The sequence below is a fragment of the Azospirillum sp. P4_B5 genome (assembly GCF_056402275.1).
In genome coordinates this window covers 1-53927 of record NZ_JBFUHT010000028.1, presented here as the reverse complement: position 1 = coordinate 53927, position 53927 = coordinate 1, and the positions used below count along the sequence as shown (strand labels likewise).

At 69.6% G+C, this 53927-nt stretch carries 57 protein-coding genes; 36 read left to right on the top strand and 21 right to left on the bottom strand.

The window, feature by feature from the left end; translation table 11 throughout:
• The first annotated feature begins 6 nt into the window (after nt 1-6).
• Together AC1DVI_RS20840 and AC1DVI_RS20835 are read left to right on the top strand one after the other, a co-directional pair.
• The gene (locus AC1DVI_RS20840) at nt 7-762 is read left to right on the top strand and encodes an SDR family oxidoreductase (protein ID WP_476959597.1); all 756 of its coding nucleotides are present in this window, start codon (nt 7-9) and stop codon (nt 760-762) included.
• A 3-nt stretch (nt 763-765) separates the two neighbouring features.
• On the top strand, nt 766-1758 hold the full coding sequence (locus AC1DVI_RS20835) for a threonine/serine dehydratase (RefSeq protein ID WP_476959596.1): 993 nt from the start codon (nt 766-768) through the stop codon (nt 1756-1758).
• Here AC1DVI_RS20835 and AC1DVI_RS20830 read toward each other — a convergent pair.
• The gene (locus AC1DVI_RS20830) at nt 1733-2590 is read right to left on the bottom strand and encodes a class I SAM-dependent methyltransferase (protein ID WP_476959595.1); all 858 of its coding nucleotides are present in this window, start codon (nt 2588-2590) and stop codon (nt 1733-1735) included. The genes AC1DVI_RS20835 and AC1DVI_RS20830 overlap by 26 nt on opposite strands.
• A 166-nt stretch (nt 2591-2756) precedes the next feature.
• A complete protein-coding gene (locus AC1DVI_RS20825) occupies nt 2757-2897 on the bottom strand; it encodes a hypothetical protein (RefSeq protein WP_476959594.1) in 141 nt (46 codons plus the stop codon).
• Nucleotides 2898-3064: 167 nt separating this feature from the next.
• On the opposite strand from AC1DVI_RS20825, the gene AC1DVI_RS20820 reads away from it, so the two are divergent.
• On the top strand, nt 3065-3823 hold the full coding sequence (locus AC1DVI_RS20820; RefSeq protein ID WP_476959593.1) for an HAD family hydrolase: 759 nt from the start codon (nt 3065-3067) through the stop codon (nt 3821-3823).
• On the opposite strand, the gene AC1DVI_RS20815 is transcribed toward AC1DVI_RS20820, so the two are convergent.
• The 6 genes from AC1DVI_RS20815 to AC1DVI_RS20790 all read right to left on the bottom strand — a co-directional run bounded on the left by AC1DVI_RS20815 (nt 3775) and on the right by AC1DVI_RS20790 (nt 8970).
• Nucleotides 3775-4983 carry an NnrS family protein gene (locus AC1DVI_RS20815; RefSeq protein ID WP_476959592.1) on the bottom strand — a complete coding sequence of 403 codons (1209 nt, stop codon included), beginning with the start codon at nt 4981-4983 and terminating at the stop codon, nt 3775-3777. The two genes, AC1DVI_RS20820 and AC1DVI_RS20815, sit on opposite strands and share 49 nt — an antisense overlap.
• Nucleotides 4984-5110: 127 nt before the next feature.
• On the bottom strand, nt 5111-5677 hold the full coding sequence (locus AC1DVI_RS20810) for a hypothetical protein (protein WP_476959591.1): 567 nt from the start codon (nt 5675-5677) through the stop codon (nt 5111-5113).
• Nucleotides 5678-5806: 129 nt separating this feature from the next.
• Nucleotides 5807-6346, bottom strand: a complete 540-nt coding sequence (gene mog, locus AC1DVI_RS20805) for a molybdopterin adenylyltransferase (protein ID WP_476959590.1) — start codon at nt 6344-6346, stop codon at nt 5807-5809.
• Between the two features lie 32 nt (nt 6347-6378).
• Nucleotides 6379-7842 carry a cytochrome c oxidase accessory protein CcoG gene (gene ccoG, locus AC1DVI_RS20800; protein WP_476959589.1) on the bottom strand — a complete coding sequence of 488 codons (1464 nt, stop codon included), beginning with the start codon at nt 7840-7842 and terminating at the stop codon, nt 6379-6381.
• A gap of 183 nt (nt 7843-8025) precedes the next feature.
• Nucleotides 8026-8526, bottom strand: coding sequence for a YbaN family protein (locus tag AC1DVI_RS20795; RefSeq protein ID WP_476959588.1), 501 nt, complete (start codon nt 8524-8526; stop codon nt 8026-8028).
• Nucleotides 8527-8544: 18 nt separating this feature from the next.
• Nucleotides 8545-8970 carry a YqaA family protein gene (locus AC1DVI_RS20790; protein WP_476959587.1) on the bottom strand — a complete coding sequence of 142 codons (426 nt, stop codon included), beginning with the start codon at nt 8968-8970 and terminating at the stop codon, nt 8545-8547.
• Nucleotides 8971-9137: 167 nt separating this feature from the next.
• On the opposite strand from AC1DVI_RS20790, the gene AC1DVI_RS20785 reads away from it, so the two are divergent.
• Nucleotides 9138-11480 carry a PAS domain S-box protein gene (locus AC1DVI_RS20785; RefSeq protein WP_476959586.1) on the top strand — a complete coding sequence of 781 codons (2343 nt, stop codon included), beginning with the start codon at nt 9138-9140 and terminating at the stop codon, nt 11478-11480.
• A 15-nt stretch (nt 11481-11495) separates the two neighbouring features.
• Here the strand turns inward: AC1DVI_RS20785 and pyk are convergent, their stop codons facing one another.
• Nucleotides 11496-12938 carry a pyruvate kinase gene (gene pyk / locus AC1DVI_RS20780; protein WP_476959585.1) on the bottom strand — a complete coding sequence of 481 codons (1443 nt, stop codon included), beginning with the start codon at nt 12936-12938 and terminating at the stop codon, nt 11496-11498.
• 334 nt (nt 12939-13272) lie between these two features.
• On the opposite strand from pyk, the gene rpsM reads away from it, so the two are divergent.
• The 5 genes from rpsM (at nt 13273) to AC1DVI_RS20755 (ending at nt 16542) form a co-directional block, all read left to right on the top strand.
• Nucleotides 13273-13641, top strand: a complete 369-nt coding sequence (rpsM, locus tag AC1DVI_RS20775; RefSeq protein WP_014240054.1) for a 30S ribosomal protein S13 — start codon at nt 13273-13275, stop codon at nt 13639-13641.
• Between the two features lie 15 nt (nt 13642-13656).
• Entirely contained in the window at nt 13657-14055 is a 399-nt protein-coding gene (gene rpsK / locus AC1DVI_RS20770) for a 30S ribosomal protein S11 (RefSeq protein WP_012974490.1), read from the top strand.
• Nucleotides 14056-14186: 131 nt separating this feature from the next.
• Nucleotides 14187-15206, top strand: a complete 1020-nt coding sequence (locus AC1DVI_RS20765; RefSeq protein WP_094304322.1) for a DNA-directed RNA polymerase subunit alpha — start codon at nt 14187-14189, stop codon at nt 15204-15206.
• A 173-nt stretch (nt 15207-15379) separates the two neighbouring features.
• Nucleotides 15380-15802, top strand: a complete 423-nt coding sequence (gene rplQ / locus AC1DVI_RS20760) for a 50S ribosomal protein L17 (protein WP_094304321.1) — start codon at nt 15380-15382, stop codon at nt 15800-15802.
• Nucleotides 15803-15963: 161 nt separating this feature from the next.
• The gene (locus tag AC1DVI_RS20755; protein WP_476959584.1) at nt 15964-16542 is read left to right on the top strand and encodes a YqaA family protein; all 579 of its coding nucleotides are present in this window, start codon (nt 15964-15966) and stop codon (nt 16540-16542) included.
• A 57-nt stretch (nt 16543-16599) separates the two neighbouring features.
• Here the strand turns inward: AC1DVI_RS20755 and AC1DVI_RS20750 are convergent, their stop codons facing one another.
• Nucleotides 16600-16863 carry a hypothetical protein gene (locus AC1DVI_RS20750; protein WP_476959583.1) on the bottom strand — a complete coding sequence of 88 codons (264 nt, stop codon included), beginning with the start codon at nt 16861-16863 and terminating at the stop codon, nt 16600-16602.
• Between the two features lie 124 nt (nt 16864-16987).
• Here AC1DVI_RS20750 and AC1DVI_RS20745 point away from each other — a divergent pair, with 124 nt between their 5' ends.
• Both AC1DVI_RS20745 and AC1DVI_RS20740 read left to right on the top strand, forming a co-directional pair.
• Complete coding sequence (locus tag AC1DVI_RS20745; protein WP_137114301.1) at nt 16988-17392, top strand: hypothetical protein; 405 nt, start codon at nt 16988-16990, stop codon at nt 17390-17392.
• A gap of 28 nt (nt 17393-17420) precedes the next feature.
• Complete coding sequence (locus AC1DVI_RS20740) at nt 17421-18758, top strand: replication-associated recombination protein A (RefSeq protein WP_476959582.1); 1338 nt, start codon at nt 17421-17423, stop codon at nt 18756-18758.
• 7 nt (nt 18759-18765) lie between these two features.
• Here AC1DVI_RS20740 and AC1DVI_RS20735 read toward each other — a convergent pair whose 3' ends face one another.
• Nucleotides 18766-19242 (bottom strand): hypothetical protein, encoded by a 477-nt coding sequence (locus AC1DVI_RS20735; protein ID WP_476959581.1) that lies wholly within the window; start codon nt 19240-19242, stop codon nt 18766-18768.
• Nucleotides 19243-19327: 85 nt separating this feature from the next.
• Between AC1DVI_RS20735 and AC1DVI_RS20730 the strand changes: the two genes are divergently transcribed.
• From AC1DVI_RS20730 to AC1DVI_RS20720, 3 genes are all read left to right on the top strand, one after another.
• Nucleotides 19328-20239: a hypothetical protein gene (locus tag AC1DVI_RS20730; RefSeq protein ID WP_476959580.1), complete on the top strand. Its 912-nt coding sequence runs from the start codon at nt 19328-19330 to the stop codon at nt 20237-20239.
• Nucleotides 20240-20306: 67 nt separating this feature from the next.
• Nucleotides 20307-20708, top strand: a complete 402-nt coding sequence (gene crcB, locus AC1DVI_RS20725) for a fluoride efflux transporter CrcB (RefSeq protein ID WP_476959579.1) — start codon at nt 20307-20309, stop codon at nt 20706-20708.
• Complete coding sequence (locus AC1DVI_RS20720) at nt 20708-21727, top strand: RluA family pseudouridine synthase (protein WP_035672869.1); 1020 nt, start codon at nt 20708-20710, stop codon at nt 21725-21727. The genes crcB and AC1DVI_RS20720 overlap by 1 nt, the downstream gene beginning before the upstream one ends.
• A gap of 144 nt (nt 21728-21871) precedes the next feature.
• Here the strand turns inward: AC1DVI_RS20720 and AC1DVI_RS20715 are convergent, their stop codons facing one another.
• Nucleotides 21872-22561 carry a GntR family transcriptional regulator gene (locus AC1DVI_RS20715; RefSeq protein WP_476959578.1) on the bottom strand — a complete coding sequence of 230 codons (690 nt, stop codon included), beginning with the start codon at nt 22559-22561 and terminating at the stop codon, nt 21872-21874.
• Nucleotides 22562-22644: 83 nt separating this feature from the next.
• Here AC1DVI_RS20715 and AC1DVI_RS20710 point away from each other — a divergent pair, with 83 nt between their 5' ends.
• The 4 genes from AC1DVI_RS20710 (at nt 22645) to AC1DVI_RS20695 (ending at nt 25868) form a co-directional block, all read left to right on the top strand.
• Entirely contained in the window at nt 22645-23880 is a 1236-nt protein-coding gene (locus AC1DVI_RS20710) for a benzoate/H(+) symporter BenE family transporter (protein WP_476959577.1), read from the top strand.
• 63 nt (nt 23881-23943) lie between these two features.
• The gene (locus AC1DVI_RS20705; protein WP_476959576.1) at nt 23944-24633 is read left to right on the top strand and encodes an HAD-IA family hydrolase; all 690 of its coding nucleotides are present in this window, start codon (nt 23944-23946) and stop codon (nt 24631-24633) included.
• Nucleotides 24634-24654: 21 nt separating this feature from the next.
• Nucleotides 24655-25353: an ATP12 family chaperone protein gene (locus AC1DVI_RS20700; RefSeq protein WP_014240068.1), complete on the top strand. Its 699-nt coding sequence runs from the start codon at nt 24655-24657 to the stop codon at nt 25351-25353.
• Nucleotides 25354-25454: 101 nt separating this feature from the next.
• Nucleotides 25455-25868 (top strand): COG4315 family predicted lipoprotein, encoded by a 414-nt coding sequence (locus tag AC1DVI_RS20695; RefSeq protein WP_476959575.1) that lies wholly within the window; start codon nt 25455-25457, stop codon nt 25866-25868.
• 84 nt (nt 25869-25952) lie between these two features.
• On the opposite strand, the gene AC1DVI_RS20690 is transcribed toward AC1DVI_RS20695, so the two are convergent.
• The 3 genes from AC1DVI_RS20690 to AC1DVI_RS20680 all read right to left on the bottom strand — a co-directional run bounded on the left by AC1DVI_RS20690 (nt 25953) and on the right by AC1DVI_RS20680 (nt 28210).
• Complete coding sequence (locus AC1DVI_RS20690) at nt 25953-26573, bottom strand: PRC-barrel domain-containing protein (RefSeq protein WP_476959574.1); 621 nt, start codon at nt 26571-26573, stop codon at nt 25953-25955.
• 160 nt (nt 26574-26733) lie between these two features.
• On the bottom strand, nt 26734-27639 hold the full coding sequence (gene ygfZ / locus AC1DVI_RS20685) for a CAF17-like 4Fe-4S cluster assembly/insertion protein YgfZ (RefSeq protein WP_476959573.1): 906 nt from the start codon (nt 27637-27639) through the stop codon (nt 26734-26736).
• A gap of 157 nt (nt 27640-27796) precedes the next feature.
• Nucleotides 27797-28210 carry a GreA/GreB family elongation factor gene (locus AC1DVI_RS20680; RefSeq protein ID WP_476959572.1) on the bottom strand — a complete coding sequence of 138 codons (414 nt, stop codon included), beginning with the start codon at nt 28208-28210 and terminating at the stop codon, nt 27797-27799.
• Between the two features lie 331 nt (nt 28211-28541).
• Here AC1DVI_RS20680 and AC1DVI_RS20675 point away from each other — a divergent pair, with 331 nt between their 5' ends.
• From AC1DVI_RS20675 to AC1DVI_RS20660, 4 genes are all read left to right on the top strand, one after another.
• Nucleotides 28542-30077: an ABC transporter ATP-binding protein gene (locus AC1DVI_RS20675; RefSeq protein WP_476959571.1), complete on the top strand. Its 1536-nt coding sequence runs from the start codon at nt 28542-28544 to the stop codon at nt 30075-30077.
• 148 nt (nt 30078-30225) lie between these two features.
• On the top strand, nt 30226-31317 hold the full coding sequence (locus tag AC1DVI_RS20670) for an ABC transporter permease (RefSeq protein WP_476959570.1): 1092 nt from the start codon (nt 30226-30228) through the stop codon (nt 31315-31317).
• Complete coding sequence (locus AC1DVI_RS20665) at nt 31314-32246, top strand: ABC transporter permease (RefSeq protein WP_476959569.1); 933 nt, start codon at nt 31314-31316, stop codon at nt 32244-32246. Before AC1DVI_RS20670 ends, AC1DVI_RS20665 begins: the two co-directional genes overlap by 4 nt.
• Before the next feature lie 79 nt (nt 32247-32325).
• Nucleotides 32326-33402, top strand: coding sequence for a BMP family ABC transporter substrate-binding protein (locus AC1DVI_RS20660; protein ID WP_014240078.1), 1077 nt, complete (start codon nt 32326-32328; stop codon nt 33400-33402).
• An 82-nt stretch (nt 33403-33484) separates the two neighbouring features.
• On the opposite strand, the gene AC1DVI_RS20655 is transcribed toward AC1DVI_RS20660, so the two are convergent.
• The gene (locus AC1DVI_RS20655; RefSeq protein WP_476959568.1) at nt 33485-33895 is read right to left on the bottom strand and encodes a hypothetical protein; all 411 of its coding nucleotides are present in this window, start codon (nt 33893-33895) and stop codon (nt 33485-33487) included.
• A 262-nt stretch (nt 33896-34157) separates the two neighbouring features.
• Between AC1DVI_RS20655 and AC1DVI_RS20650 the strand changes: the two genes are divergently transcribed.
• A complete protein-coding gene (locus tag AC1DVI_RS20650; RefSeq protein ID WP_476959567.1) occupies nt 34158-34637 on the top strand; it encodes a hypothetical protein in 480 nt (159 codons plus the stop codon).
• Between the two features lie 68 nt (nt 34638-34705).
• Nucleotides 34706-35302 (top strand): hypothetical protein, encoded by a 597-nt coding sequence (locus AC1DVI_RS20645; RefSeq protein WP_149166447.1) that lies wholly within the window; start codon nt 34706-34708, stop codon nt 35300-35302.
• A gap of 16 nt (nt 35303-35318) precedes the next feature.
• Here AC1DVI_RS20645 and AC1DVI_RS20640 read toward each other — a convergent pair whose 3' ends face one another.
• Nucleotides 35319-35870 (bottom strand): NUDIX hydrolase, encoded by a 552-nt coding sequence (locus AC1DVI_RS20640; RefSeq protein ID WP_476959566.1) that lies wholly within the window; start codon nt 35868-35870, stop codon nt 35319-35321.
• A 67-nt stretch (nt 35871-35937) separates the two neighbouring features.
• Nucleotides 35938-36822: a GGDEF domain-containing response regulator gene (locus AC1DVI_RS20635; RefSeq protein WP_476959565.1), complete on the bottom strand. Its 885-nt coding sequence runs from the start codon at nt 36820-36822 to the stop codon at nt 35938-35940.
• Nucleotides 36823-37026: 204 nt separating this feature from the next.
• On the opposite strand from AC1DVI_RS20635, the gene prs reads away from it, so the two are divergent.
• From prs to AC1DVI_RS20615, 4 genes are all read left to right on the top strand, one after another.
• A complete protein-coding gene (prs, locus tag AC1DVI_RS20630) occupies nt 37027-37920 on the top strand; it encodes a ribose-phosphate diphosphokinase (protein ID WP_476959564.1) in 894 nt (297 codons plus the stop codon).
• Between the two features lie 91 nt (nt 37921-38011).
• Nucleotides 38012-39619, top strand: coding sequence for an MBL fold metallo-hydrolase (locus tag AC1DVI_RS20625; RefSeq protein ID WP_476959563.1), 1608 nt, complete (start codon nt 38012-38014; stop codon nt 39617-39619).
• 100 nt (nt 39620-39719) lie between these two features.
• Nucleotides 39720-40226 (top strand): hypothetical protein, encoded by a 507-nt coding sequence (locus AC1DVI_RS20620; RefSeq protein ID WP_145625715.1) that lies wholly within the window; start codon nt 39720-39722, stop codon nt 40224-40226.
• 177 nt (nt 40227-40403) lie between these two features.
• Entirely contained in the window at nt 40404-43190 is a 2787-nt protein-coding gene (locus tag AC1DVI_RS20615) for a bifunctional diguanylate cyclase/phosphodiesterase (RefSeq protein ID WP_476959562.1), read from the top strand.
• A gap of 6 nt (nt 43191-43196) precedes the next feature.
• Here AC1DVI_RS20615 and AC1DVI_RS20610 read toward each other — a convergent pair whose 3' ends face one another.
• On the bottom strand, nt 43197-44366 hold the full coding sequence (locus tag AC1DVI_RS20610; RefSeq protein ID WP_476959561.1) for an SDR family oxidoreductase: 1170 nt from the start codon (nt 44364-44366) through the stop codon (nt 43197-43199).
• 180 nt (nt 44367-44546) lie between these two features.
• On the opposite strand from AC1DVI_RS20610, the gene egtB reads away from it, so the two are divergent.
• From egtB to thiD, 6 genes are all read left to right on the top strand, one after another.
• Entirely contained in the window at nt 44547-45818 is a 1272-nt protein-coding gene (gene egtB / locus AC1DVI_RS20605) for an ergothioneine biosynthesis protein EgtB (RefSeq protein WP_476959560.1), read from the top strand.
• A complete protein-coding gene (gene egtD, locus AC1DVI_RS20600) occupies nt 45818-46792 on the top strand; it encodes an L-histidine N(alpha)-methyltransferase (RefSeq protein WP_476959559.1) in 975 nt (324 codons plus the stop codon). The genes egtB and egtD overlap by 1 nt, the downstream gene beginning before the upstream one ends.
• A gap of 79 nt (nt 46793-46871) precedes the next feature.
• Complete coding sequence (locus AC1DVI_RS20595; protein ID WP_014240091.1) at nt 46872-47330, top strand: hemerythrin domain-containing protein; 459 nt, start codon at nt 46872-46874, stop codon at nt 47328-47330.
• 119 nt (nt 47331-47449) lie between these two features.
• Nucleotides 47450-48610 (top strand): dihydropteroate synthase, encoded by a 1161-nt coding sequence (gene folP, locus AC1DVI_RS20590; protein ID WP_476959558.1) that lies wholly within the window; start codon nt 47450-47452, stop codon nt 48608-48610.
• 129 nt (nt 48611-48739) lie between these two features.
• A complete protein-coding gene (gene glmM / locus AC1DVI_RS20585; RefSeq protein WP_476959557.1) occupies nt 48740-50107 on the top strand; it encodes a phosphoglucosamine mutase in 1368 nt (455 codons plus the stop codon).
• A 40-nt stretch (nt 50108-50147) separates the two neighbouring features.
• The gene (gene thiD, locus AC1DVI_RS20580) at nt 50148-50963 is read left to right on the top strand and encodes a bifunctional hydroxymethylpyrimidine kinase/phosphomethylpyrimidine kinase (protein WP_211102356.1); all 816 of its coding nucleotides are present in this window, start codon (nt 50148-50150) and stop codon (nt 50961-50963) included.
• A gap of 21 nt (nt 50964-50984) precedes the next feature.
• Here thiD and AC1DVI_RS20575 read toward each other — a convergent pair whose 3' ends face one another.
• A complete protein-coding gene (locus AC1DVI_RS20575) occupies nt 50985-52379 on the bottom strand; it encodes an aminotransferase-like domain-containing protein (protein WP_476959556.1) in 1395 nt (464 codons plus the stop codon).
• Nucleotides 52380-52559: 180 nt separating this feature from the next.
• On the opposite strand from AC1DVI_RS20575, the gene AC1DVI_RS20570 reads away from it, so the two are divergent.
• On the top strand, nt 52560-52886 hold the full coding sequence (locus AC1DVI_RS20570) for a YgaP family membrane protein (RefSeq protein ID WP_149166435.1): 327 nt from the start codon (nt 52560-52562) through the stop codon (nt 52884-52886).
• A 13-nt stretch (nt 52887-52899) separates the two neighbouring features.
• Here AC1DVI_RS20570 and AC1DVI_RS20565 read toward each other — a convergent pair whose 3' ends face one another.
• Entirely contained in the window at nt 52900-53223 is a 324-nt protein-coding gene (locus AC1DVI_RS20565; protein ID WP_476959555.1) for a hypothetical protein, read from the bottom strand.
• Between the two features lie 426 nt (nt 53224-53649).
• Between AC1DVI_RS20565 and AC1DVI_RS20560 the strand changes: the two genes are divergently transcribed.
• A partial coding sequence (locus AC1DVI_RS20560; RefSeq protein ID WP_476959554.1) for a Bax inhibitor-1 family protein occupies nt 53650-53927 on the top strand: 278 nt, incomplete at its 3' end.

Below are 53927 nucleotides of genomic sequence, written 5' to 3'. Positions count from 1 at the left end.
AGCATCATGTCGATCACGCTCAAATCGCTGGTGATCACTGGGGGCGGCCGAGGCATCGGGGCGGCGGTCGCCCGGATGGCGACGCAGCGCGGCTACGCCGTGACCTTCTCCTACATCGGCAACGCCGCTGCGGCGGAAGCCACCGTGGCGGCGATCCGCGAGGCCGGCGGGCAGGCCCAGGCGGTGCAGGGCGACGTGGTGCATGAGGAGGACATCCGTGCCCTGTTCGACGCGGCGGAGGACCGCTTCGGCCCCACCACCGGGCTGGTCAACAACGCCGGCATCATCGGCCCCTACGGACGGCTCGACGAGGCCGCGCCGGATGACCTGCGCCGCATGCTGGACATCAACGTGACCGGCGCCGTGCTCTGCGCGCGGGAGGCGGTGCGCCGCATGTCCACCCGCCATGGCGGACAGGGTGGCGGCATCGTCAACGTCGGTTCCATCGCCGCCGTTCTGGGCTCGCCCAACGAGTATGTGGGCTACGCGGCCAGCAAGGGCGCGGTGGACAGCCTGACCGTCGGCCTCGCCCGCGAGGTGGCGAAGGAGGGCATCCGCGTGAACTGCGTGCGGCCCGGCCTGATCGACACCGACATCCAGATCATTCCCGGCATCGGCAACCGGCTCGACAACCCCGCCTTGATCCCGCCTGCCGGGCGCGCCGGGACGGCGGACGAGGTGGCCGAGACGGTGCTGTGGCTGCTGTCCGACGCCGCGTCCTACGTGACCGGCGCCCTTCTCAACGTCTCCGGAGGCCGCTGAGCCATGCCCGCGTCAAATTCCTTCGCCATCGGCCACCAGGACATCGTGGAGGCCGCGGCGCGGCTGGACGGCTTCGCCGTGCGCACGCCGCTGCTGGAGAACGCCCTGCTGAACGAGCGGGTTGGCGGGCGCGTGCTGCTGAAGCCGGAGGTTCTTCAGCGCAGCGGCTCCTTCAAGTTCCGCGGCGCCTTCAACCGGCTCTCCCAACTGACGCCGGAGGAGCGCCGGGGCGGGGTGGTCGCTTGGTCGTCGGGCAACCACGCCCAGGGCGTCGCGGCGGCGGCGGCAATGCTCGGCATGCCGGCGGTCATCGTCATGCCCAGCGACGCGCCGGCCCTGAAGATCGCCAACACCCGCGGCTACGGCGCCGAGGTGGTGCTCTACGACCGCTGGACCGAGAGCCGCGAAGCCATCGCCACGGCCATCGCGGCGGAGCGGGGTGCGACGACCGTGCCGCCCTACGACGATCCGCACATCATGGCCGGGCAGGGCACGGTCGGGCTGGAAATCGCCGCGCAGGCGCAGGCCATGGGCGCGGTTCCCGACGACGTGATCGCGCCGTGCAGCGGCGGCGGGCTGATGTCCGGGGTCGCCACGGCGGTCCGCCACAGCTTCCCCGATGCCCGCCTGTGGGCGGCGGAGCCGGCGGGCTTCGACGACGTGGCGCGCTCGCTGGCCGCCGGTGAGCGGGTGGAGAACGCCGCCGGGCAGCGCTCCATCTGCGACGCGCTGCTGACCCCGACCCCGGGCGCCCTGACCTTCCCGGTGATGAAGACCTTGCTGTCCGGCAGCCTGGCCGTCACCGACGCCGAGGTGAAGGCCGCCATGGCCTACGCCTTCACCGTGCTGAAGCTGGTGGTCGAGCCGGGCGGGGCGGTCGGGCTGGCGGCCGTGCTGACGGGCAAGCTGCCGGCGGAGGGCCGCACCGTCGCGGTGGTGCTGAGCGGCGGCAACGTCGACGCCGCGACCTTTACGGACGCGCTGGCGTCGTCCTAGCGCGCTCCAGCACGTAATAGACGGCGCCGGGGGCGAACTTCTTGCGGACCGAGTCGCGGTGGTACGCGATGTTCCACCGTGTCAGCGCGCAGGCGGCCTCGTCCAGCCTTACCAGCAGCGCGTTGCCGTAGGGCAGGGGGACGCCCATCAGCGGCCCCAGCCGCTCGGTCAGCGGGAAGGAACAGAAGCGGCGCTGCCGCACCGTGAAGCCCAGCCGGGCGAAGCGCTCCTCCAGCCATTGCACGGGGAAGCCGCGCTCGTTCGCGGTCAGGCCGCGGCGGGGGCGCCGCCAGTCGCCCATGGTGCTGATCGGCTCGCGCAGGATGAACAGACCGCCGGGGGCGGTGACGCGGGCGAACTCGGCGAGCAGGGCGCCGGCGTTCGGGATGTGGTGCAGCGTGTGCAGGCAGACGGTCAGGTCGTTGGCCCCGTCCGCGCAGTCGATCCGCCCGCCCAGCGTGGGCCGGCGGTACTCCGCGGGGGTGCCGGCGATGTCGGTCCGCCAGAAGCGCTCGATGGGCTCCACGGCCAGGAAGCGGTCCACCTGCCCGGCGATCGGCGCCACGTCGTCCCCCGCGGCGCAGCCGAAGGCCAGCGCCTGCCGGAAGCGCCGTCCGGCCAGGAAGCGGAAGGCGTGGCGGTGGTTCAGCGCGTGGTATTCGTAGCGGTAGCCGGGCCTCTCGGGCGCGGTCCGCGCGAATTCCTCCGCCGGGTCCCGAGCCTCGACTCCGTACCAGCCGGCGATCCGCGCCGCGTCGAAGTCATCGCCATAAAGGGCGGCGCCGGAGAAATACTGGTCTTCGAAACTGGCGGACTCGAAATTTGCGGTCATGGGGACTGGCGCTCCGCTGGATGGGCGGGGCGACGATAGCGCGCCGGTTCCGGCGGAAACATTCAGCTTGCCCGCCTAGGACGGAGGGGGAGTCCTATGGCGGCGCGCGATCGCGGAGCGTGAAGGGAGCGCCTCCGGTTGGCAGGCCCCTATCCTTAAGAGGGTGCTACAGCCGGATGTCGCTCTGGAACAGGCCGAGGTCGAGATGCTCCATCGGCACACGGCGGGTGCGACGGCGGTTGAAGCGTCGGACGGCGTGGCGGGCGCGACCGATCAGCGAGGCGTAGCTCTTCAACGTCTTGGGCATGTCCGTTCTTCCCAATCTGTGTAGGGGGTGAACGGATCACAGCTATGACGGGTCCATGTGACAAATTCTATCGCACCGCACACCGCGCCAAGGAACGCCGGACCGCGCCACCTGTTCGAGAAGGAATACCCCCAAAGACACGGGCAACCCATGGTGAGGAGGCGGCGATGAGCGGCGTTCTGAAGGCCGTCATTTTCGACGTGGACGGCACATTGGTCGACTCGGTGGATCTGCACGCCCACGCCTGGGTGGAGGCGATCCGGCATTTCGGCTACCACGCGGAGTTCGACGCGGTGCGCTCCCAGATCGGCAAGGGCGGCGACCAACTGATGCCGGTCTTCGTGCCGGAAAAGGATCTTGACCGCATCGAGGACGAGCTGGACCATTTCCGGCACGAGCTGTTCGCCCGCAAATACATGCCGAAGGTCCGCGGCTTCCGCCGGGTGCGCGGCCTGTTCCAGCATCTCCACGCCGAGGGTCTGCGCATCGCGCTCGCCTCCTCCGCCAAGGGGGACGAGCTGGAGCGGTACAAGCGCGCGGCGGAGATCGAGGACTTGGTGGACGTGGAGACCTCGTCCGACGACGCCGAGCGGTCGAAGCCGCATCCGGACATCTTCGAGGCGGCGTTGGAAAGGCTGGGCCTGCCGGCGGAGGAGGCGGTGGTGGTCGGTGACAGCCCCTGGGACGCCAAGGCCGCGGGGCGGGCCGGGCTGACCGTTGTGGGGGTTCTGTGCGGCGGCTTCGCGGAGCAGGATCTGCGCCGGGCCGGCTGCGCGGAAATCTTCCGTGATCCGGAAGACCTCCAGCGCCGCTTCGCCACCAGCCTCATTGGGAAACGCAGCCCACGCGCGATGGGCCTTATTCAGCCCGGCGGACCTCAGCCGGGGCGGCCGTCGGCCCGCGGGGCGAGCAGAATGGGCGCGTAGACGTACAGGTAGCAGGCGAAGGCTGCGATCCAGGCAGCACCGGCGCCCTCCAGGGCGGTCCAGTAGAGGCCGCCCGGCAACTCGGGCGCCAGCACCCGCAGCAACGCCGCGGCGGTCAGCAGGATGTAGCCGGCCACGGTCGGGCGGGTCACCACCAGCATCCGCCCGGTGTGGCCGAGCGTGGCCCGCGTCATCACCGCCAGGATCATCGTGGCGAAGGCCCCCGCGGTCAGCGCATGGACCCAGGCGGAGCTTTCCACGCCCGCCCCCAGCAGATGCGCAGCCTTCAGCGCCAGCGCCGCCGGCACCCAGGCGTAGCCGAGATGCAGCACCCACAGGATCGGCTGGTCGAGCGTCTTCGCCGGTTGCCAACCGGCCAGCCGCAGGGCGTGGGCGAGCGCCGCGACGAGCGCCAGCAACCCGGCAATGGCGGTGCCCGGCAGGGCGAGATCGGCCGGGATCATCAGCAGCGTCGAGACGAGAGTCACCTTCTCCACCCAGGGGCGGGAGACGACGGTGCCGTCCAGCCCGCGCAGCCGCAGGGCGTTGCGGGTGAAGGCCGGGACGATGCGCCCGCCGATCACCGCGATCATCATCAGCACCACGCCGATGGCCAGCGTCTCACCCAGCGCGGTGCCGCCGGACAGCACGCCCAGCCAGTCCAGATGGAACAGCAGGTTGGCGGCGGTCAGCAGGCCCAGCAGGGCAAGGAAGGCGGTGTTGCGGATCTTGCCCGCCGCCACCAGAGGCCCGGCCAGCGCGATGCCGAGCGCCGGCAGGAAGGCGAGATCGAGGATGGCCGCAACCGGCAGCGGCACGCCGATGAAGGGCAGCAGCGCCACCCGCCCAGCCAGCCACAGCGCCGTCAGGCCGGCGAGCGGCAGGCCGGACAGCGCCTTGGTGCCCGTCCAGCTCGGCACCGCGGTCAGCAGGAAGCCGGCCACCGCGGCGACCACGAAGGCGAACAGCATCTCGTGCGCGTGCCAGGCCGCCGCCGGGACGGCGCCGTCCGGCCAGGACCCGGTTGCCAGAACGGCGATCCAGGCGGCGAGCAGGACGGGGGCGGCAAGGCCGGACAACAGGAAGAAGGGCCGGAACCCATAGGCGAAGATCAGGGGGACCGGAGGGCGGTCCGGCTGGTCGGCAACGGAACTGGTCATGGCGTTCCCCGCGCGTTGGAGGCATCGGTCATGCCGTCACACTGCGCCGGGGGCGGTCACCCTTCTTTGACCGCGGTCAAACAGAACCGCTGCAAACAGAATCCGTCGCTCTGCAGAAAAACCGCCGTCAGATCGTGATGCCGTTCTCGGCCATCAGGCGTTTCAGCGCGTCACGGGCGGGCGCGTCCAGAACGGGTAGCCCGTCGCGGGCCGTCAAAACGAAGGCGCCGGGATCGGCCAGGGTGCGCAGGGCGAAGCCGCCCACGCGCGGCGGGCCGCTGCTCAGCGGCGTGTCCTCGTAGATCGGCGAGAAGGTGCAGCCCAGAAGCATGGCGCGGGCGATCAGCGTCTCGTCCGACGATCCGCCCGACGCCGGGCTGTTGATGCCGAACAGCAGCCGCTCGGCCTCGCCTTTGGTAACGAGTCCGCGCTCCAGCAGGATGTCCACCATGGCGGAGGTGGTCATCACCGGGGCGGCGCGGCCCTTCCAGCAGAAGCGGCCGTCGTCCCATCCGATGTCCAGGCAGCGGTAGATCATGTGCGGATCGGCGCCGCCGGGCGACCCGGCGACGATGTAGTTGACCCGAAGCAACCCGTTCCACGCCCCGGCCGGAGCGACGATGCAGGAAACACCGCGCCGGGTCAGGCGCAAATAGGTGTCGTTGATGCCCGAAGGCTCGAAATCAAACAGCATGGCTGGCTCACCTTGATCGGGGACCCCGCTCCCCTCGAACGAAAAAGGTGAGCACGGGTTCCCGCAAGGCAACATGGCCATGCGTATGGTATTCCTCTCCGCACGCGCAAAAAGGGTATAGGCAAAAGCTCAGGACTTCGGGCGGAATGCCTTGCAGACCAATGGGTCAGTGTCGATGCGCGCCGCGCCGATCAGATCGAGGCAATACGGAATTGCCGGAAAGACCGCCATCAGGCAGTCGTGAATGGCCGAAGGCTTGCCCGGAAGGTTCACGATCAGGCTGCCGCCGCGGATTCCCGCGGTCTGGCGAGACAGGATGGCGGTCGGCACCACGGTCAGGCTGACCGTCCGCATCAGCTCGCCGAAGCCAGGCATCATCTTTTCGCAGACCTGCTCCGTCGCCTCCGGCGTCACGTCCCGCGGGGCAGGGCCGGTGCCGCCGGTGGTGACGATCAGGTCGCAACGCTCCTGGTCGGCCAGCTCGATCAGGGTGGCGGCGATGCCCTCGCGGTCGTCGGGAATGACGCGGGCCACCGGCTCCCAGGGGGAGGCGACGATGCGCTCCAGCTCCGCCCGGATGGCCGGGCCGCCCTTGTCCTCGTAGATGCCCCGGCTGGCCCGGTCGGACACGGTGACGATGCCGATGCGGGCGGGCTTTGCGGAGGTCATGGGCGGCGGTCCTTATGGAATGTCCGGCAGGCTTACTTGCTGCCCGGCGCGAGGAACACGCTCTTGTAGCTGTCCCGGTCGCCGTTGTTGGTGTCGGTCAGCTGGAAGGTGACCGGGGTGGAGGCGTCCGGCACGGACTCGCGCGGCACCGTGACGTAGACGCGGTAGGTCGCCACGCTGTCCGGGGAGGCGGAGATGTGGCTGACCGCGCTGCCGCTGTCCTCGTCGCGTTCGCCCACCACCTTCACCTCGGCGCCGGCGATGCCGGCGGCGGCTAGCGTGTAGGAGCGGTCCTGGCGGGTCTTGTTGGAGACCTTGAAGGTGTAGGCGTTGCGGATGGTGCCGTCCTGCAGCGTGACGAACAGCGGGGCGCGGTCGCGCTGCACGGCGATGTCCAGCCGCGGGCGCAGCGCGTAGCTCCAGGCCATGGCGCCGGTGATCACCAGCATCAGCAGGCCGTAGACGATGGTGCGCGGGCGGATCAGTCGCCACTGGTAGGTCTTGCCCAGGGCGCGCGTCTCCTGGGCGGCCAGGCTGTCGAAGCGGATCAGCCCCTTCGGCAGCTCCTGCGACACCATGATGTTGTCGCAGGCGTCGGCGCACAGGCCGCAATTGATGCAGTCCGCCTGCTCGCCGGTGCGGATGTCGACGCCGACCGGGCAGACCTGCACGCACTGGCCGCAATCGATGCAGTCGCCGAAGCCCTTGGTCCGGCGCTCGTCCCAGCTCTGCGACTTGCGCTTCGGGCCGCGGGTGTCGCCGCGCAGCGTGTCGTAGGTGACGACGAGGCTGTGCTCGTCCAGCATCGCGGTCTGGATGCGCGGCCACGGGCACATGTAGTAGCACATCTGCTCGCGCGTCCAGCCGGCCATGACGTAGGTCATGCCAGCGAACAGCGCGAAGAAGCCCGCCGCCTCGTAGGTCGCGTCGAAGGTCAGCAGATCGACGGCCAGGCGCGGCGCGTCGGTGAAGAAGGCGACGAAGCCGAAGCCGGTGATGACGGACAGCGCCAGCCAGCCGGCGTGCTTCCCGGTCTTGCGCAGGACCTTCCTGGCGGTCCAGGGGGCCTTGTCCAGGCGGATGCGCTCCGCCCGGTCGCCTTCGAAGGCGCGCTCGATCCAGACGAACAGGTCGGTCCACACCGTCTGCGGGCAGGTGAAGCCGCACCAGACGCGCCCGGCCAGCGCGGTCGCCAGGAACAGGCCCAGCGCGGCCACGATCAGCACGCCGGTCAGGTAGTAGATCTCCTGCGGCCAGATCTCGATCCAGAAGATGAAGAAGCGCGGCGTCGTCAGGTCGAACAGCACCGCCTGGGCCGGCGCGTCGGGGCCGCGTTCCCAGCGAATCCAGGGGGCGATGAAGAAGGCCGCCAGAAGCACCCAGGTCAGGATGGTCTTCCAGCGCCGGTAGCGTCCGGAGACGGCCTTCGGGTGGATCTTCTTCTGGCTCTCGAAAAACTGGATTTTCGCCGGCGTGACAGCGCTTCCGTCTGGCATATCGTCTGCCTTGGCTCCGGATAGGGACGCAAGACCGGACAATAGCGGACAGGACCCGAGCGCCTCTTGATCGGGATCAAGACGAGAACGGATTTGAAAAATCCCTATGGATTATAAGGATTTTTCAGCGGCGCCGGTGACCGGCCGGATTCCCGGCTGTAATACGTCCATCAGCCGATTGGCTCAAGCTTCGTTTCGCAATGCGGAAACGTTTCCGCCATCCTCCGCCTCCGCACCGTCGGGCGCCGCATCCTGCGGTCCCGGCCGGGACGGGGAGGGACGGGTGACGATGTAGACGGCCACCGCCGCCATGCAGGTCCCCGCCAGGATGGGAACCAGCGGCCGGCCGGCGGTCAGCGCCACGATCGCCCAGCTCGCGCTCATGCCGACCAGCGCCGCCGCTTTCGCCTTGCGGGGGATCGCCCCTTCGGACTGCCAGCCGCGCAGCAGCGGGCCGAAGCGCGGGTCGCGGTACAGCCGGTCGCGCAGGGCCGGGCTGCTCTTGGCGAAGGCCCCGGCGGCCAGCAGCAGGAACGGGGTGGTCGGCAGGAGTGGCAGCACCGTTCCGGCGATGCCGAGCCCGACCGCGGCGTAGCCCAGCGCCAGCCACAGCCGGCGCCGCAGGGGGGAGGCCCAGGAAGCATGGGCGGCTGCGTCCTCCGCAAGGGCGGTCTGGTCATCCATGAGGTGAATGTAGGACGCTCACACGGCCAGGACCAGCACCGCGTAGCGGGCGGCCTTTCCCGCCGTGACCAGCAGCAGGAACACCCGGATGTCCACCCGCAGGATGCCGGCCACCAGCGTCAGCGGATCGCCGATGAAGGGCATCCAGGCCAGCAGCAGGGACCAGACCCCGAAGCGCTGGTACCAGCGGGTGGCCTGCGCCACCATGGCGGCCGGAACCGGGAACCAGCGGCGGTCCTGGAAGTGCATCAGGTAGCGCCCGAGCGCCCAGTTGACCACCGACCCCAGCACGTTTCCCACCGTGGCGAACAATAGCAGCGCCAGATGGTCGTAATTGCCGGTGGCGTGCATGCCGACCAGAAGGATTTCCGATTGGGCCGGGAAGATGGTCGCGGCGAGGAACGCGGTGAGGAACAGTCCGCCGTAGGCGGCAAACTCGGGCATGCGGCGGTCGGTCCTTCCGGGCCGGGGGGGGCGGAGGCTAGAACATGGGTGCGCATGCAGGAATGCGGGAGGCGCCATGGTGCGGCTGCGATAATCTGGTGTAGATTCATTTTGTAGGAATTCGGTACGGATGGACTCGGTGCCGGAATGAATGGGAGTGTTCGCGGATGGCCGCTGCCGGCCTTGCCCGCTTCGATGCCGACGGGCGCCTGATCTGGGCCAACGCCGCGTTCCAGGCGTCGCTGGGCGGTTGTCCGGGGGACGGCCTGGATGCTCTCCTGGCGGCGGTTCCGGCGTGTGAGGACGCGGCCGCAGCGGTGGACCGGCTGCGCTCCGGACAACCGGTGGTGCTCGTGGCTCCCTCCGGTTGCGGGCGCTCGACGCTGATCCCGGCGGAGGGCGAGGGCGGCGAGCTGGTGCTGACCCTCGCCGACGGCGGCGCCCTGGCGGGACCGCCGGACGAGACCGGTTTCATCGGCCTGGAGGATCTGCTGGGCGACCGGGCGGGCGAGGCGGAGCGGGCGATCATGCAGGCCATCGCCGTTCCCTTGGTGGTGACGCGGCTGTCTGATGGTCTGGTGATGGCGGTCAACCAACCGGCCGGCGCGCTGTTCGGGGTGCCGCTCGACGACGTGGTGGGGTGCAGCTTCGCCAAGGCCTACTACACCGATCCGATCGAACGGGAACGGCTGCTCACCGCCCTGCGCGACGGGGCGGGCGGTGTGGACGGCTTCGAAACCCGTCTGTGCCGGCCCGACGGCAGCGATCTCTGGGCGATGGTTTCAGCCCGGCGGTTCCGTTTCCGGGGCGAGGACGCCATGCTCGCCTGCATCAGCGACATCTCCGCCCGCAAACGGACCGAACAGGCGCTCGAAGCCCTATGGGATCAGACCAGGGCGGTTCTGAACGGGCTGGGCCAGGGGGTGATGGCCTTCGACCGGGGGCTTCGGCTGGTTGCCTGGAACGGGCGTGCCGCGGAGCTTCTGGGGCTGGAGCCGGAATTCCTGCGCTACCACACGCCCTACGCCGCCATCGCCGGGCGGGTCGGGGAGGGGCTGGCCTTCGGGCAGGGGAACGCGCGCCCCGACAGTCTGCCCGCCTCCCTGCCGGACATCGGCCCTCCCTTGGCCTTGGCGGAGCCGCTGCCGGCCCGGCCCGCGACGGCGGAGCGGGCCTGGGAGTGCACCCGCTCCGACGGGCAGGTGGTGGAATGTCTGACCCGGCCCCTGCCGGACGGCGGCTTCGTCGTCACCTACACCGACGTGACCGAGCGGCGGAACGCCGAGCGGGAGATCATCGCCAGCCGGGAGCTGTTCGAACTGGCCATCCGCGCTGCGCGGGAGGGGATCTGGCAATGGGACCTGCGCACGGGGGAGTTGTGGCTGTCGCCCTACTGGTGGGGGATGCTCGGCTACGGCGAGGACGAGATGGTCAACACCGCCGCCCGCTGGACCGAGCTGATCCTGCCCGAGGATCGCGAGTTGTCGGCCCGGATGGCCCGCGACCTGATCAACGGCGCGATGGGCGAATGCCAGTTCATCCTGCGCTTCCGCCACAAGCGCGGCACCGTGGTCCACATGCTGAGCCGCGCCATCCGTGTTCTTGGTCCGGACGGCGAGTTGTTCCGCATCGTCGGTTCGCACACCGACGTGTCGGACCGCGTCCATGCGGAGGAGCGCGCCCACGCCGCGCGGGAGGAGGCCGAACGCGCGCTCCGCGACCTGAAGGAGGCGCAGGCTCATCTGATCCAGTCCGAGAAGATGGCGGCGCTCGGCTCCCTGGTGGCAGGGGTGGCGCATGAGATCAACACACCCATCGGGATCGCGCTGACCGGCGCCTCGCTGGTGGCGGAGCGCACCCGCCTGATCCGTCGTGACTTCGAGGCGGGAACGCTGCGCCGGCCCGACTTCGCCGATTTCCTCGACATGGCGGGGGAGGCGGCGCACCTGATGCTGCTGAACATCGACCGCGCCGCCCAGCTCATCCAGAGTTTCAAGCAGATCGCCGTCGATCAGGCGAGCGAGGAGCGCCGCGTCTTCGATCTGCGCGACTACATCGACGAGGTGCTGCGCAGCCTGGGCGTCCGCATCAAGCGGGCGGCCCACGGCGTGGAGGTGGATTGCCCGGCGGATCTGCTGATCGACGGCTATCCGGGCGCGCTCAGCCAGGTGCTGACCAACCTTGTCATGAACTCGATCATTCACGGCTACGCGCCGGGGCAGCACGGGACGCTGCGCGTCGCCGTGCGCTCGGTGGGTGCCGACGAGGTCGAGCTGGTCTACGCCGACGACGGACGCGGCATCCCGCCCGCACTCCACGGGAAGGTGTTCGAGCCCTTCTTCACCACCAGCCGTGGAACGGGCGGCAGCGGGTTGGGGCTGAACATCGTCTACAACATCGCCACCCGCAAGCTGAAGGGCCGCATCGCGCTCGATAGCGCGCCGGGCCGCGGCACGGCCTTCACCTTGCGCTTTCCCCGCGTCGCGCCGGCGGAGCGTGCCACCGCCTGAGGTCCGCTCGATGCCTCACTGCGCGTCCACCCAGGCGATGCGCAGGATGTTGGTGTTGCCGGGGGTGCCGAAGGGAACGCCGGCGGTGATCACCAGCCGCTGCCCCTCCACCGCCAGCCCGTCCTCGTAGGCGCATCGGGCGGCCTTCTGGACCATCTCGTTGAAGTCGGTCACGTCGGCGGAATGCACGCTGTGCACCCCGTAGGCGAGTTGGAGCCGCCGCGCCGTTTCCAAGCTGGAGGTCAGGCACATGATCGGCACTTCCGGCCGCTCGCGGGCGGCGCGGAGCGTGGTCGAGCCGCTGGTGGTGTAGGTGACGATGGCCGCGGCCTGGATGGTGTGGGCCACCTGCCGCGCCGCCGCGGTGACGGCGTCGGTGGAGGTCCGCTGCGGGTCGGGATGCTGGGCGTCGGTGATGGTGCGGTAGAGCGGGTCCTGCTCGACCCGGCGGGCGATGCGGTCCATCATCGATACCGCCTCGATGGGATAGGTGCCCGCCGCGGTCTCCGCCGACAGCATCACCGCGTCCGCCCCGTCATAGACGGCGGTGGCGACGTCCGACGCCTCGGCGCGGGTCGGGGCGGGGGAGCCGATCATCGATTCCAGCATCTGGGTGGCGACGATCACCGGCTTGCCGGCCTTGCGCGCCTCGCGGATGATCCGCTTCTGGATGCTCGGCACGTCCTCCGCCGGCATCTCGACGCCGAGGTCGCCGCGGGCGACCATGACGCCGTCCGACAGCTCGACGATGCGCTCCAGATGCTGGATGGCCTGCGGCTTCTCCATCTTCGACAGCAGGGCGGCCCGCCCGGCGACCAGCTTGCGCGCCTCCGCCACGTCCTCGGGACGCTGCACGAAGGACAGCGCCACCCAGTCCACCCCCTGGTCGAGCGCGAAGGCCAGATCCTCGTGATCCTTCGCGGTCAGCGGCGAGAGCGGCAGGACGACACCCGGCACGTTCACGCCCTTGCGGTCGGACAGGCGGCTGCCGGACAGCACGACGCAGTCGGCGTGGTCCGGGCTGCAAGCGACGACGCGCAGGCGGACCTTGCCGTCGTCCACCAGCAGCTCCGCCTCCGGCTCCAGCGCGGCGAAGATTTCCGGGTGGGGCAGGCCGACGCGGGTCGCGTCGCCCGGCTCGGTGGAGAGGTCGAGGCGGATGCGGTGCCCCGGCCCCACGCTGACCGGGCCGTCGGCGAAGGTGCCCAGCCGCAGTTTCGGTCCCTGGAGGTCGGCCATCACCGCGATGGGATGGTCGAGCTCCGCCTCCAGCGCGCGCAGCGTGGCGAGGCGCTGCCCATGGTCCTCGTGCGTGCCGTGGCTGAAGTTCAGGCGGAAGACGTCCACGCCCGCCTCGAACAACGCGCGGATCATCTCCGGCGTAGCGGTGGCCGGCCCCAGCGTGGCGACGATCTTGGTCAGGCGGAAGCGCCGGAAGGGGATGCCTTTGCGGGTCATGGGTCTGCCTTCTGATATGTGCCGTTCGGATTGTGCCGTTCGGGGCGGGCCGTTCATCTCAAGTTCTGCCGTCCGGCTTGTCAACCGCGGTCCGCCTCCCCACAATGGTCGGGCACCGGGAAAAGCACGGTAACGCCGCAGAACGGCCTTGACAGATTTCCGGCTTTTTCTATAGTCGCACGCTCCCGCGGCCCAACCGGCCCGGCGGGAGACATTGTGCGTCCCGTATCCGCGTTTTGCCGTCTGGCCTTCGGGCTTCGGCGTCCGGATCGGGGATCAATCGGTGTGTAGGCGGCCCATGAGGGCTGCCGTTGAGATATCGAGGAGAGCAGGCGTGGCGCGTATCGCTGGCGTCAACATCCCCGCGCAGAAGCGCGTGGAGATTGCGTTGACCTACATTCATGGCATCGGCCCCTTCAAGGCCAAGGAAATCTGCACGAAGCTGGAGATCCCGGCGGAGCGCCGTGTGAACCAGCTCACGGACGACGAGATCCTCAAGATCCGCGAGACCATCGACGCCGACTACCGCGTCGAGGGCGACCTGCGCCGTTCGGTCGCGATGAACATCAAGCGTCTGATGGACATGGCCTGCTACCGTGGCCTGCGTCACCGCAAGGGCCTGCCGGTCCGCGGTCAGCGCACCCACACGAACGCCCGCACCCGCAAGGGTCCGGCCAAGCCGATCGCCGGCAAGAAGAAGTAAGAGGACGCACGGACCATGGCCAAGCCCTCAGCCGCTTCGCAGCGTCTTCGTCGTCGCGAGCGCAAGAACATCACCGCCGGCGTCGCTCATGTGAACGCCTCCTTCAACAACACGATGATCACCATCACCGACGCGCAGGGCAACACCATCGCCTGGTCGTCGTCGGGCACGATGGGCTTCAAGGGTTCGCGCAAGTCGACCCCCTACGCCGCCCAGGTCGCCGCCGAGGACGCGGGCCGCAAGGCCCAGGAGCACGGCATGAAGACCCTCGAGGTCGAGGTGAAGGGTCCGGGTTCGGGGCGTGAGTCGGCGCTGCGCGCTCTGCAGTCGATCGGCTTCCAGATCACCTCGATCCGCGACGTCACGCCGATTCCGCACAACGGCGTCCGTCCGCCGAAGAAGCGTCGCGTCTAAGAAGCATCGCTACTCCGCACCCGCGGGGACCCGCCGTTCCGGGACAGGCGCCGCAGCCATCGCGGCGCCATCGGATGGGAACGGCCGGTCTCCGCGGACGTGTGTCCACCCCGATGGCATGAGGTAATACCGTGGCTCTTCAGAAGAACTGGCAGGAACTGATCAAGCCGAACAAGCTGGACATCCAGCCCGGTGACGACGCCGACCGCGTGGCGACCGTCGTGGCCGAGCCGCTGGAGCGCGGCTTCGGTCTGACGCTCGGCAACGCGCTGCGCCGCGTGCTGCTCTCCTCGCTGCAGGGTGCGGCCGTCACGGCGATCCACATCGACGGCGTGCTGCACGAGTTCTCGTCGATCCCCGGCGTGCGCGAGGACGTGACTGACATCGTCCTCAACATCAAGTCGATGGGTCTGCGCATGGGCGGTGACGGCCCGAAGCGCATGCGCCTGCGCGCCGAAGGCCCCGGCGAGGTGAAGGCCGGCATGATCGAGACCGGCGCGGACATCCAGGTGATGGACCCGGACCTCGTGATCTGCACGCTGGACAACGGCGCCCGCCTGAACATGGAACTGACGGTCGAGACCGGCAAGGGCTACGTCCCGGCCAGCCAGAACCGTCCGGAAGACGCCCCGATCGGCCTGATCCCGGTCGACGCGCTGTTCTCGCCGGTCCGCAAGATCTCCTACAAGGTCGACAACGCCCGCGTCGGGCAGGTCACCGACTATGACCGCCTGTCGATGGTCGTCGAAACCAACGGCGCCGTGAAGCCGGACGACGCGGTGGCGCTCGCCGCCCGCATCCTCCAGGACCAGCTGCAGCTGTTCATCAACTTCGAGGAGCCGACCCACGCGGTCGCCGAGGAGAAGCACGAGGAGGTTCCGTTCAACAAGAACCTGCTCCGCAAGGTGGACGAGCTGGAACTGTCGGTCCGTTCGGCCAACTGCCTCAAGAACGACAACATCGTCTACATCGGCGATCTGGTGCAGAAGACGGAGGCGGAGATGCTCCGCACGCCGAACTTCGGCCGCAAGTCGCTGAACGAGATCAAGGAAGTGCTGGCCCAGATGGGTCTGCACCTCGGTATGGAAATCCCGAACTGGCCGCCCGAGAACATCGAAGAGCTGGCCAAGCGTCTGGAAGAGCCGTACTAAGTCTCGCAGGTTTTACCCCCACCCTTGCCCTCTCCGCCCAGCGGGGGGCAAGGGTGGGGGGAGTTCCCAGGGCCACCAACCGGCCCGCCCCGCGCCGTACCAGCTCCAACGACTGGGCGGTCGGGTTCACCACCGGCTCCCCGAGGGGGGCCACGCCATGAAGGAGGACCGTCATGCGTCACGGCGTTTCCGGACGTAAGTTCAGCAAGACCACCAGCCACCGCAAGGCCATGTTCTCGAACATGGCGAACGCGCTGATCAAGCACGAGCAGATCAAGACCACCTTGCCGAAGGCCAAGGATCTGCGCCCGATCGTCGAGCGTCTGATCACGCTCGGCAAGAAGGGTGGCCTCGCCAACCGCCGTCTCGCCTTCGCGCAGCTGCGCGACGACGCGATGGTGACCAAGCTGTTCACCGTCCTGGCCGACCGTTACAAGGACCGCCAGGGTGGCTACAGCCGCGTCCTGAAGGCCGGCTTCCGCTACGGCGATGCCGCCGCCATGGGCGTGATCGAGCTGGTTGACCGCGACGTCGCCGCCAAGGGCCAGGATTCGGGCCCGGTGGAGATCAAGGACGAGGTCGAGGCCGAGGGCTGAGCCCCCGGTTGAGTTTTCGTGAAATCTTATCGCCGCCGTTGCCCAGCGGGTGGCGGACGACGATATAGGTGACCGACCGGCCCTCCCTTTGGGTTCATCCCCGGAGGGAGGGTTTCCGGTTTCCGGGTTCCGCCACTTCGGGAGGGCGCCGCGCGCGCGGTATGCTGAAACCTCTCTACAACCGGATTCTCAAGCTCTCCGCCCGCAAGGACGCCGTCTGGTGGATGTCCGCCGTCTCCTTCGCGGAAAGCTCCTTCTTCCCCCTTCCGCCCGACGTCATGCTGGTGCCGATGTGTCTGGCGGAGCCCAAGAAGCTCTGGCGCTACACCAACATCTGTGCTCTGGCCTCGCTGATCGGCGGGCTGTTCGGCTACGCGGTCGGGTTCTATCTGTTCGAGAGCGTCGGACGGCTGATCATCGACCTCTACAACGCGCAGGAGTCGTTCCAGCGCTTCCAGGACATGTTCGCCGAATTCGGCCCCTGGTTCCTGATTCTCAAGGGCATCACGCCCATACCCTACAAATTGCTGACGATCACCGCGGGATTCGCGCACCTCGACCTGACGGTGTTCATCCTGTGCTCGATCGTCGCACGATTCTCGCGATTCTACATGATCGCGATCCTGCTGCATTTCTACGGGCCGCAGGTGCGCGACATCATCGAGAAGCGGCTGATGCTGGTGACGACCGTTCTGCTGGTCATCATCATCGGTGGCTTGCTCAGTTTCAAATTCGTGTGAGCGGCGCGGGGCTTGCCCCGCGCGTCACTCGCAAACCCGCAGTCAGTCCGGGCAAAATCAATCCGGCATCCCGCGGTCCTGGCGGTTGCGCTCCGACGGGGGCAGGGCGTTGCGCTCGCGGCGGTCGCGCATGACCATCACGCCGATGGCCAGCGCCATGCCGATGCCGGCCAGCAGGGGCAGCACGACCTCGCCGGCGCTGACGGTGGGCATGGCGAGCATGCGCACGATGAGCAACAGCAGGCCGCCGATCAGCAGCGCCACGAAGATGGTGGTCGATGTCCGGCGGCGCGGCGTCGGGCCGGGATTGTTGGGACTCATTTGAGGCATTCCCTTATCGCTTGCGTTCCCGGCATAGTGGGCGCCGAGCCCGCGGCATGGTCCATGCGGGGGACCATCCGCCAACGTCCGGGGTCACGCAAGAACAATGGGAGTCAAAGCCGAGATGTTCCGTCCGAAACTCATTCTGGGGCCGGTGCTGGCCCTCGCCCTGGTTGCGCTCGCCGCCTGCGCGGACGCGCCGGGGCGTTCGTCCGGCGCCGCCGTGGGCGGTGCTCCGGCGGCCTCCACCACGGCCCCGACAACGGCCCCCGCCGGGGCGCCGGCAGCCTCGCGCCCGGCTCGTGGGGTCGAAGACCCGTCGCTTCGCCTGGATGGCGGTGTCGGCAGCGACGATTCCTGCCGCGCCCAGTGCGAGCGCAGCAACAACTCCTGCATGGACTCGGTGGCCGCGCGCGCGCAGAGCGGGCTCGACCGTCCGGACCGCGGCGGCATCTTCTCGCCGACCGACAATTGCCAGCATTCGCTGCGCATGTGCTACCAGCGCTGCGGCGCGCCCACCAACCAGTGACCGGTCCGGTGCGATCGGTGGATCGGCGATGAGCAAACGCGGCGACTCCGGAGCCACCGGCGGCTTGTTCGAGGCGGGCGCCCCCCGCCCGCTGGCCGACCGGCTGCGCCCGCGCAGCCTGGGCGAGGTGGTCGGTCAGGAGCATCTGTTGAAGCCCGACGGTCCGCTGGGCCGCATGGTCGCCGCGCGCCGGCTGGCCTCCATGATCCTGTGGGGGCCGCCCGGCTGCGGCAAGACGACCATCGCGCGGCTGCTCGCCCTGTCCACCGACCTGCATTTCGAGCCTCTGTCGGCGGTCTTCTCCGGCGTGGCCGACCTGCGCAAGGTCTTCGACGCCGCGCGGGCGCGGCGCGCGGCCGGGCAGGGCACGCTGCTGTTCATCGACGAGATCCACCGCTTCAACCGCTCCCAGCAGGACGGCTTCCTGCCCTATGTGGAGGACGGCACCGTCACGCTGGTCGGCGCCACCACCGAGAATCCGTCCTTCGAGTTGAACGCGGCGCTTCTGTCCCGCGCCCAGGTCTTCGTGCTGAACCGGTTGGACGATGCGGCGCTGGAGAAGCTGCTGTCGCGGGCCGAGGCGGAGATGGGCCGCCCGCTGCCGCTGACTCCGGACGCGCGGGCGGCGCTGAAGGCGATGGCCGACGGCGACGGTCGTTTCTGCCTGAATCTCTGCGAGGAGTTGTTCGCCCTGCCGGTGCCGGAGGACGGCGGGCTTCTCGACAACAACGCGCTCGCCACCGCCATCCAGCGCCGCGCCCCGCTCTACGACAAGGCGCAGGAGGGGCACTACAACCTCATCAGCGCGCTGCACAAGTCGCTGCGCGGGTCGGACACCGACGCGGCGCTCTACTGGTACGCCCGCATGCTGGAGGGTGGCGAGGACCCGCGCTACATCGCCCGCCGGCTGACGCGCTTCGCGGTGGAGGACATCGGCATGGCTGACCCCAACGCGCTCGCCCAGGCCACCGCCGCCTGGGAGGCCTACGAGCGGTTGGGCAGCCCGGAGGGCGAACTGGCCATCGCCCAGCTGGTCATCTATCTGGGGACGGCGCCCAAGTCGAACGCCGGCTACACCGCCTACAAGAGCGCGGTGCGCGCCGCCAAGGAAACCGGCAGCCTGATGCCGCCCAAGCACATCCTGAACGCTCCGACGAAGCTGATGAAGCAGATCGGTTACGGCAAGGGTTACGAGTACGACCACGACACGGCGGACGGCTTCTCCGGCCAGAACTACTTTCCGGAGGGCATGGCGCGGCGCGCCTTCTACCAGCCGGTGGAGCGCGGCTTCGAGCGCGAGATCAAGAAGCGTCAGGACTACTGGGCGCGCCTGCGCGACCGCAAGGCCGCGGAGGGCGAGGAGTAGGCGCGCCTCATGGCTTCGGGTAGGCAACCCCGAGAATCCACACCGGAGCCTCCGGTGGGCCGGCCCGTTCGAACACGTAGGTCACGGTCGCGCTGGTGAAGGGCGTGGCCCGGATGCAGCGCCCGCCGACGTCCATTTCCCCGCACCACAGCGCCGGCACCCGCACGTTCAGCGTCTTGCCGAACTGGGTGCCGCCAAGCTCCTCGCCGCACAGGAGTTCGCCCGGATAGCCGGTCAGGGCGCGCCATGCGGCGTCCCAGGACCGGTGATCGGCGAACATCGGCGTGCCGACGCTCTGCACGGTCTCGGAAGGCGGCACCGCGCCCGGAATGTGCCGCGCGAGGCGCCCGCCCTCCGCCGTGTTGCGGTCGGGGTCGGCGGACCGCTGGACGCTCGCGATGTCCAGGCACGGGGCGCTCCGCGCCGGGGCGGCGGCCAGGGTCAGGCCGGCGGCGAGCAGGCCGGCGATCTTGCGGGTGGGCATGCGGGCACTCCAAGTGCAATGATCCTGCGCTGATTGTTGGACGTTCGGTTTTCAGCTTGGTGAAATTGGATCGGGGCGATCGGGCATGACGACGGGGGACGTGGTTCCGGCCTTCACGCGCTTCGTCGCCATCGACTGGTCGGGCGCCGTGGGCAAGCGCTACGCCGGCGTCGCCGTCGCGGAATGCGGCGCGGAGGGGCCGCCCCGGATCGTCGCGCCCACCGAGCGGCAATGGTCGCGCACCACCGTGTACGATTGGCTGCTCGACGGGCTGGGGCGGGGGCCGGCGCTGATCGGGATCGACTGCGCCTTCTCGCTGCCCTTCGATGTGGCCGGTCGCTACTTCCCCGACCCCGACGCGGCGACGGCCTTCGACCTGTGGGACCGGGTGGAGGCGGTGGCCGGGGCGGAGCCCGACTTCGCCGGGGGCAGCTTCGCGGCGCATCCGGACTATGGGACGGATTTCTGGCGCGCCGGGACGCAGCCGGACTGGTACCGCGACCCGCACCGGCTGACCGAGCGGGTGTGCCGCGCCGACGGCTACGGCAGCCCGCAGAGCCCTTACAAGCTGATCGGCGCCAAGCAGGTGGGGAAGGGCGGGCTGGCCGGGATGCGGATGCTGCGCGCCCTGAAGCGGGCGGCACCGGAGCGGGTGGCTGTCTGGCCCTTTGACGCGCCGGGTCCGGGGCGCACCGTCTTCTGCGAGATCTACCCGCGCCTGTTCCTCATCCGCGCCGGCTTCGGGCTGCGCAAGATCCGCGACGGGGCGGCGGTCGACGCCGCGCTGGCCGTCCTCGGCGCGCCGCCCGCCGGCCTGTCCGGGGCGGTAACCGACCATGACGCCGACGCGCTGGTCTCCGCGGCGGGGCTGCGCTGGCTGGCCGGGCGGCCGGCGGTGTGGAGCCCGCCGGCCATGGACGCGCGGGCGCGGCGGCAGGAGGGCTGGATCTTCGGGGTGGGCGACCGGAATACGGGGGGTGCTGCGCCCGGCGCGTGACAAGCCGCCGCAATTCTGGCTCTAATCCGCGCGGGATGCCTGTCGTCCCGTCCGTTCCGGAGGTTCCGTGATCGCATCACCGTCCACGCTCGCCGCGGTCGCCGTCGGTGGGGCCGTCGGTTCCATGGCGCGCTATCTGCTGATGACGGCGGTCGGCCATTGGTTGGGCACGCAGTTTCCCTACGGGACGCTGGCCGTGAACGCTGTCGGCTGCTTCACCATGGGCGCGCTGGCGGAGCTGGCCGCGCTGGTGTGGTCGCCCTCGCCGGAGCTGCGGGCGCTGCTGATGGTCGGGGTGCTGGGGGGATTCACGACCTTCTCCTCCTTCACGCTCGACGTCGGGGTGCTGGTGGAGCGGAACGCCCTGCCGGCGGCGGCGGGTTACATCCTGGCCTCGATGGTGCTGACCATCGCGGGTTTCTTTGCCGGCCTCGCGGTCGTGCGTTCTCTTGTTTCGGTGCCCGTTTGATGAGTGAGAACAAAACCCCCAGCGTGGAAACCCGGACCGTGACGTCCGACGAGGCCGATGTCCGCCTCGACCGCTGGTTCAAGCGCCATTTCCCCGACGTGGGGCACGGCTACCTGCAGAAGCTGCTGCGCACCGGCCAGATCCGCGTGGACGGCAAGCGGGCGGAGACCTCGACGCGGCTCGCCGCCGGCCAGTCCATCCGCATCCCGCCGCTGGCCGACTGGGCCAAGCCGGAGGGCGCCGCCGCGGCCCCCGCGCCGAAGAAGCCGGCCATGTCGGACAAGGACATCGCGGCGCTCCAGGCGCTGGTTCTCTTCAAGGACGGCGACGTCATCGCGCTGAACAAGCCGGCGGGCCTCGCCGTTCAGGGCGGCACCAACACCACCAAGCATCTCGACGCCATGCTGGACGCCCTGCGCTTCGACGCGAAGGAGCGGCCGAAGCTGGTGCACCGGCTGGACAAGGACACCTCGGGCGTCCTGCTGCTGGCGCGCAACACCTTCGCGGCGTCCAAGCTGACGGAGCAGTTCCGCGGCCGCGACGTGCGCAAGATCTACTGGGCCGCCACGGTCGGCGTGCCGAAGCCCTACCAGGGCAAGATCGACCTCGCGCTGGCCAAGGAAGGCGGGCCGCAGGGCGAGCGGGTGGCCGGCGACGAGGACGACGGCAAGCGCGCCGTCACCTACTATTCGGTGCTGGAGAATCTGGGCAAGCAGGCGGCCTTCGTCGCCATGTGGCCGCGCACGGGGCGCACCCACCAGCTCCGCGTCCACATGAACGCCATCGGCACGCCGATCCTGGGCGACGGCAAATACGCCGGGCAGGGGGCCTATCTGCCGGGCGCCGAGGTCCAGAAGAAGCTGCATCTGCACGCCCGCCGCCTGATCCTGCCGCACCCGCGCGGCGGCAACCGGATGATCGACGTGACGGCGCCGCTGCCCGACCACATGCTGACGACCTGGAAGTATCTGGGCTTCAGCGCCAGCCTGAAGGGCGACCCGTTCGAGGGGGTCGAGTAGAAGCTGGGTTTTTCACCACAAAGGCACGAAGATTCACAAAGGCGTTCGGAGTGACGGCCGGACGCCTCCCCGTGGGGACGTCTTCGTGAAATTCTTTGTGCCTTCGTGTCTTCGTGGTGAATCGTTTCCATCGAAAGCACGCTTTCACCCCGCCTCGCGCCCCTCCAGAAACGCCGTGAGCTGCTCCGCCGCCTGTCCGACATGCTCTTCGACGAGCCGGCAGGCCGCATCCGCGTCCCCCGCCCGGCAGGCGGCCAGCAGCGCGCGGTGCTCGTCCTGCGACCGCGGCCGATAGCCCAGCGCCGCGAACTGGAAGCGCAGGTAGCGGTCGGCGGCCAGCAGATGCTGCTCCGTCAGCGCCAGCAGACGGGGCCGCCCGGCCCGCGCGTAAAGCGTCATGTGGAAGCGCCGGTTCAGCTCCCCCATGCGTCCCGGATCGGCCTCGCCATCCATCTCGGCGATCAGTTCCTCCGCCTGATCGAGGTCCGCCGCCGTCAGGCCGGGCAGCGACAGGCGCAGCGCCATCGGTTCCAGCGCCATGCGGATCGCCCCGATGTCGGCGCCGTCCGCCGCCGAAATTTCCGCGACGACCGCCCCGCGGTGGGGGTGGAACTCGGCCAGCGCCCGCGCCTCCAACTGGCGCAGCGCCTCGCGCACCGGCATGCGGCTGACCCCGAAGGTCTCCGCCAGTTCCTCCTGTCGCAGTGGCGTGCCCGGAGCAATGACCCCGCTGAGGATCGCCTCGCGCAGCGTCGCCTCCACGAACTCCGTGGTGGTGCGGTGGCGCGGCTGCGCGCGCGCCACGAGGCGCGACAGCCCGTCGTTGACCGTCATGCGTGATCTCCCCTTGCCAGGATATTGGATCCAATCTATCACCAGTCTCATCGTCCTGCACGCCCGATGGAGGGTCCCAAGTCATGTCCTCTTCCGACACCGTCCCGGCAGCGGGCCTTTCGACGGGGCTTTCCCTGCGCGCGGTCGGCGCCGGCCTGCTGGCGGCCCTGGTCGGTTACGCCAGTTCGGTGGCGGTGGTCATTCATGGCCTGACCGCGGTGGGCGCCAGCACGGAGCAGGTGGTGTCGGGCCTCGTCCTGCTGGGCTTCGCCATGGGGCTGACGGCGATGGGCCTCAGCCTTTACCGGCGCAAGCCGATCAGCATTGCCTGGACGACGCCGGGCATGGCGCTGCTCGCCGCCACCGGAGCGGTGGAAGGCGGCTTCGCCGCCGCGGTGGGGGCCTTCGCGGTGACCGGGGTGCTGATCGTCCTGGCCGGGCTGTGGGCGCCGCTCGGCCGCTGGATCGCAGCGATCCCCAAGCCGCTGGCCAACGGCATGCTGGCGGGCATCCTGCTGAAGCTGTGCCTGGCCCCCTTCCTGGCGGTGTCGCAGGCGCCGGGGATGGCGCTGCTGGTGCTGGCGACCTGGGCGGTGGTGGGGCGGGTGGCGCGGCTCTACGCCGTGCCCGCCGCGGTGGCGGTGGCGCTGGGGGCGATGGCGCTGGACTCTTCCGGCGGTTTGGCCGGCGGTTTGGCCGGCGGGGCGGCGCTGTCCGGTGCGCTGTGGCCGGGCGTGACCTTCGTCCAGCCGGTCTTCACCTGGGAGGCGATGGTCGGCATCGCGCTGCCGCTGTTCGTCGTCACCATGGCCTCGCAGAACATCCCCGGCCTCGCCGTTCTGGCAACCTACAACTACGCGCCGCCGACCCGCCCGATCTTCCTGGTGACGGGGGCGGCCTCCGCCCTGACGGCGCTGGGCGGTGCTCCGACCGTCAACCTCGCGGCGATCACCGCGGCGCTCTGCGCCAGCCCGGACGCCGACCCCAACCCGGCACGGCGCTGGCAGGCCGCCTTCGTCGGCGGCATCGGCTACATCCTGTTCGCCGGGCTGGCCGGGGTGACGGCGGTGATGGTCACCCGTTCCCCGCCGATCCTGATCGAGGCGGTGGCCGGGTTGGCCCTGGTCGGGGCCTTCGGCGCCGCCCTGATGGGCGCCGTGCAGGTGGAGGCGAACCGCACCGCCGCCCTGGTCACCATGCTGGTCACCGCCTCCGGCCTGTCCTTCGCCGGGGTGGGCTCGGCCTTCTGGGGGCTGCTGCTGGGCGGCGCGGTCCATTTGCTCCATTGGCGCCCTTCGGTGTCGCAGCCGGCAAAGTGAGTTGCGCTTTGCCGGTATGGGCCGCATAAGTCCGGTACGACCCGCGTCCCGGAGGCGATGCCCGTGAGCAACTCAGAGAATGCCCGTCCCCTGCGGCTGGCCCTGTTCGATTGCGACGGCACGCTGGTGGACAGCCAGTTCGCCATCATCGACGCCATGACCACCGCTTGGGCCGCCCACGGGCTGGGTGAGCCGGACCCGCTGGAGGTGCGCCGCATGGTCGGGCTGCCGCTGGTGCAGGCGGTGTCGCAACTGCTTCCGGACCTCGACACCGACCGCCATGTGGCCATCGCGGAAAGCTACAAGGACGCCTTCGCGGCGCTGCGCCACCGCGGCGACCTGCACGAGCCGTTGTTCCCCGGCCTGCGCGACACGCTGGACGCGCTGGAGGCGGAAGGCGTTCTGCTCGGCGTGGCGACCGGCAAGTCGCGGCGCGGGCTGGATGCGGTGCTGGCCCATCACGGGTTGACCGAGCGCTTCGTCACGCTCCAGACCAGTGACATCGGCCCCGGCAAGCCGCATCCCGACATGGTCTATCGCGCGCTGGCCGAAACCGGGGTGGACGCGGCGCGGACGGTTGTGATCGGCGACACCACTTACGACATTCGGATGGCCCGCAACGCGCGGGTCGCGTCGGTCGGCGTCTCCTGGGGCTATCACGCGGTGGCCGAACTGGAGGGCGCCGGGGCCGACCGCATCGTCCATCGCGGGCGCGCGTTGGCCGGCGCCGTGCTGGACCTGTTGCACCGTTAAGAGAGACTTCGAAGGACCCTGATGAAGCGCTTCTACAAGACCGCCTCCGTCGACGAGGCCGCCGGCGGCGGCTTCGAGGTGCGCCTGGACAACCGCCCGATCCGCAGCCCGGCCAAGGCGCCGCTGGTCTTCGCGAGCTGGCCGCTGGCCCAGGCCGTCGCCGCCGAATGGGACGCCCAGCCCGAGGACATCGCTCCGGACAGCATGCCGCTGATGCAGCTCGCCAGCACGGCGGTTGACCTGATCGGCAAGGGCCGGGCCGCCATCGTCGACGGCGTGGCCGCCTATGCGGAGACGGACCTGCTCTGCTACCGCGCGGAGCACCCCCGGAACCTGGTGGAGCGGCAGGCGCAGCGCTGGCAGCCGCTGCTCGACTGGGCGACGCTGCGCTACGACGCACCGCTGCACGTCAACGCCGGGTTGATGCCCAAGCCGCAGCCGCCCGAGGCGCTGCGCGCCCTGCGCAACGCGGTGGAGGCCTACGACGACTGGACGCTGTCGGCGCTCCAGACCGCGACCGGTTCCTGCGGCTCGCTGATCGTCGCGCTGGCGCTGGTCGAGGGGCGCATCGACGCCGAGGAGGCGTTCGAGGTGTCGCAGCTCGACGAGACCTTCCAGATCGAAGCCTGGGGCGAGGATCCGGAGGCGACCAAGCGCCGCGCCGCCCTGCGCGTTGACATCGCCGCCTGCCGCCGCTTCGTCGATCTGCTGCGGGCCTGATCATCCTTCGGATGGGGACGGAATAAAGCGGCGCGGCGGGCGTCCTGTCAGTGAGGGCCGGGTCCAATCACCCGCCCCGTCACGACAGGGAGGTTCCGTCCATGCACCGCTTCACCCGCTTCACCGCCGTCGCGGCGATTGCGCTGGCGCTCGGCCTCGCGGCGCCGTCCGCCTTCGCGCCCTCCGCCTTCGCTCAGGGCGCCATGCCGGCCAAGACCGGCCAGTCGGCCGGCGGCCCTGTGCTGACCGACAGCAAGGGCATGACGCTGTATGTCTTTGACCGCGATGCGGGCGGCAAGTCCGCCTGCAACGGGCAGTGCGCCACCAACTGGCCGCCGCTGATGGCGCCGGCGGGCGCCAAGGCGATGGGCGACTATACGGTCGTCACCCGCGACGACGGTTCCATGCAGTGGGCCTACAAGGGCAAGCCGCTCTACGGCTGGGCCAAGGACGGCAAGCCGGGCGACACCACCGGCGACGGGGTGAACAACGTCTGGCACGTCGCCCGCCCGTAACGGCGGCTTCGAACAGGGAAAAGCCCCCGCGGCGCTGGGCCGCGGGGGCTTTTCGTGACGGTAACGTCGGCGATTGGCCGGCTGTTACTGGCCGGTGCCCGACGGAGCGACCGGCGGGGTGCCGGTGGCGCCGCCCGGAGCGGTCATGGTGCCGGAGGTCCCGGTGGAGGAGCGGCTCGCCGCGCCGTTCACCGTGTCGCCGGCCTTGTCCTTGTTGCGGTTCAGCGAGGTGGTGGTGTCGGAGTATTCGAACTCCGGCATTTCCTTCACCTGATCGCGGGTCATGCCCGAGAGCTGGACGCGCTCCTGCTGGGCGTCCCAGTTGGCGTTGCCGATGTCCACGGCGATCTGCTTCTCGCCGATGCCGAGGAAGCCGCCCGAGGAGATCACGAGCTGCTGGGCTTGGCCGTTGCTGTCGAGGATGATGTCCTCGACCTCGCCGACCTTCTCGTTGTCGGTGCCGTAGACGTTCTTGCCCATCATGTTCTCGGCGCTGGCGAGCGTGCCGCCGGTCAGGCCGGAGGCGCTGCCGGTCGTGGCGCTGCCGGTCGCAGCGCTACCCGGGGCGCTGCCGCTTTTGTTCATCTCGGTCGCGGTCGGGGCGCCGGTGGCGGGGCTGCCGGTGGACGGTGACGTCGTCTGCGCCATCGCCGTGCCGGTCATCAGCGCCAGGACGGACGCAGCCGCGATGATTTCCCTCCGCATAACTCACTCCTCTCCGTGTTTCGGCGTGTCGGTTGAGTGCCTTGGTTTGTCTCGGCAAGGCACAACGACAACAGGGGCTCGGAGGGAATGGTCACGCGGGAAATCGGAAAAATCTTTCGGCTAGTCCGTGCAAGTTTCGGGAATAAAAGTGACGAAGAACTCAAAAGCTTGCCCAGACTGGCTTTGCCGGCGTGACTGTAGCCTCTCCGGCTGTCAAGACCAATCCGTCTTGCCCCGCACGGGTGAGGTCTTCCAGCCGCAACAAGGCAAGCGCCGTCGAGCCATGGCCGCTGCGAATCTCGCCGACCTCCTTGCCCTCGAGCGTCACCGGTGTGCCGGGGGTGGGCAGGGGGCCGTCCAGCGTCACCGGGAACAGCTTCTTCTTGATCAGGGCGCGGTACTTGGTGCGGGCGGTCAGTTCCTGCCCCATGTAGCAGCCCTTGTCCCAGGAGATGGCGTTGAGGTCGTCCAGATCGTTCTCCAGGGGCAGCGCCTTGTCCGGCGTGAGGTCGCGGCTGCCCTCCGGAACGCCCAGCGAAAGGCGCAGCCGGTCGTAGTCCTCCGCGCCGCGCGGAACGAAACCCGCCGCCTCCAGCGCCGCCGCGGCGCCATCGCGCGGCAGGAAGGCGCGGGCGCCCAGCGCCGGCAGGCGCGGGTCGGTGAAGGCGACGCCGCCCGCGAAGGGGGCCGCGGCGCCGGCCTCCTCCGGCAGGCCCAGCCGGGCGAGGGCGTCGCCGCCGAACAGGACGACGGCCACCAGGGCGCCGGCCCGGTCCTCCAGCGTGATCTTGGAGCGCAGCTTGTACATCTTCAGGCGGCGCAGGAATTCCTCGCGCCGGTCCGTCTCGGGGTCGAGCAGAAGGGCGCCGTCCGATTCGGCGATGCGGAAGTCGTGCAGGAACTTGCCTTGGGGGGTCAGGAACAGGGCGTAGACGGCGCGGTCCGCTGCGACGCGGCGCACGTCGTTGGATACCAACCCTTGCAGGAAGGCCGCCCGGTCCTCGCCCGCGACCGCGATGACGCCCCGGTCCTCCAGGATTGCGTAGCTCGCCTGTTCCGCCGTCATGCCCTTGCTCCGATTGTCCCGTCCAAGTCCCCGATAGTTGGGCGAAGGGGGCAGGGGAGGCAAGGGTGGCGAGGGCTGTGCCCTTGCATGGCGCGTCCGCCTTTTCCGCGGACGCGCCACGGTGCAAGCCGTGGTCGATAAACCTTCAGATAGGCCGTCAGGCGGCTGGAGGTTCGATCCGCAGGACCTGCACCGACTTGGTGCGGCCGTCGAGCGTGCCGTAGGCGATGGATTGCCCCTCGGACAGGCCGAGCAGGGCGGCGCCCACCGGGGTCAGGATCGAGATGCCGTCCTGGCGCCTAGCCGCTTCGTCCGGTGTGATGAGTGTGGCGGTGTGCCGCGTGCCCCGGTCGTCCGCGAAGGTGACCCGGCTGCCGAGCCGGACGAAGGGCGTGCCGCCGCCGCCGCCGTCGGGAGGGTCCGCGACATCGGCGCGGTCGACCTCGCGCTGGAGGAAGTCGATGACACCAGCGGGCCGGCTGAGATGGGCGAGAAGGACGTCGAGACGCCCGAGATCCTGGGGGGTGATCCGGATCGGCGGCGGATCGCCGAGCATCGACTTGCGGTTCATTCCAAAAGCTCCATAAGCAAAGGCCGCCGGAAATGGCGGCCCTTTCCATAGCTGATGACGACGGCGGCCTCTTGTCAACCGTGCGGCGGCGTGGCATCTGTCCGTGTGCGAAGCAACTGCTGATTTGTTGGGTCATCTGCCGCTTTGTTGGGCTGCCCGGGCGCCTGGAACGGGGCACCTGAAACGGGGCGAATGACCGCAGGCTGGGCAACCGCTTCCCCTGTTGACGGCGAACAGCTTTGACGGGCAAGACTCTCCGAAAGTGGCATGGCTTTGGCAATGCCCTGCCGACTTCACCCCTACCCGGTTCGTCTCCTTGGATTTCCCATCCGTGTCATCTCCTCCGCACCGGCTCGAACTGCGCGGCATCACCAAGCGCTTTCCGGGCTGCCTGGCGAACGATCAGGTCGATCTCGTCCTCCGGCCGGGCGAGATCCACGCGCTGCTGGGCGAGAACGGCGCCGGCAAGTCGACGCTGGTGAAGATCATCTACGGCGTGCTCCACGCCGACGCCGGCCGGATCCGATGGAACGGGCATGACACGCACATCCCCGACCCGGCAGGCGCGCGCCGGCTGGGCATCGGGATGGTGTTCCAGCATTTCTCCCTGTTCGACACGCTGACGGTCGCCGAGAACATCTCGCTCGGCCTCGACCAGCCCGGCCCGATGGACGCGCTGTCGGCGCGCATCGCCGAGGTGTCGGAACGCTACGGCCTGTCGCTGGACCCGCGCCGCCACGTCCACACCCTGTCGGTCGGCGAGCGGCAGCGGGTGGAGATCGTGCGCTGCCTGCTCCAGGACCCCAAGCTGCTGATCATGGACGAGCCGACCTCGGTCCTGACGCCGCAGGAGGCGACCCGCCTGTTCGAGACTCTGCGCCGTCTGGCGGCGGAGGGCTGCACGATCCTCTACATCAGCCACAAGCTGGAAGAGATCCGCGCGCTCTGCGACACCGCAACGGTGCTGCGCGGCGGGCGCGTCGTGGGGAGCTGCGACCCGCGCCGGGAGACGGCGCGCAGCCTCGCCGAGATGATGATCGGCACCGAGCTGTCCACCCCGGAACGGCTGCCGCAGGCGGCGGCCGGGGCGCCGAAGCTCCAGGTGCGGCATCTCTCCACCACCTCCGACAACCCATTCTCCACCAACCTGAAGGACGTGTCCTTCGAGGTGCGGGCCGGCGAGATCCTGGGCATCGCGGGCGTCGCCGGCAACGGCCAGGCGGAGCTGATGGCCGCGCTGAGCGGCGAGGCTCTGGTGCCGGATCCGGCCTCGGTCGCCATCGAGGGGCGGCCCGCCGGGCATCTCGGCCCGCGCGAGCGGCGCCTGCTCGGCCTCGCCTTCGTGCCGGAGGAGCGGCTGGGCCGCGGCGCCGTGCCGGAGTTGAGCCTGTCGGAGAACGCGCTGCTGTCCGGCTACGCCCGCGAGCCGCTGGTGCGCAGCGGGCTGGTGCATTTCGGGCGCGCACGCTCCTACGCCGAGCGGATCATCGGCGCCTTCAACGTGGTCACCCACGGCCACCGGGCGGAGGCGCGGTCGCTGTCGGGCGGCAACCTCCAGAAATTCATCATCGGCCGCGAGATCCTGCAGAAGCCGCGCCTGCTGGTGGTCGGCCAGCCGACCTGGGGCGTGGACGCGGGTGCCGCGGCGGCGATCCACCGGGCGCTGATCGACCTCGCACGGGCGGGTGCGGCCGTCCTGGTGATCAGCCAGGACCTGGACGAGCTGTTCGTGCTGAGCGACCGCATCGCCGTGCTGTTCCACGGCCATTTGTCTGAAAGCCGCCCCACCCACCACACCAGCGTGGAGGAGATCGGCCTGCTGATGGGCGGCCTGTTCAACCACCCGCCCGACGAGGATGAGGAGTGATGGGACCGACGCTTCATACCCTCTCCCCTCTGGGGAGAGGGAAGGGTGAGGGGGATGCCCTTTCGCCGAACGCCGCGCCCTGCGCAACCCCCTCACCCCAACCCTCTCCCCAGAGGGGAGAGGGGGCAATCCTCGGTAAGGCTCGGGCATGACCCTCCTCCGTCTCGAACCCCGCGGCGAGGCGTCGCGCGCGATGGTCTACGCCACGCCGCTGCTGGCGGTCGCGCTCACGCTCGTCAGCGGCTTCCTGCTGTTCTGGGCCATGGGCTTCGACCCGGTGAAGGCGCTGCATGCCTTCTTCATCGCGCCGCTGCTGTCGCTGCGCGGCTTGGGTGAGCTGGCGGTCAAGGCGACACCCTTGGTGCTCTGCGCCATCGGCCTCGCCATCGGCTTCCGCGCCAACGTCTGGAACATCGGGGCCGAGGGCCAGCTCACGCTCGGCGCCATCACCGGCGGCGGGCTGGCGCTGGCCTTCTACGGCGAGGGCGGCTGGTGGCTGCTGCCGCTGATGATCGTCGCGGGCATGGCCGGCGGCGCCCTGTGGGCGGCGATCCCCGCCTTCCTGCGGGTGCGCTTCAACGCCAGCGAGATCCTGACCAGCCTGATGCTGAACTATGTGGCGCTGCATCTGCTGAACTACCTGATGCACGGCCCCTACCGCGACCCGGACGGCTTCGCCTTCCCGGAATCCCGCCTGTTCGAGGCCGACGCGGTGCTGCCGCTGCTGGTCGCCGGGACGCGCGTGCATCTGGGGTCGCTGTTCGCCCTGCTCGCGGTGGGATTGGGCTGGTTCCTGATGGCGCGCACCTTCATCGGCTTCCAGATCAAGGTCATCGGCCTGACCCCGACGGCGGCGGGCTACGCCGGCTTCAATCAGAAGAAGATCATCTGGCTGACGCTGCTGCTGTCCGGCGCGCTGGCCGGTCTGGCCGGTCTGGGCGAGGTCGCCGGGCCGATCGGCCAGATGAACCCGACCATCTCCCCCGGCTACGGCTACACCGCCATCATCGTCGCCTTCCTGGGGCGGCTGCACCCGGTGGGCATCCTGCTGGCCGGCTTCCTGATGGCGCTGTCCTTCATCGGCGGCGAGGCGGCGCAGATCGCGCTGGGCTTGCCCAAGGCCATCACCGGCGTGTTCCAGGGCATGCTGCTGTTCTTCCTGCTGGCGACCGACGTGCTGATCCGCTACCGCGTGCGCTTCGGCGCGAAACGGGCTGTCGTGGGGAGGGCCGCGGCATGAGCGCCGAACTGGCCCTTCTCGGCCCGATCCTCGCGGCCATGCTGGCCGCCGCCACGCCGCTGCTGTTCGCCGCTCTGGGCGAACTGGTGGTGGAGAAGTCCGGAGTCCTGAACCTGGGCGTCGAGGGCATGATGCTGGTGGGGGCCGTCTGCGGCTTCGCCGTGGCGGTCCAGACCGGCAGCTCCACGCTGGGCTTCGTCGCCGGTGCGGCGGCGGGGGCGGGCATGGCGGCGCTGTTCGGCCTGCTGACCCTGCTTCTGCTCGCCAACCAGGTGGCGACCGGGCTGGCGCTGACGCTGTTCGGCGTCGGCCTGTCGGCGCTGATCGGGCAGGGCTTCGTCGGCATCCCCATCGCCGATGTGCCGGAACTCTACATCCCCGGACTGACCGACCTGCCGGTGATCGGCAAGGCGCTGTTCGGGCAGGACGCGCTGGTCTATCTGGCGTTGGCGGCGGTGCCGGCGGTGCACTGGTTCCTCTACGCCACGCGCAAGGGGCTGATCCTGCGCGCGGTGGGCGAGAACCACGCGGCCGCCCACGCGCTCGGCTACAAGGTCATCCGAATCCGTTTCCTCGCCGTGCTGTTCGGCGGTGCGATGAGCGGCATGGGCGGGGCCTTTCTCTCGCTCGACTACACGCCGATGTGGGCGGAGGGCATCTCCTCCGGGCGCGGCTGGATCGCGCTGGCTCTGGTGGTCTTCGCCACCTGGAAGCCCGGTCGCGTGCTACTCGGCGCGTGGCTGTTCGGTGGGGTGACCATCGCGCAGCTCCACGTCCAGGGGCTGGGAATCGACATTCCGTCACAACTCTTGTCGATGCTGCCTTATCTGGCTACCGTCATCGTCCTGGTGGTGATTTCACGGGATGTCGCCCGAATCCGGCTGAACGCGCCGGCCAGCCTCGGGAAGGTCTTCCATCCGGACGCCTGACGGGCGCCGGGATATCGGCAAGTCTTACGTTCGTGCTCAATCAATTGGATCAGGGAGCAAACACGTGAACAGAAGGACCATGGGCAAGGCCCTGATGGGTCTGGCCACCGGCGCCGCCATGCTGGCGTTGGGCGTCGGCGCGGCCGACGCGCAGGAGAAGATGAAGGTCGGCTTCGTCTATGTCGGTCCGATCAGCGACCACGGCTACAGCTACCAGCACGACCAGGGCCGTCTGGCTGTGGAGAAGGAGCTGGGCGACAAGGTCACCACCACCTTCGTCGAGAACGTGCCCGAGGGCGCCGACGCCGAGCGCGTGATCGAGCAGCTCGCCTCCTCCGGCCACAAGCTGATCTTCACGACCTCCTTCGGCTTCATGAACCCGACGCTGAAGGTCGCGCAGCGCCACCCCGACGTGAAGTTCGAGCACGCCACCGGCTACAAGCGCTCGGCCAACGTCGCCACCTATTCCGCGCGCTTCTACGAGGCCCGCACGGTCATCGGCCAGATCGCCGGCAAGATGACCAAGTCGAACATCATCGGCTACATCGGTTCCTTCCCGATTCCCGAGGTGGTCAGCGGCATCAACGCCTTCACCATCGCTATGCGCGAGGTGAACCCGAAGGCCGAGGTGCGCGTGGTCTGGGTGAACAGCTGGTACGATCCCGGCAAGGAAGCCGAGGCCGCCAAGGCGCTGATCGACCAGGGCGCCGACGTGATCTCGCTGCACACCGACAGCCCGGCGGCCATCCAGGTCGCGCAGGAGCGCGGCCTGTGGGTGTTCGGCCAATCGTCGGACATGACCCGCTTCGGCCCGAAGGCGCACCTGACCGCCATCGTGGACGACTGGCGCGAGTATTACGTGAACCGCGTCAAGGCGGCTCTGGACGGCTCCTGGAAGTCGCAGGACACCTGGGGCGGCTTCAAGGACCACATGCTGTTCCTGGCCCCGTACAACCCGGCGCTCCCGGCGGACGTCGTCGCGGCGGCCGAGAAGACCCGCACCGACATCATGGAAGGCAAGCGCCACTCCTTCCAAGGCCCGGTGAAGGACCAGTCCGGCAAGGTCGTGATCGCCGAGGGCAAGCAGGCCACCGACGAGCAGATCCTGAAGATGGACTGGTACGTCGAGGGCGTGCAGGGCAAGGTTCCGAAGTAAGCCGGGACCGGTCGCCGAGAGGGAAAAAAGGGGAGGCTTCGGCCTCCCTTTTTTGTTGACCGCTTCTTTTGACGGCCGGTCCTCAGCCCGGCTGGCGGCCCAGCGCGGCCCAGCCGGCGGGGGCGAGGCGCATCACCTCCGGTCCGCTGCCGGCGGGGTTGGGCTCCATCGTCACCAGTTCCCGGTTTTCGAACCAGACCCAGCGGGGAACCTCCGCCGCGGTGGGGACCCAGCCTTCGGCCATCCTTTCCAGCACCGCCAGATCGGCGGCGGCGATCGGGAATTTCGGCTTCGCCGGGGCACGGTTGGGCGCGGCAGGGGCGGGCTGGGGCGCCGTCGGGGCGTCCTGCCCGGCGCGGGCGTGTATCCAGGCCGTCTGGAAGGCGGTCAAAGCCTCGTTCAGTTCGCCGCGCAGCGGCTCGGACGGGCAGCGCAGGTAGCGGTCCAGCAGGGCGTGCAGGGCTTCGGCGGAAAGGGGCAGGGTTGCGGGCATGGGGCGGTTCCGTGGTCGGCGTGGTCCGGCACCGCAGCCATAAACGCAAGGGGCTGGAAAAGAAAGGCTCCGCCGCTTCAGGGAGCGCGGCGGAGCCTGTCGAGGAGGCACAATCCCCTGTGCTGCCTGACTCCAAACACGCGGGCCGGGCCGCCGGTTCCACACTCCCTTCCGGGGTGACCCGCAAGGAAGCGGTCCGAAAGCCGGGACGATGCGTTGACAGCCGCAGGACAGGCTCTCGCGTCGGAAAGGGAAAGGCATCGTGGGGAACGGATTCCGGAAGGCGTCGCAGGTCATCTATTTCCTGGCGACCGGGGTGTTGATGCTGTTCGCCCTGGTGTTCATCGGCGTGGCCGCCTATGCGGTGTTTCACAGCCTTCTGCTCCTCGACATCGAGGCGACGACGCACGGACTGCTGGACGGCGTGGGCATGATCGTGCTGGCCATCGCCGTCTTCGAGATCGCCAAGTACCTCTATGAGGAGGAACTGGAGCACGACCGTGAGTTGCGGCACGCCGACGAGGCCCGCCGCACCCTGACCAAGTTCCTGACCACCATCATCATCGCCGCCAGCCTGGAAGGGCTGGTGCTGGTGTTCGAGGCCCGGACCTCGGACATGAGCGACATGGTGTATCCGGCCATCCTCCTGATGGTCATCGTCTTCATGGTGCTGGGGCTGGGGCTATACCAGCTGATCAGCCGACGGGCGGAGACCATCGACCCGAAGGAGGGGGATTCCTGACCGCCCCTCGCGTTCCAACATTGCTGGGAGGAGTTGTCCATCCCTCTCAGCCAGAGCGGAGCGCCCCCATGTTCGACCCCGCCCAGATCGGCCGGATCTCTCCCGTGGAGCAGGCCGACGCCCTGCGCACCCTGATCGCCGTCTTCGCCACCGCGGTGGTGCGGCCCGGCGAGAAGGCGCCGCGCAACGCCGTCAGCGCCGAGATCGTCGACATCCTCGACGAGGTGCCGGCGGAAAGGGTGGAGGCGGTGGCCCAGCTCTTCACCATGATGGCGCTGCGGCTGCGGCGGAAGGGGCGGCCGCGCCGCACCGCTTTCCGCCTGACCCTGGAGACGGCGTTGCTTGCCCGCTCCTACGTCGGGGAACCGGCGCCTCAGAACGAAACCAGCTACCTGTCGTCCGACCGGCCGGGCCTGGGGACGATCGACGACGCCTGCAACGAGATGCTGGAGCGGATGGCCGGCGTGCCGGACGCCGACCAGCGGGCATGGCTGACCGCGCAGGTGATCGCCACCGGCCTGATCGACGCCGATCGCCGCCACCGGCTGGGCGGCCCGGACCGCGACCTCGGCGACATGGCGGTGGCGGAGTTCCTGCTGCGCACGGCGGCCCAGTATCTCGCGGCCACCGCCGTCCGCACCCCGCCCGGAGAGGGCAAGGGCTGAGGCCACCAGCAGGGCCTCATTGCAGGGCGATGATCGCGGCCATGGTCGCGTAGCGCTCGATCGATTGGGAGGATGGTGTGCGCATCGCCTGCCGGGTGATGGCGAGCTGGTTCTCGTGCGAAACCGGCTGCCGCACCCCCAGATGGGCGACCACCTTGGCGAGCGGCACGACGTGGGCGGAGGACAACTCCCAGTTCACGATGGCACCGCCCGCCGGGCGCCCGGGCGTGACGGCGGATTGCGCGACCCGCAGCGTGATCGAGGAGGCCAGGGACTCCAGACCGGTCACCGGGACGAAATACAGCGTGAAGCTCCGCGAGGTGGGACGCCATGGCTGCGCCGCCCGGCAATCGGGGAAGGCGAGGCCGGTCTGCTCGTGGAACAGGCGCTGGAGTGCTGCGAGCGGGCTGGTGACGCTCTCGTAACCGCCGCCGGGAACCGCCCATTGGCCCGCGGCGTCGACGACCCGCGGCTCCGCCGGGCCGCGGCCCCACCAACCGCTGACCTCGCGCCGCCGGACGATCAGGACCTTCGTCCCCTCCAGAAACGCCACATGGACATGGCGCATCGCCTTCCCCCCGCATCCCGTTGGCTACGCTGCCGGAGACGGGTGGGCGGGGCAGGGTGTGAACGGACTAGGGAGCGGGGACCACGCGGTTGCGCCCTTCGGCCTTCGCCCGATACAGCGCGGCGTCGGCCACTCGGAGCGCGTCGTCGATGCCACCGGGAGCGCCCGGCGCCACAGGAGCGACGCCGAAGCTGGCGGTCATGCGGAACGAATCGCCGTTCGGCCCCATTTCCTGCGCGGCGACACGCTGGCGCAAGCGCTCCGCCACGACCGACGCATCCGCCAGAGCGGTGTTGGGGAGCAGAACCACGAACTCCTCCCCACCGTAGCGCCCGATCAGGTCGCCGGGGCGCAGGGCGCCGTCCAGCGTCCGGACGAAGCGCTGCAAGGCCTCGTCGCCGGCGGCGTGGCCGCGGGTGTCGTTGATGCGCTTGAAATGGTCGATGTCGGCGATCAGCAGGGACAGCGGCTGCCGCGACCTTAGCGCCCGCCGGATCTCCTCGTCCGCACGTTCCAGAAGGGCGCGCCGGTTGGCGACGCCGGTCAGCGGGTCGGTCTGCGCCTGGGCAGCCAGCAGCCGGTGCATCTCGGTGATGCGGCCGCCCGCCTTCAGCCGCGCCTTCAGGTGGGCGCGGTTGACCGGCTTGTGGATGAAGTCGTCCGCCCCGGCGTCCAGCGCCTCCATCTCATAGAAGGGTTCGTCATGGGACGTCATCAGGATCAGGTAGCTGTAGGCGGTGCGCGGATCGGCCTTCAGGTGCCAGCACACTTCCAGCCCCGACAGCCATGGCATCTCCCAATCGATGATGGCGATGTCGAAGGGTTCGGCCTGGGCACGCTCCAGCGCTTCCCGACCGTCCTTGGCCAGGATCACCTCATGCCCGTAGGACGCCACCTGCTCCGAGAGCATGGTGCGCATCAGGACCGTATCGTCGGCAATGAGCACGCGCATGGCGGGAAACTGCCTCATCCCTTTGTCTGCGGTCAATGAGCAGCGGACGTCTGCGGCGTCATTTTCAGGCGCCTGCCCCTGCCGTCCTATCGCCTTCTCGGTAACGTTGCGCCTAAGGTCGTGGTCGCCCCCATGCGGCCCTTGCGGCATAGTACGGGCCGAACGGGGCGCCCATGTCCGGGCGCGCAACGCAGAGGGGACAGCATGGCCCGCTATACGGGCGTCTATGGATTTTCGGAATCGGCGGACGGCGCGCGGCGTCTGGCCGAGGCACTGAACGTTCCCTGCCACATCGCCGAACTGCATCGCTTTCCCGACGGGGAAAGCCTCGTCCGTCTGCCCGAACCGGTGGAGCGGGCCGTGGTCTACCGTTCGCTCGACCGTCCGAACGACAAGCTGGTGGAGCTGACTCTGGCCGCCTCCGTTCTGCGCCGCCAGGGCGCCACGGAGCTGTGCCTCGTCGCCCCCTACATGGCCTACATGCGCCAGGACGCGGTGTTCCGCCCCGGCGAACCGATCAGCCAGGCGGTGGTGGGGGACTGGCTGGGCCGGCTGTTCGACCGCTTCGTCTGCGTCGAGCCGCACCTGCACCGCACCCACACGCTGGACGAGGTGTTCGTCGGGCGTCCCTCCGTCTGCCTCAGCGGCGCCGGGGCCATCGCCGAGCGGCTGCGCGGTGACCGGACGGCGCCCGACGCGGTGATCGTCGGTCCGGACGAGGAGGCCGCCCCGCTGGTCGAGGCGGTGGCCGGGCCGCTCGGCCTCACCGCCCTGGTCGGGCGAAAGGAGCGGCGCGGCGACCGCGACGTGACGGTGACGCTGCCCGCCGACGCGCCGCTGGCCGGGCGGCCCGTGGTGATCGTCGACGACGTCATCAGCTCCGGCGAGACCATCTTCTCCTGCGCACGGGCGGCGCGGGCGGCAGGGGCGGCGTCGGTCCGGGTGTTCGGAGTCCACGCCCTGTTCGACGCCGCGGTGGCCGCCCGCTTCGAGGCGGAAGGGCTGGGCACGCCGCTGTCCTGCGACGGGGTTCCGCACCCCAGCAACGCCCTGCCGCTCGCCCGGCTGATCGCCGACGCGCTGGCAGCCCCCTGTTGACGGCGCCCTGTTGATGGCACCTTGTTGACGGCCCGGTAACCCTTCTTCAGGCAGGATAGAGGGATAGGGCACAAAAAGGCGGAGAGTCGCCATGGCACTGTCCCTCACCTTCCACGGCGCCGTCGGCACGGTCACCGGCTCCTGCTTCCGCATCCAGACCGGTGACGGCGACCTGCTGATCGACTGCGGCCTGTTCCAGGGCACCAAGACGGTCAAGGAGCTGAACTACCGGCCTTTCCCCTTCAAGCCGTCCGCCGTGAAGGCGGTGCTTCTGACCCACGCGCACATCGACCATTCCGGCCTGCTGCCCAAGCTGATCCGCCAGGGCTTCAAGGGGCGGGTGCACACCACCGCCGGCACCGCCGACCTGCTGGCCTACATGCTGCCCGACAGCGGTTACATCCAAGAGACCGAGGTGGAGCGGCTGAACCGCCGCAACCGCCAGCGCGGTCGCCCGGCGGTGGAGCCGATCTACACCCAGGCCGACGCCCAAGCCGCCATCCGCCACCTGCACGCGGTCGATTACGGGGAATGGGTGAAGGTGCTGCCCGGCATCCGCGCCCGTTTCTGGCAGGCCGGGCACATCCTCGGCTCGGCGTCGGTGGAACTGGAGGTGACCCGCGGCGGGGTGGCGGAGACGATCCTGTTCTCCGGCGACCTCGGGCCGGGCGGCAAATCCTTCCACGCCGACGCGGAGGGGCCGCCGCGGCCCGACTGGATGGTGCTGGAGACCACTTACGGCAACCGCGAGCGGGTGGAGGTGGGTGAGGCCGAGCGGCAGGCCCTGCTGCGCGACGAGGTGCGGGCGGCGCTCGCCGCGGGCGGCCCGCTGCTGATCCCCGCCTTCGCGGTGGAGCGCACGCAGGAGCTGCTCTACGACCTGCACCGGCTGTTCGAGCGCGGCGAGATCCCCCTGCTCGACGTGTTCCTCGACTCGCCGCTGGCCGACGCGGTCACCGGGGTGTTCCGTCGCCATCTGGGCGATCTCGGCACCGGGGGCGATCCCTTCGCCCGGCCCAACCTGCACCGCGTGCGCTCCGTCGCGGAAAGCCAGAAGCTCAACGCGATCAAGGGCGGCGCCATCATCATGGCGGCCAGCGGCATGTGCGACGCCGGGCGCATCCGCCACCACCTGAAGAACCATCTCTGGCGCCCGGAGGCCACCGTCCTGCTGGTCGGCTATCAGGCGCCGGGCACGCTGGGCCACCTGTTGCAGCAGGGGGCGGCGAACGTCCGCATCCATGGCGAGGAGATCGCGGTGCGCGCCCGCATCCGGTCGCTGGACGTCTATTCCGGCCACGCCGACCGCAGCAGCCTGCTGGCCTGGGTGGCGGCGCGGCAGGGGGTGGGGCGCGGCCTGTTCCTGGTCCATGGCGAGGAGGAGGCCCGTGCCGGCCTGCGCGACGCCCTGGTCCGCCGTGGCTGGGACCCGGCATCGATCCGCCTGCCCGAGTTGGACGAGGTGGCCGACCTGACCGCCGCCACTCCGGCGCGCACGCCGGCGATGGCCCAGGGCGGTCCGCCGCGGCTGGAGCCGGAGGTCGTGTCTGCGGGACGGGATTGGCACAACCGCTACGCCGCTTTCCTGCTGGACCTGCACCGGGCGTTGGACGCGGCACCCGACGATGCGGCGCGCGAGGCGCTGCTCCGCGGGATGGGCGACCGCCTGCCGCAGGGGGAGGGGCTATCGGCGAAGTGAACGGTCTGCCCTCGGTCGGGCGGTGCATGCTATAGATCAGTGATTGCAGTTCGGTGACGGCAGATTGGTGACGGCCGCGAAACAAAGGGATGGCGGGGCGATGGGGAAGGTGGCGAACATCGTGGTCCAGATGGCGCGGAAGCTGACCGACGACAACGCCCGGCTGGGCCGTGTTCGCAACGCCGGCAAGCCCAAGACCTTTCCCCATTTCCGGGAGATCCGGAACGCGTATCTGGATATCCAGGGGCTGGTCTTCTCCATCCAGGAACGGTTGCAGGAGGCGGGGAACGAGCTGCCCTCCAACTTTCCGCAATGGGTGATCCGGCAGAAGCTGACCGCCATCGCCCATTTCACCGACATCAGTTACGCCTTCGTCAGCGACCCGCCCTTGGCGCTGACCAGTTCGCTCGGCGCCTTCGACGTGCTTCAGGCCGAGCAGAAGGCCTTTTCGGAAACGCTGAACGCCTTCGACATGATGCTGATGGAAGCCGGCATCGACGACAAGACCGCCGACGAGCTGGACGCCACCCGCACGAAGATCGAGCAGATCCTGGGCATGATCGAGACGCTTCTGGAGAACAGCCCCAAGGTGCTCCAGGAGTTTTGAACGCCGCCGCACGCGAAGGGCGATTGTGGAAATATTTATACGCTTTTCGCAAAGGCGCATTCTGGTTAAGGTCTACCGGCGCGCGTCGTTCCATCCGGCAATGTCCGGGTCGGCGGCGGACGGCAGAGGCGCCCCGAAGGGCGCGGCGGCGGCGTGACAGGCAGCTTCGGTACGGCCATGCAGAGGTCTTCAAGCCCCGATCCGATCGACCTCGCGCCGGGCGAGTCCACGGTGGATTCGGTGACCGTCCCGAAGCGCCTTCCCCTGCTGGCCCTGATGGCCGCGCTTCTGCTGACCGCGCTGGCTTGGCACGACACCCGGCAGCGCGTCGCCGCGGACGCCGAAAGCCGATTCGCCCTGCGGGTGGAGGAGCTGCACCGCCGGTTCGAGAACCAGATCCAGGTCTATGTGCAGGTGACGCGCTCCGCCGCCGCCCTGTTCACCGCCTATCCGGACGTGAAACGCGCGGAATGGAACCGCTTCGTGGATGGGCTGCACCTCGCTGAGCGCTTCCCGGGCATCACCGCCGTCGCCTTCGCGCGGGCCGCCGATCAATGGACGGGGCCGGAGCTGGTGACGGAAGCCCGGATGGATGGGCTGCGAGGCTTCCGAATCTGGCCGGAGGCGACCGGTCCGGTCCGGCTCGTCACCCTCTACGCCGCCCCGGTCAACGAACGCACCCTGCGCACGCTCGGCTACGACCTGCTGTCGGAGCCGGTCCGTCGCGCCGTCGCCGAGCAAGCGCGGGACAGCGGCGAACCGGCGATCACCCGCGCCGTCACCCTGCGGCTCGACGAGGGCGAATCCTCGCCGCCCGCCGTCCTGGTGTTCCAGGCCGTCTACCGGGACGGACAGAGCCCCGCCACGCAGGAGCAGCGGCGGGCCACCTTCGCCGGGCTGGTGATGACCCCGATCCACGTCGCTCCGCTGGCCGAGTCCGTGTTCGGACGGATGAACGACATCGCCGCGACGGTGTTCGAAGGGCGACGGGAGTTTCCGCTCTACCGCAGCCGCCCGGAGCCGTCGGACCAGCCGGTGCTGACGGCGAGCCGGGACGTCACACTGGGCAGCCGCGTCTGGTCCGTCCAGTACGAAAGCCGTTCGAGCTTCGAAGAAGGGGTGGACAGCTGGAAGCCGACGCTGGTCCTGGCGACGGGCCTGTCGCTCAGCGTGCTGCTGTCCACCCTGCTGTGGGCGCTGGCCGCAACGCGCGACCGGGCGCTGGTGATCGCCGGGCGCATCACCGCCTCGCTGCGCCGTCGCGAGACGGAGCTGGACCTGCTGTTCAACCAGGCGCCGCTGGGCATCGCCCTGATCGGGCCGGACGCCAAGATCACCGACTGCAACCCCGCCTTCGCCCGTGCGGTCGGGGTGGGGCGCGACGGGCTGATCGGAATCGACACGAAGCTGCGCGCCCAGGACCCGGCGGTGGTCGCCGCCATCGACGCCGCCATCGCCGGGGAAAGCGTGCGGCTGGAGGTCGACCGGCTGCTTCTGGCCGGTGGACGGCATAGCCATTTCTCCCTTCACCTCCAGCCGGTGTCCACCCCCGGCGACCCGCCCTTCGTCATGGCCTTCGTGGAGGACATCGGCGACAAGCGGCGGGCCGAGCAGCACATTCACTATCTCGCCCATTACGATCCTTTGACCGGCCTGCCCAACCGCGTCCTGCTGTTCGACCGCATCGCCCAGGCCGCCCGGGAAGCGCGGCGCGACGGCGGCAAGGTCGCCGTTCTGTTCATCGACCTGGACCGTTTCAAGGTCATCAACGACAGCCTGGGCCATTCCTTCGGCGACGAGGTGCTGCGGTCGGTGGCGCGGCGGCTGCACGGCGGGATGCGGCCGACGGACACGGTGGGCCGGTTGGGTGGCGACGAGTTCCTGATCGTCGTTCCGGCCATCCGCAAGCCGGAGGAGGCCGCCGCGGTGGCGGAGAGGGTCCTGGCGCAGCTCGCCGCGCCCTTCGCCATCGGCGGGCGGAACTTCGTGGTGTCGCCCAGCATCGGCATCAGCCTGTTTCCCGACGACGCGGAGGATGCGGAGGGTCTGATCCGCTGCGCCGACATCGCGATGTACAACGCCAAGGACGCCGGGCGGAACGCCTACCGCTTCGTCACGCGCGAGATGGGCGCGCGGTCCCGCGAACGTCTGGATCTGGAGGCGGCGCTGCGCCGGGCACTGCAAAACCGGGAACTGTTCCTGGTCTACCAGCCGCAGCTGCGCATTTCCGACGACCTCGTGGTCGGGGTGGAGGCGCTGCTGCGCTGGCGCCACCCGGAAGCCGGCCTCATCATGCCCAACCGCTTCCTGCCCGTGGCCGAGGAAACCGGCCTGATCCAGGCCATCGGCGACTGGGTGCTGGACGAGGTGTGCGCCCAGGTCCGCCGCTGGCGCGACCAGATCGGCCTGACGGTGCCGATCGCCGTCAACGTCTCCGCCCAGCAGTTCCGCGACGGGCAGCTTCCCGCCAAGGTGGCCGCGGCGCTCGACCGCAACGGCCTCCAGGGGTGGGAGCTGGAGATCGAGGTGACCGAGGGCACCCTGATCGACGACGTTCCCTCGGCCATCGCGACGTTGCGCGCGCTGAAACAGCGCGGGTGTCTGATCGCGCTGGATGATTTCGGCACCGGCTACTCCTCGCTCAACTATCTGCACCGTTTCCCGATCGACAAGCTGAAGATCGACCGGTCCTTCATCCACGATCTCGAGCAGGACGGGGCGGGCGATTCCATCCCGCGCGCCATCGTCGGGCTGGGCCGCAGCCTGGGCCTGTCGGTGGTCGCCGAGGGTGTGGAGACGGAGGCGCAACTCCAGCTTCTGCGCAGCCTCAAATGCGAGAGTTTCCAGGGCTATCTGTTCAGCCGCCCGGTCCTGGCGGAGGAACTGGAACCGATCCTGGCGCTGCGTGCCGCCCGCGGCCACCACGCCTCGAAGGCGGAGCCTATGGCCAGGGAGCCGGTGTAGCGGCGGTCAGCGGGGGAAGGTCACCACGCCTTCCTCCGCGGCCTGCCAAGCGGGCTTCGCGTTGTGACCGATGGTGCGCCGCTCCTCGTCCATCCGGTCGCGATGGCGCTGCATCGATCGGCGGTGGCGGTTCAGCCCGGCTGCATCGCCGTCGCCCGACCCGTCATCGTCCCGCACCCAACCGCGCGCCACCGCCGTTCCGGCCAGAATACCGAAGCCGGCAACCACCGCGGCGGTGATCCAGGGGTGCATCCTGGCCTCGGTGTAGAGGCTGGTTTCGCGCACGAAGCGGTGCCGGCCGGCGCGCTCCCGTCCGTCGTCGCCGTGGCTGTGCAGGGCGTCGTTGCGCGGGCGGAGCGGCCCGCCGGAGCGGATGACGCGCGGCAGGGTCCGCTCCATGATCCGGTCGGTGAGCCGCGGCGCGAAGGTCTCCGCCAATGCGAACAGCTTGGCGCCGCCGCCGACATACAGGTCGCGCATCGGCCGGCGGGCGCAATGCAGGATGGCCTTCGCCACGACCTCCGGCGCGTAGACCGGCGGCGGGTTGTTCGGCTCCACCTCCATCAGGTTCAGGGCGTGATCCTCGTACAGGCTGTCGACGGCCGCCGGCTTGATCAGGCTGACCGAGATGGGCGCGCCCTCGGCCTCCAGCTCCATGCGCAACGCGTCGGTGAAGCCCTTCACGGCGTGCTTGGTGGCGACATAGGCGCCCTGGAGCGGAATGGCGCGGTCGGACAGCACGCTGCCGATGTTGATCAGCGCCCCGCCGTTCCGCCTCAGATGGGGGATGGCCGCCTGCGAGCCGTTGACCACGCCCCAGTAGTTCGTCTCGAACAGGCGGCGGTGGTCGTCCGGAGCGGTGTCCAGGAGCTTGCCGATGATCGCCACGCCGGCGTTGTTCACCCACGTGTCGATCCGGCCATAGCTGCGGACCGCCGCGTCGGCCACCCGCCGCAGGGCGTCGGGGTCGGCCACGTCGGCGACGCAGTGGATCGCGTCCCCGCCCGCGGCGCGAATCTCCTCCGCCGCCTGGGCGAGCGCGTCGCGGTCGCGGGCGACCAGAACGACTTTCGCGCCTTGCCGGGCGGCCATGCGGGCGGTGACCAGCCCGATGCCGCTCGACGCGCCGGTGATGACGATCACCTGCTCGTCAATGGGTTTGAGCCGCGGTTGCATGGGTCTCTCTCCTCCATCGTTCGATTGTCGAAATCGGAGCGTCATCCGCTGTGAACAGGCGGTGCGGCGGAGCGTTGCCGCCGGGCGGTGCGTCCGGGCCACTCCGAAAGGAGGGTTGGCGGGCCAGCGAAGCGGCACAGCTTTACCGTGACCTGTCAGGCGGGGGAGGAAACAGCGCCCATGCTCAAAACAGCCGCCAAAGCCGGCGGGCTCGCCGACCGATTCCGCCGGGTGCGCGCCACCTCGGCGGAGTTGGCCCGCGGGCTGTCGCCGGAGGATCAGGTGGTGCAGTCCATGGCGGACGCCAGCCCGGTCAAATGGCATCTGGCCCACACGACGTGGTTCTTCGAAACCTTTCTGCTGAACCCGAATCTGCCGGGCTACCGGCCCTTCGATCCGACCTTCGGCTATCTCTTCAACTCCTATTACGAGGCCGTCGGCGCCCGCCATCCGCGGCCCCGGCGCGGCCTGTTGACGCGGCCCGGCGTGGCCGAGGTGGCTGCCTACCGCGACCATGTGGACGCCGCCATGCTGACCCTGCTGGAACGTGGCGACGCTGAACGGCTGGCTCCTCTGGTGACGCTCGGCCTCGCTCACGAGGAGCAGCATCAGGAACTGATCCTGATGGACCTGCTGCACTTGTTTTCCTGCAACCCGGTCGCGCCGGCCTACCGGCCCTACCGTCCGGCCTTGCGCGGCCCCGCCCACGAGGGGCGCTGGATCGCGGTGGACGGCGGGATCGTCGCGGTGGGTCACGGCGGCGAGGGCTTCGCCTTCGACAACGAGGGGCCGCGGCACGAGGTGCTGCTGCGCCCCTTCCGCCTGTTTTCCCGGGCGGTGACCAACAGGGAGTGGTTGGCCTTCGTCGAGGACGGCGGCTACCGCAATCCGGCGCTCTGGCTGTCCGACGGCTGGTCCACCGTCAACGCGGAGGGGTGGGAGGCGCCGGCCTACTGGCGGCGCGGCGAGGACGGCGGCTGGCGGGAATTCACCCTGCTGGGCGAACACCCGCTGGACGAGGATGCCCCGGTCTGCCACGTCGGCTTCTACGAGGCCGACGCCTTCGCCCGCTGGGCCGGCAAGCGCCTGCCGACGGAGGCCGAATGGGAAACCGCCGCCGGCAACATGCTGGGCAGCGGGTTTTCCCCCACCGGCAACACGCTGGGCAGCGGCCTGCTGCGCCCGGTGGCCGCCGGGGAGGGCAAGGGGCTTGTCCAGATGTTCGGGGATGTCTGGGAATGGACGGCCAGCGCTTACAGCGGCTATCCGGGCTTCCGCCCCGCCGCCGGGGCGGTCGGCGAATACAACGGCAAGTTCATGGCCAACCAGTATGTGCTGCGCGGCGGATGCTGCGCCACGCCGGACGGCCATGCCCGCGCCACCTACCGGAATTTCTTCTATCCGCACCAACGCTGGATGTTCAGCGGCGTGCGCCTCGCGGAGGACGCCTGATGACCGCTATTTCCGCCGCCCGCGCCCATCTCGCGCAGGGGCCGGCGCAGGACGACGTGTTCCTGTCCGACGTGCTGGAGGGGCTGTCCCGCCCGGACAAGAGCCTGCCCTGCAAGTATTTCTACGACGCCGAGGGCTCGGCCCTGTTCGACGCCATCTGCACGCTCGACGAGTATTACCCGACGCGGACCGAGACCGCGCTGCTGCACGACCGCGCCGAGGAGATCGCCGCTTTCGCCGGGCGCGGCGCCACACTGGTGGAACTGGGCAGCGGGTCGAGCGTCAAGGTCCGCATCCTGCTCGACGCGCTGGACGCGCCGGCCATGTATGTGCCGGTGGACATCAGCCGCGACCATCTGATCGCCGCCGCCGCCCGGCTGGCCGGCGACTACCCGGCGGTCACGGTGGTGCCGGTGGCGGCCGATTACGTGCGCGGCTTCGCGCTGCCGCGGGGCGTCGCGCCGGAACGGACGATGGCTTTCTTCCCCGGCAGCACCATCGGCAATTTCCGGCCCGCCGAGGCGATGACCTTTCTGAACACTCTCGGGCGGCGGCTCGGGTCCGGGGCGCGGCTGCTGATCGGTGTGGACCTGCGCAAGGACCCGGCGGTGCTGGAGGCCGCCTACGACGACGCGCGCGGCGTGACCGCCGCCTTCAACAAGAACCTGCTCGCCCGCATCAACCGCGAGCTGGACGGCACCTTCGACCTGGACCGCTTCGCCCATGTGGCCCGCTACGACACCGCGCGCGGGCGGATCGAGATGCATCTGCGCAGCCTGGACGACCAGACCGTCCGCATCGCCGGCCATGCCATCCGCTTCGCCCGCGGCGAGACGATCCACACCGAGAACTCCTACAAATACTCGGTTCCCGGCTTCCGCCGCCTCGCCGCCCGCGCCGGCTGGCGCACGGAGCGGAGCTGGACCGACGAGGACCGGATGTTCAGCCTGCACTGGATGGTTCGGCATGGCTGACCCCGTTTGGCACCGGGAACACCGGGATCGAGGCCGGGGTTGAGTCCCGTCGAGACACCGCAACAACGGGACAGGACCAATGACCAGCATCTTCGACCGGATCAAGCAGGACCACGACACCATCCGCCGCCTGCTCGACGCGGCCGAGAAGGCGGACGGCGACGGGCGCGCCGCCTATGAGGACTTGCAGCGCGAGCTGTGGGCGCACGGCAAGATCGAGGAAGCCGTCTTCTACCAATCGCTGTCCAAGGCCAAGAACACCAAGCAGGAGACCACCGAAGGCCTGAACGAGCACCACATCATCAACGGCTTCCTCGACGAGCTGAACGCCATGCCCGCCGACAGCACCGCCTGGAAGGCCAAGCTCCAGGTGCTGGGCGAGGTCACCCGCCACCACCTCGACGAGGAGGAGGAGGAGCTGTTCGAGGAGGCCAAGAAGGCGCTCGACGACAAGCGCGCCGAGGAACTCGGCAGCATCTACGGCGAGCGCAAGAAGCAGATGCTGGCCGCCCTGGCCCCGCTGCCCAAGAGCGCATAGCAAGCGCATAACGCCAAACGCGACGGCGTTCCGGTGAAACAATGGACCGCAGTCTCTTGCGCCGGGGCTTCCCGCCGTGACAGGCTGCGGTCTTCCGTTCCGCTGCACGAACCGTCGCCATGCCCCCGATCGCAAAGACCCCGATCGCCAAGCCCGCCCTGAAATCCGCCGCCGGCTCGCTCGCCTCGTTCGCACCGTGGGCGGGGGAGGGCGGCGTCCGCGTTTATCTGAGGCCGGTCGGGCTGCTGCCCATCGCCGCCTGGAGCGCCGGCGCGGCGGTGCCACTGGCCGGCGGGCGTTTTTCCTTCGCCACCTCCGAACTGATCGTCCGGCAGGGCACGCGGATCGAGCGGGCCTTCGCGCCGCTGACCGAGATCATGGCCTGGGGGTGGGAGCGCGGCACTGCCGTGGCGCAGAGCCTCGACCGGCGGCTGGGGGCGCTGACCCGCGGGCGGGCGCCGTTCGGCGGGCTGGACCTCGGACGCCCGCGGATCATGGCCATCGTCAACGTGACGCCGGACAGTTTTTCCGACGGCGGCGACTTCTTCGACGCCGCGGCGGCTATCGCCCATGGCGAGGCGATGCTGGAGGCCGGCGCCGACCTGCTGGACGTCGGCGGCGAATCGACCCGTCCCGGCTCCGCCCCCGTGTCGCCCGAGGAGGAGGAGGCCCGCGTCCTGCCGGTGGTTCGCCACTTCGCGGCCAAGGGCGCCGTGGTGTCGGTGGACACGCGGCACGCGCGGGTGATGCGCGCGGCGCTCGACGCCGGCGCGGCGCTGATCAACGATGTGGCCGGGCTGCGCGATCCGGGTGCGCTGCCGCTGGTCGCGGAGAAGGCGGCCCCCGTGGTCGTCATGCACATGCGGGGCGAACCCGGCACCATGCAGCAGAATCCGGTTTATGAGGACGCGGCGCTCGACGTCTTCGATTGGCTGGAGGAACGGGTGGCCGCCTGCCTCGCCGCCGGGGTGCCGCTGGAGCGCATCGCCGTCGATCCCGGCATCGGCTTCGGCAAGACGGTGGAGCACAACCTCGACATCCTGCGCCACACCGCTCTCTATCATGGGCTGGGCTGCGCCCTGCTCATCGGGCTGTCGCGCAAGACCCTGATCGGCAAACTGTCGCGGAGCGAGCCGCCGAAGGAGCGGCTGCCCGGTTCGCTGGCCGGAGGACTGGAAACGCTGAACCAGGGCGCGCAGATCCTGCGGGTCCACGACGTGCCCCAAACGGTCCAGGCGCGCGCCGTCTGGGAGGGGCTGCATCCCGCACGGGTGCCGTGATCGCATGACGCGCATAGCCCTTTGGCGTCTGCGCGGAAGGGTTCTTGACCCTGCCCCCCGTGCCAAGCGATGACATTTTCACACATCCGCACTTGCGGTACAGTGACTGGGCCATTCCCGAGGATTTTCATGACGCGACACCTGTTCGGCACCGACGGCATCCGTGGCACCGCAAACATCGATCCGATGACGGCGGAAACCGCCCTGCGCGTCGCGATGGCGTCCGCCTTGCAGTTCCGCCGGGGCGACCACCGCCACCGGGTCGTGATCGGCAAGGACACCCGTCTGTCGGGTTATCTTCTGGAGCCGGCGCTGACCGCGGGCTTCATTTCGATGGGCATGGACGTGGTGCTGCTCGGCCCGGTGCCGACGCCCGCCGTCGCCATGCTGACGCGCTCGCTTCGCGCCGATCTCGGCGTGATGATCTCCGCCTCGCACAACCCGTACCAGGACAACGGCATCAAGCTGTTCGGACCGGACGGCTACAAGCTGTCGGACGCGGTGGAGATCGCCATCGAGACGCGCATGGGCCAGCCCTTCGCGCCGGACCTCGCCGGCTCCGCCGATCTCGGCCGCGCCTCCCGCCTGGAGGATTCGACGGGCCGCTACATCGAATATGTGAAGAACACCTTCCCGCGCGGCCTGCGGCTGGACGGGCTGAAGATCGTCGTGGACTGCGCCAACGGCGCCGCCTACCGCGTCGCCCCGAAGGTGCTGTACGAGTTGGGGGCCGACGTGATCCCGGTCGGGGTCAGCCCGGACGGCCTGAACATCAACAAGGATTGCGGCGCCACCGCCACCCGCACCCTGCAGGAGCAGGTGGTGGCCCATGGCGCGCATCTGGGCATTGCGCTGGACGGCGACGCCGACCGCCTGATCATGGTGGACGAGGCCGGGCGCGTCGTCGACGGCGACCAGGTGATGGCGCTGATCGCCTCTTCCTGGGCGCAGGCGCAGACTCTGAAGGGCGGCGGCGTGGTCGCCACGGTGATGTCCAACCTGGGCATGGAGCGGCATCTCCAGGGGTTGGGCATCGCCCTGGTCCGCACACCGGTCGGCGACCGCTATGTGGTGGAACATATGCGCGAGCACGGCTACAACGTCGGTGGTGAGCAGTCGGGGCACGTCGTGCTGTCCGACTATTCCACGACCGGCGACGGGCTGATCGCCGCACTCCAGGTTCTGGCGGTGCTGATCCAGTCCGGCGGCCGGGCGGCCAGCGAGGTCTGCCAGGTCTTCGCTCCGGTGCCGCAGAAGCTGACCAACGTCCGCTTCGCCGCCGGGTCGAAGCCGCTGGAGATCGCCTCCGTCCAAGCGGCGATCCGCGACGGCGAGGCGCGGCTGAACGGGTCGGGGCGCATCCTGATCCGCAAGTCGGGGACCGAGCCGGTGATCCGCGTCATGGCGGAAGGCGACGACGAAGGGCTGGTGCACGCGGTGGTGGCCGATATTGCCGGCGCCATCATGGACGCCGCCCGGCTGGAGACCGCATCCTAGGCGCAACATCCAACCAGACGACCAGACGGAAGCAATCCCGATGCAGGCCCACCCGATCAACGGCCGTGTTCTCATCGTCGCCGGGTCCGACTCCGGCGGCGGTGCCGGCATCCAGGCGGACATCAAGGCGGTCAGCGCGCTGAACGCCTTCGCCATGACCGCCATCGCGGCGCTGACCGCGCAGAACACGACGGGGGTCTATGGTGTGCTGCCCGTGGACCCGGCCTTCGTCGCCCTGCAGATGAAGGTGGTGCTGGAGGATCTCGGGGCCGACAGCATCAAGATCGGCATGCTCGCCAACGCCGCCGTCATCGAGGCGGTGGCCGGCGAGTATGAGGAGCGGGCGATCAACGTCCCGCTGGTCGTCGATCCGGTGATGGTTTCGAAGAGCGGCCATTTCCTGCTGGAGCCGGACGCCGTGCAGACCCTGCGCAAGCGCCTGCTGCCCCATGCCGAACTGGTCACTCCGAACCTGCCGGAGGCCGAGGCGCTGACCGACATCCCGGTGCGCAACCTGGACGACATGCGCCGCGCCGCCGAGATGATCCGCACCTTCGGGCCGAAGGCCGTCCTGCTGAAGGGCGGCCATCTGGAGGACGAGCGGCTGTGCGACCTGTTGCTCACCGAGGACGGCGAGGAGGTGTTCGAGGGGCGGCGCATCCACACCCCGCACACCCACGGCACCGGCTGCACCCTGGCCTCGGCCATCGCCGCCGGTGTCGCCCAAGGCTTGGGCGTGCGTGATTCGGTGGCCCGCGCCCGCGCCTATGTGGACGAGGCCATCCGCTCCGCCCCTGGTTTCGGCCACGGCCACGGCCCCCTGAACCACCTGCACACGGTCCGGCCGTTCCCGTAAGGGCGCGGCCGTTCCGCCTCTTCAAACGATCGACAGCATCGCCGTCTGCGGGTTGTCCAGAAGATCCGTCAGCGTGCGTAGGCCGCGCGCCAGTTCGTCCCGGCTGTGCGGGTGGCACAGACCCAGCCGCACGGCGTGGGGGGCGGCGGCCCGGCCCACGGCGAACACGTCGCCACCGGTCACCTTCACGCCGCGTCGCAGCGCCTCCGCGATGAAGTCGTCGCGCCGCCAGGGCTCGGGCAGGACCAGCCAGAGATGCTGTGCCCCCGGATGCCCGCAGACGGCGCTGGCGGGCAGGATGGAGCGGGCGATCTGCTGGCGTGCCATCGCTTCCCCGCGCTGGGCCTCGGCGATGCGGTCGGCGCTGCCTTCAATGATCCAGCGCGTGGCCACTTCCGGCGGCAGGGGCGGAGAGGAGTATTGCAGGGCGCGGATGACCGCCTCCACCCGCTGCACAAGGGCCGGCGGAGCGACCACGTAGCCGACGCGCAGGCCGGCCGACACGCTCTTGGACAGGCTGTTGACGTAGACGGTGACGTCCGGGGCGATGGCCTGGATGGGCTTCGCGTCTTGGACCAGGAAGCCGAAGACATCGTCCTCGACCAGCATCACCCCGTAGCGGCGGGCGATGGCCGCGATCTCCACGCGCCGGGCCTGCGGCATGACGGAGGCGGTGGGGTTGTGCATGGTCGGCACCAGATACAGCGCCTTGGGCGCCAGACGGCGGCAGGCGCTGTCGAAACTGTCCGGGACCACCCCATGCTCGTCGATGGCGATGCCCTCCAGGTGATAACCCTCCACCGCGCTCAGAGTCTTGATGCCGTAGTTGGTCAGCCGCTCCGTCAGCACGACGTCGCCGGGGCGGGCCACCGCGGCCAGCGCCACCGCCATGGCGTTCTGCGCGCCGGTGGTCAGCAGGATCGTGTCGGCGGAGGCTGTTACACGGTGCTGGCGGGCCAGCCATTGCGCTCCGGCGGCGCGGTGGGCCGGGAGGCCGGCGTGCGGTGCGTACTCCAGCAGCGCTCCCAGGTTCGGCGAGGCGCCGATGGCGGCCAGGGTGGCCCCCATCATCGACACCGACATCGGGTGCTCCGGCGTCACGACGGTCATGTTGATGATCGACGGTTCGGGTCGGGGTGTCCAGGTGAAGGGGTCGGAGGGAGGCATGTGCCGCTGCCCCTGCACGAAAGTGCCGCGCCCGACCTCGCCGCCGATCAGCCCGCGCTTCTCCGCCTCGGTATAGGCGCGGGTGATGGTGCCGACGGTAACGCCGAGGCGGTAGGCGAGGTCGCGGTGGGTGGGAAGCCGCGTGCCGGGGGCAAGCCGTCCGCTGGCGATGTCGTCGGACAGGGCGTCGGCGATGGCGCGGTAACGGGGGCCTTGCCGGCCGTCCAGATCAGGAACCCAATTTGTCATGGGGACAATGATGACATTGTGCCGATCCTTCGGCAAGTGTCACCGCATTGTCGCCATTGTGCGTGTCCGGATGCATTGTGTCGTCGGGAACCCGGACGCCCGGGCGGGCGTTGCAGTCAGAACCGCCCGGCGCCGCTTCGGCATCCCTTTCGCGCCGGGTACAGCCGGGAGAAAGCAGGCATGAGCGCCGAAAACGCCATCCGACACACCTACGACCGCTTCTTTGGAGGCGCACGGAATCTCGGGCCGCTGGAACGCGCCGTGTCCACCGGCCTCGGCCTCGTCATGGCGGCGGGCGGCGTTCGCCGCGGCGCCGACGTGCGGGGCGCCATCATGGGGCTGGCCGGCGCCGCCCTGGTGGCCCGCGGCATGAGCGGCCACTGTCCGCTGAAGGCCATGGTGTCCGACCAGGATCACGACCGTTTGTCCGGTCCGCGGCCGGAGCGCTACAGCCCCGGCGAAGGGCCGCTGGAGCGCACGCCGGCCCGTACGGCGTCCTATTCCTGACGCAACGGAACGATCATGATGACGAGGAAGCGGCACGGCGGCGCCGCTTCCACTCCTTCCAGCGCCGCTCGCCGCGCACCAGCGCGCGGTTGATCGGCGGACGAAGGAAGGGAACATCATAGGCGAGCAGCACGAGGCCGAGGGGCAGCATCCAAATGCCCAGCACGGGCAGGAAGCTGAACAGGCCGCCGAGAATCAGCAGCAGCCCGGCGGGGACGCGCACCCAGGTCGCCCGCGGCTCGCGGAGCCAGCCCAGCACCCGCGCCATGGAGTCGGGAAGCTTCTCCTGGATGCGGTCCACCCGCCGTTCGAGGCGTCTGTGGTGCTGGTCGCTCAACGCGGCACTCTCCATCTTGTTGATCCGGCTCTGGTGGTTGTTGACGGTGAAGCGGCGCCCCGGCTTTGCGGACCGGCCGCTCCCAAGCCGCCATATGGGAACAGCCGGGCGTGTTCCAAGCTCCCGTTCGTGTGGAGCCAGTGAGCGGGCGGGCATCTTGAAAGGCGCCGGCCACGCGGCCAACTATTAGGGCAATCAGGGTCCGGGCCCCTCTGGCAGCCGAGTCGCCGGTTACGAGGTTGGGGGCTGCGATGTCGGATCTCTTCATCTGCTTTTGCGCCGACGGGCGTGACCGCATCTGGAGGGTTCTTCGATGGACAGCGCAGCCATCCCTTCCCGCCGCTTTTCCGCGGCCGACCCGCCGCCGGGTGCCCGCCGCCGGTCAGAGGCTTGCCGGTCTAAGGCTTGAACGAGGGAGTTTTCGCAATGTTCGACCAGTATCCCAACCAGAGTCGTTGGGGCGCCGGCGCCGCGGGCGTGGACCGTGCGGCGTTCGACGAGGGCCTGCGCAAACACATGCTGCGGGTCTACAACTTCATGATGCTCGGTCTGGCCGTGACGGGCCTGGTGGCCCTGTTCGTGGCGAGCACGCCGGCGCTGTACGTGCCGATCTTCACGACCCCGCTGAAGTGGGTGGTGATGCTGGCGCCGCTGGCCTTCATCATGGTGCTGTCCTTCCGCTTCCACGCGATGTCGGCGAGCGC

Excerpts from the sequence above, each read along its gene's own strand:
- prs (WP_476959564.1), top strand. The coding sequence starts at position 37,027 with ATGGCCCGCTATACGGGCGTCTATGGATTTTCGGAATCGGCGGACGGC.
- AC1DVI_RS20700 (WP_014240068.1), top strand. The coding sequence starts at position 24,655 with ATGAAGCGCTTCTACAAGACCGCCTCCGTCGACGAGGCCGCCGGCGGC.
- glmM (WP_476959557.1), top strand. The coding sequence starts at position 48,740 with ATGACGCGACACCTGTTCGGCACCGACGGCATCCGTGGCACCGCAAAC.
- AC1DVI_RS20815 (WP_476959592.1), bottom strand. The coding sequence starts at position 4,983 with ATGACCAGTTCCGTTGCCGACCAGCCGGACCGCCCTCCGGTCCCCCTG.
- AC1DVI_RS20655 (WP_476959568.1), bottom strand. The coding sequence starts at position 33,895 with ATGCCCGCAACCCTGCCCCTTTCCGCCGAAGCCCTGCACGCCCTGCTG.
- AC1DVI_RS20790 (WP_476959587.1), bottom strand. The coding sequence starts at position 8,970 with ATGCCCGAGTTTGCCGCCTACGGCGGACTGTTCCTCACCGCGTTCCTC.
- AC1DVI_RS20610 (WP_476959561.1), bottom strand. The coding sequence starts at position 44,366 with ATGCAACCGCGGCTCAAACCCATTGACGAGCAGGTGATCGTCATCACC.
- AC1DVI_RS20750 (WP_476959583.1), bottom strand. The coding sequence starts at position 16,863 with ATGAGTCCCAACAATCCCGGCCCGACGCCGCGCCGCCGGACATCGACC.
- AC1DVI_RS20730 (WP_476959580.1), top strand. The coding sequence starts at position 19,328 with ATGACGACGGGGGACGTGGTTCCGGCCTTCACGCGCTTCGTCGCCATC.
- ygfZ (WP_476959573.1), bottom strand. The coding sequence starts at position 27,639 with ATGACGGCGGAACAGGCGAGCTACGCAATCCTGGAGGACCGGGGCGTC.
- AC1DVI_RS20670 (WP_476959570.1), top strand. The coding sequence starts at position 30,226 with ATGACCCTCCTCCGTCTCGAACCCCGCGGCGAGGCGTCGCGCGCGATG.
- AC1DVI_RS20840 (WP_476959597.1), top strand. The coding sequence starts at position 7 with ATGTCGATCACGCTCAAATCGCTGGTGATCACTGGGGGCGGCCGAGGC.
- AC1DVI_RS20625 (WP_476959563.1), top strand. The coding sequence starts at position 38,012 with ATGGCACTGTCCCTCACCTTCCACGGCGCCGTCGGCACGGTCACCGGC.
- AC1DVI_RS20785 (WP_476959586.1), top strand. The coding sequence starts at position 9,138 with ATGGCCGCTGCCGGCCTTGCCCGCTTCGATGCCGACGGGCGCCTGATC.
- AC1DVI_RS20810 (WP_476959591.1), bottom strand. The coding sequence starts at position 5,677 with ATGCTGTTTGATTTCGAGCCTTCGGGCATCAACGACACCTATTTGCGC.
- AC1DVI_RS20575 (WP_476959556.1), bottom strand. The coding sequence starts at position 52,379 with ATGACAAATTGGGTTCCTGATCTGGACGGCCGGCAAGGCCCCCGTTAC.
- ccoG (WP_476959589.1), bottom strand. The coding sequence starts at position 7,842 with ATGCCAGACGGAAGCGCTGTCACGCCGGCGAAAATCCAGTTTTTCGAG.
- AC1DVI_RS20680 (WP_476959572.1), bottom strand. The coding sequence starts at position 28,210 with ATGAACCGCAAGTCGATGCTCGGCGATCCGCCGCCGATCCGGATCACC.
- AC1DVI_RS20825 (WP_476959594.1), bottom strand. The coding sequence starts at position 2,897 with ATGCCCAAGACGTTGAAGAGCTACGCCTCGCTGATCGGTCGCGCCCGC.
- folP (WP_476959558.1), top strand. The coding sequence starts at position 47,450 with ATGCCCCCGATCGCAAAGACCCCGATCGCCAAGCCCGCCCTGAAATCC.
- pyk (WP_476959585.1), bottom strand. The coding sequence starts at position 12,938 with ATGACCCGCAAAGGCATCCCCTTCCGGCGCTTCCGCCTGACCAAGATC.
- AC1DVI_RS20595 (WP_014240091.1), top strand. The coding sequence starts at position 46,872 with ATGACCAGCATCTTCGACCGGATCAAGCAGGACCACGACACCATCCGC.
- AC1DVI_RS20745 (WP_137114301.1), top strand. The coding sequence starts at position 16,988 with ATGTTCCGTCCGAAACTCATTCTGGGGCCGGTGCTGGCCCTCGCCCTG.
- AC1DVI_RS20660 (WP_014240078.1), top strand. The coding sequence starts at position 32,326 with ATGGGCAAGGCCCTGATGGGTCTGGCCACCGGCGCCGCCATGCTGGCG.
- thiD (WP_211102356.1), top strand. The coding sequence starts at position 50,148 with ATGCAGGCCCACCCGATCAACGGCCGTGTTCTCATCGTCGCCGGGTCC.
- AC1DVI_RS20665 (WP_476959569.1), top strand. The coding sequence starts at position 31,314 with ATGAGCGCCGAACTGGCCCTTCTCGGCCCGATCCTCGCGGCCATGCTG.
- AC1DVI_RS20645 (WP_149166447.1), top strand. The coding sequence starts at position 34,706 with ATGTTCGACCCCGCCCAGATCGGCCGGATCTCTCCCGTGGAGCAGGCC.
- AC1DVI_RS20635 (WP_476959565.1), bottom strand. The coding sequence starts at position 36,822 with ATGCGCGTGCTCATTGCCGACGATACGGTCCTGATGCGCACCATGCTC.
- AC1DVI_RS20640 (WP_476959566.1), bottom strand. The coding sequence starts at position 35,870 with ATGCGCCATGTCCATGTGGCGTTTCTGGAGGGGACGAAGGTCCTGATC.
- AC1DVI_RS20690 (WP_476959574.1), bottom strand. The coding sequence starts at position 26,573 with ATGCGGAGGGAAATCATCGCGGCTGCGTCCGTCCTGGCGCTGATGACC.
- egtD (WP_476959559.1), top strand. The coding sequence starts at position 45,818 with ATGACCGCTATTTCCGCCGCCCGCGCCCATCTCGCGCAGGGGCCGGCG.
- AC1DVI_RS20615 (WP_476959562.1), top strand. The coding sequence starts at position 40,404 with ATGCAGAGGTCTTCAAGCCCCGATCCGATCGACCTCGCGCCGGGCGAG.
- AC1DVI_RS20570 (WP_149166435.1), top strand. The coding sequence starts at position 52,560 with ATGAGCGCCGAAAACGCCATCCGACACACCTACGACCGCTTCTTTGGA.
- mog (WP_476959590.1), bottom strand. The coding sequence starts at position 6,346 with ATGACCTCCGCAAAGCCCGCCCGCATCGGCATCGTCACCGTGTCCGAC.
- AC1DVI_RS20830 (WP_476959595.1), bottom strand. The coding sequence starts at position 2,590 with ATGACCGCAAATTTCGAGTCCGCCAGTTTCGAAGACCAGTATTTCTCC.
- AC1DVI_RS20720 (WP_035672869.1), top strand. The coding sequence starts at position 20,708 with ATGAGTGAGAACAAAACCCCCAGCGTGGAAACCCGGACCGTGACGTCC.
- rpsK (WP_012974490.1), top strand. The coding sequence starts at position 13,657 with ATGGCCAAGCCCTCAGCCGCTTCGCAGCGTCTTCGTCGTCGCGAGCGC.
- AC1DVI_RS20695 (WP_476959575.1), top strand. The coding sequence starts at position 25,455 with ATGCACCGCTTCACCCGCTTCACCGCCGTCGCGGCGATTGCGCTGGCG.
- AC1DVI_RS20835 (WP_476959596.1), top strand. The coding sequence starts at position 766 with ATGCCCGCGTCAAATTCCTTCGCCATCGGCCACCAGGACATCGTGGAG.
- AC1DVI_RS20735 (WP_476959581.1), bottom strand. The coding sequence starts at position 19,242 with ATGCCCACCCGCAAGATCGCCGGCCTGCTCGCCGCCGGCCTGACCCTG.
- AC1DVI_RS20710 (WP_476959577.1), top strand. The coding sequence starts at position 22,645 with ATGTCCTCTTCCGACACCGTCCCGGCAGCGGGCCTTTCGACGGGGCTT.
- rplQ (WP_094304321.1), top strand. The coding sequence starts at position 15,380 with ATGCGTCACGGCGTTTCCGGACGTAAGTTCAGCAAGACCACCAGCCAC.
- AC1DVI_RS20740 (WP_476959582.1), top strand. The coding sequence starts at position 17,421 with ATGAGCAAACGCGGCGACTCCGGAGCCACCGGCGGCTTGTTCGAGGCG.
- egtB (WP_476959560.1), top strand. The coding sequence starts at position 44,547 with ATGCTCAAAACAGCCGCCAAAGCCGGCGGGCTCGCCGACCGATTCCGC.
- AC1DVI_RS20715 (WP_476959578.1), bottom strand. The coding sequence starts at position 22,561 with ATGACGGTCAACGACGGGCTGTCGCGCCTCGTGGCGCGCGCGCAGCCG.
- AC1DVI_RS20755 (WP_476959584.1), top strand. The coding sequence starts at position 15,964 with ATGCTGAAACCTCTCTACAACCGGATTCTCAAGCTCTCCGCCCGCAAG.
- AC1DVI_RS20620 (WP_145625715.1), top strand. The coding sequence starts at position 39,720 with ATGGGGAAGGTGGCGAACATCGTGGTCCAGATGGCGCGGAAGCTGACC.
- AC1DVI_RS20795 (WP_476959588.1), bottom strand. The coding sequence starts at position 8,526 with ATGGATGACCAGACCGCCCTTGCGGAGGACGCAGCCGCCCATGCTTCC.
- AC1DVI_RS20820 (WP_476959593.1), top strand. The coding sequence starts at position 3,065 with ATGAGCGGCGTTCTGAAGGCCGTCATTTTCGACGTGGACGGCACATTG.